Origin of the sequence: Legionella sheltonii, assembly GCF_026191355.1 — a bacterium.
In the GTDB taxonomy this organism is placed as follows: Bacteria; Pseudomonadota; Gammaproteobacteria; order Legionellales; family Legionellaceae; genus Legionella; species Legionella sheltonii.
In genome coordinates this window covers 55,901-113,571 of the sequence record NZ_JAPHOQ010000009.1, presented here as the reverse complement: position 1 = coordinate 113,571, position 57,671 = coordinate 55,901, and the positions used below count along the sequence as shown (strand labels likewise).

The following is a 57,671-nucleotide window of genomic DNA, read 5'->3' as shown; positions in this document are numbered from 1 at the left end:
ATCTTCATTCTGTTTGCTTACAGCTTTACCCAATTTAAGACAGGGCGAGATTGGCGCACATTTGGGACTTTTTCCGCCTTTGTGGTGGCCTATTTTACGGAAATGTACGGCTTTCCTTTAACCATTTATTTACTGTCAGGATGGCTAACTCGACATTATCCCGGAATTAATTTATACGGTCATGACAGCGGTCATTTACTCCATACTCTTTTGGGCTTGAAAGGGGACCCCCATTTTGATGTATTCCATCTTTTAAGTTTTGTGTTCATCCTGGGTGGTCTATGGATGATTGCTTCGGCTTGGGGTACCCTGTATCGCGCACAAAAAAACCATCAACTTGCCACAACAGGACTTTATGCCCAAATTCGCCATCCGCAATACGATGGTTTTATTCTCATCATGGTGGGTTTTTTGTTGCAATGGCCAACGATTCTCACCTTAATCATGTTTCCCATCCTGGTCACGATGTATGTAAAACTGGCTCATCAAGAAGAAGACGAGACTTCTAAGGAATTTGGGGAAGAATATAAACGTTATGTAGAGAAAACGCCTGCATTTATTCCCAAGCTATGGACTTCGCGTAGGATGAGTGCATGAAATTATGGGTTTTCACCATGGCTTTACTTTTTGCTTCATTCCTTTATGGAGCCAGTGCGCATCCAGCTCAAAAAGCAATACATTCTGATGCCGAACCGCCAAAGATTGGGAACTTTGCATTACCACTTTCGCAACAACCCGGCCCCTTAGTGAGCTTTGGTGAAAATATTATTGCAAAAAATGAGACTCAATTCTTTCTATTTGCCGATGATTTTGCTGGAGTAGACAAACATTTTGTCGATGTGATGCCGGGTATTTTGTATGGCATTACTGATGATTTATCGATTTTTATTAATGCACCGATGGCCGCGGGCTATGTGCAGAATGGAAAAAAATCTTCAGGATTTGAAGACGCCTTTTTGCAACTTGAAGATGCTTTTTATACCAAAAAAACGTCTTCTTTTGTAGAGCAAGCAACCTTGGTGATGAATATTACGCTCCCTACGGGCTCTGCGCAAAAGCAACCGCCAACGGGTTTTGGGTCTCCGAGTTTTTTTATCGGCAGTACACTCTCTCGTATGTATGTCGATTGGTTCGCATTTACCTCACCTGGGGTCGTATTAACCACAAGGCGTAATGACACAAAATTTGGAAATCAATTTCTTTATCAAGCTGGTTTCGGAAGAAATATTATCAATATCAAGAAATGGATGTTTGCCTGGATGGTTGAAGGGGATGGACAATATGCACAGCGAAATAGAATCAATGGAGTCATCGATTTTAATTCAGGGGGAAATGTAGTCTATGTGACGCCTTCGTTATGGGCTTCTTCAAAAAAAGTGATTGCTCAATTCGGTGTTGGGCTTCCTGTTACCCAAAATTTATATGGGAATCAAACAAGAAATTCTTATGTACTTGTGGCGAATGTGGGTTGGACTTTATAAAGGATTATGATGAATCAAACTCTTTTTTCAATGATTGTTTTTGCAATGAGTATTCTAGTTGGTTGCATGCCAAGACCGCTAGAACCCAATGCGCAAAACATTACTCTTGTTTATGGTCAAAACACGCAAATTTCAGAAGGGTGTAAGTTCCTTGGCAAAATATCAGGTAAGGACATCCATGGCTTAAAGCTTCAATTTTCATGGGGATTAGAAAAAAATCTCAAAAAAGATGATGTCAATTTTCTTAAAAACGAAGGGGAAAAATTAAATGCCAATGTTGTTGTGTTTGAAAAACATCAAACCTTGATTAAACGATACTACACATTGAGTCCGAATCGACAGACAGACATCAGCATCCATTCCATTCAAGGAAGTGCCTATCGCTGTCCTTCTTCAATAATATCTACTATAAAACAATTGAATATCATGAATCATTCTGTTTATGAAAAGCCCGTTATTATAGAAAACAATTAAGCGTTTCTATAAAATTCTGCGGTCTATTTTAGAGTAATTCTTCTCCACTTGATGTATGCTATATCCTTCATGATAAGGACTAAGATGCAATGCGAACACATTCTTTTTATTCAATTTTATTTTTAATGACGTTTATTATCCATGTAAACACTTATGCAGAGACAATGAGTGAATTGCAACATCCTGTTGTCGAGAACCGAGCTCTCAATGAACCCTTTTCTCTTTTGAATGATCAAGGCGTAGCCTATGCCCTAGGCCATGAGGTGCCGCAAAATGATGTTGAAGCCGTGAAGCGATTTCGTCAAGCTGCCGAACAGGGATTACCCGTGGCCCAACGTAACCTTGGCATTATGTACGCATTCGGTAAGGGAGTTCTGCAAAGTGATCGTGAAGCCGCTCACTATTTTCGTAAAGCGGCAGAACAAGGGGATGTCATCGCTCAGCTCAATCTTGGGGTGATGTATGCTACCGGCAAAGGGGTCGCAAAAAATGAAAGCGATGCCGTGAAATGGTTTCGTAAAGCAGCGGAACAAGGATTGCCGATGGCACAACGCAATCTTGGTCTCATGTATGGAACAGGTAAGGGAATAAAGCAGAGTTATACCGAGGCTTTTAAGTGGTTTCACAAAGCAGCTCTTCAAGGAGACCCTTTCGCTCAACTTAATCTTGCAGCACTGTATTCTGATGGAAAAGGAGTGCAACAGAGTGACACGGAAGCCTTTGCATGGTTTCGTAAGGCAGCAGAACAAGGGGAGAAGATGGCTCAACTTCATCTGGGTCTCATGTATGCGAATGGCAAAGGGGTGGTGCGAAATGACATGGAAGCAACCCAATGGCTTGATAAAGCAGCGCGGCAAGGATTAGCCCTAGCTCAATTCAACTTAGGTACCCGGTATGCAGAAGGCTTGGGGATTGAACAAAATGATGCAGAAGCAGTAACATGGTTTGGTAAAGCGGCGGAACAAGGAAATGCTTTAGCCCAACTCAGCCTTGCGATTATGTTGTCTACTGGAAGAGGCATTCAACAAAGTGACATTGAGGCGGTTAAGTGGTTTGAGAAAGCAGCGGAACAAGGGGATGCCACTGCTCAGTACAATCTTGGGGTTAAATACATCACCGGCAAAGGTGTTGTTCAAGATGATTCGAAAGCAGTTCAGTATTTTCGTAGGGCAGCGGAACAGGGTTTTCCCGAAGCACAGTTTGCCCTTGCTGCCGTATATCATGATGGGGTAGGTGTTCCGAAAAATGATGCTGAGGCAATGAAGTGGCTTCGAAAAGCGGCTGAGCAAGGAAATGCTAGCGCGCAAATGCGCTTAAAAGCTATGGAGCAAGGCTAAATCGTACTTTTGTCTAACCTGTGAGTCGGTGATATTGGCAACGACAATGACTCAGGAAGATTTACGAAATAGGCTCTCTAGCTAGAGTAGCCCTAGAACACCTGGTGTTCTTTGGGACAGAAGTGCATTAGGATTAAAAGCACTAAATTCTATTTTTTATCATTAGGATGATCGCTATGGCTGACAAAATACGTGGAAAGGTGAAATGGTTTAATAAAGACAAAGGATTTGGTTTTATTGAGAGTAGTGGTAAGGATTATTTTGTTCACTTTAGTGCCATTCAAGGCAGTGGCTTTAAAAATCTTCATGAAGGCTCCAGTGTTCTATTTAAAGCGGGTAAAGGACCAAAAGGTCTGCAGGCGGAAGAAGTTGAGATTGTATAACAACTCATTATTTTTGTTCTTTTAATAAGCATTCAAAACGAAGGAGTCGTTTATGGAACGAATGACAGCAGTGGTAACAGGAGGTACAGGTGGGATAGGTTCTGCAATATGCCAACGTCTTGCGGCTGAATACCAAGTCATCGCATGTTATTTTAAGGGTGGTAAACATGACGAGGCAAAACGATGGCAAGACAGTCAAAGAGAAGCAGGTTATGATGTGGATATCCTCTATGGTGATACGACCCAATTTGCTGATTGTGAAAAGCTCACTGATTTATTGATGGAGCGATATGGACGGATTGATGTTTTGGTCAATAATGCAGGGATTACCTGCGATACCACTTTAAAGAAAATGACTTCCCTGCAATGGCAACAGGTTATTGATGCCAATTTGACCAGTGTATTTAATATGACGCGTAATGTATTACCCTCCATGCTGTATCGAGGCTATGGGCGAATTATTAGCATCTCTTCCGTCAATGGTCGTAAGGGGCAATTTGGTCAGTGCAATTATGCCGCTACCAAAGCTGCTTTGTTCGGTTTTAGCAAAAGCTTAGCCCAAGAGGTGGCAAGCAAAGGAATCACGGTGAATACCATCTCTCCAGGCTATGTAGAAACCCCTATGCTTTCTGCGATGAGAGAAGATGTACTAAAGTCAATTATTGCGCACATTCCTGTAGGGCGCTTGGGCAAGCCGCAAGAAATTTCCAATGCCGTGGCTTTCTTGGCTTCTCCTGAATCTGGGTTCATTACTGGCGCTAATCTGGATATCAATGGCGGTCAATATATGTAAAACTTGGCCTGATTGCTGAGAAAAATAAACCTTCATTGATTTATCTGTCGGCTGATCATTCCATTGCACCCTAAGAACTCATAATGAGTACGAACGCCTGACATAACGATTCCGCTACTGCTCGCCAAGGAAGGCTAAAAACCGAGGCGAGGATATCGCGATTGTCTGCGATTTGCACAGAAACCCCGAAGGGATGCGGAGTAAATCTTTCTGCAGTCGAAGAAGTCATTAAGGCATAGGCTTTACGCGCTCAGCATAAGCCAGGAGACGGTCACGTCCTTTTAGCTTCGCGCATTGGCGAGTTGATTTCAGAGACTTGGAAGTCCTGGAATCTTTCACAAGATAGCGCGACTATCGAAAATAATTGATCGAAAGTTTGGGTATTTACGTCTAGAACCCTAGCTCTGAACTTGTGAAAATATCATATCAAAAAATAATATTGGGTCTTGATGCATTTACAGAGTAACTCCCAATTTTAATTTTATCGTTACAATAATAAAAAATCGACCTTTAAATTCTTCTTGTATTCGATTATTAACAACTGATTAATGATAAAGTTTGTCAGAAATCAATCGTTGCTAAAATCACTTTAAATAAGCATTAAACAGGGCCGTGCCTATATATTGTTCTTTTAGGAAAGATTATGGGCTAAGAAATAGAGTCTTATTTGCAGACATAACCTGATTGTTGTGATTAAAAAGAAAAGCCCATCTGCTGATAAGTTACCTGGGATGAATTGCTGATTTTCAATGAAGCAGGGCTTTGCATCGTGCGCCGATTTTCATTTTTAGCCGTTTCGACATCTGCTAACTTCTTGTCGTTCTCGGTAATTACTGAGAAAGGCAACAGGTGCAACAGCAGGGCATTATCGCAGGCAAATGTTTTAAGTTGATAACCGCGTTGGTGGCGTACTTTGGTTAGTAGACAAAAGTGCTCGAAAGCTTCGTTAAAATGAGCAAAGGCTAGGGTGCGGCTTTGTCCGAGCTTGGATTTAATGCGACCATTGATTAAGGTAATTATCCAGTCTTCTAATAGATCCCTGCTTAAACGAATCACATAATAGCGGGTGTCTTTTTCAAAACGGGCATCATGATAGGCTTCAATAGGGTAATAATGAATCAGATGCAGCAAAGGCAGGGCAGTGAACCATGGAGTCTGCATTAAAAAGAACCAAGGCTGGCGATGCGTTTTAAGCGGGTTGGATTATCTTCCACGTATTCTGAGGTCGTGGAAATATTGGCATGACCCGCAAGACGAGACACCGCTTTAATGTCAGCTCCTTGTTCAATCAAACGCGTAATGAAGGTGCGTCGACCGGAATGCGAACTGGCGCCAACCAATCCTGTTTTGTCATAAAGCTTGCGAAACCATTTTTGCAACACGTCGGGTTGAAAGCGATTACCCCGTTGGGTTTTAAAAAGATACCCTTTTTTAGTAAAGGCTTCCTTTTCTTGCATTTGCAACTCATCCACGTGGTCTTGTAGGGCAGCGGCCACTTTTTTATTCGTCACATAAACGTGACGTTGTTTTTCTCCTTTGGTCATTGAGCGCAATAAATTAATTTCATCCATGACTTTAAGATGGTGATCGAATACATCACTGATTTTAAGGGCGGCAATTTCTTTAACGCGCAGACCCAATCCAAAGGAGCAATAAATGAGGGCGACATTGCGTAGCGCAAATGGACTGTCTTTGGCCATAATGAGCAATCGTTTAAACTCACTCTCGGTGAGCACCCGTGCTTTACCTTCTTTCGCCATTTTTTCCTTGTTAGTGCTTAAAACACCATAATTTATGATATTTTAAGACCTAAATACTATGACGTCAAGAGGCGCTACTGAGATAACCCTTGTAAACATTGAAGAGGTCTTATAATGTACCTTTCAAGACCTCTTTTGGGCTGGACGATTTTAACGCACGCAAATTTAAGGGAGCCCACATTTTAAATTCTTCATTAAAGCAACTAAAAATAAGAAAGCTTGCTCCGCTCTTTCCTTTCACTGAGGCGTACCTTAGTGATAGGCTTGATAATTTGCTTTTGTATTACAATACAACTACAATATACTATATGAGTCTATTACGAGGTTTATTATGACTAAAGCAACAACGGTTCAGGCAAGAATTGAGCCTGATCTTAAGGCGCAAGGGGATGTAATTCTTAAAAAAATAGGAATTACCGCATCGCAAGCAATCAATGCATTGTATGCTCAAATCGTGATGTGCAAAGGGATGCCCTTTGAATTAAAAATTCCAAATCGTGAAACGCAAATGGCAATGGACGAGTTAGAAAGTGGTGGTGGAAAAAGATTTTCATCCTTTCAGGCCATGATCGATGATTTGGATAATGAGGATGCTTGATATATACCGCTCTACGCAGTTTAAAAAAGATCTTAAAAAAATCACTAACCAAGGTAAAAATTTACGTTTATTACAGGAAATCGTTGATTTATTGTGCCATGGTAAATCACTTCCTTAAAAAAATAGCGATAATGCTTTAGTTGGCAATTGGAAAGGGTACAGAGAGTGTCATATAAATCCAGATTGGCTGCTCATTTATAAAGTAGAGGATGAAGTGAGTTTATTGAGATTAATGAGAACAGGATCTCATTCTGAATTGTTTCAATAAAAGCATCCTAAGCTAAATTACGTATTTGGGAAGGAGATATAAAGCCATCATGTACACGGTCAATATTGAATTAAAAAATGGAAAACAATTGGCTATACCTGCCGAATATTGTCCAAGGTATGCTGACATTGTGGCTACTAAAGAGAACTTATTTTGTCTCACTCCAATTACTCGATTTGAAGCTTTTCTTAAAGAAATTAGTCACTATATCTTCAATCCTTTTTTTGCGGTGTTGTCAGTTATTAACCTGAGTCTGTGCGCACCATTATTGGTTAGAGGTTATCCAGGTAATCAAAAAGTTGCTTATTATTTTTTCCTATCTATAGGTTTCATTATTTCCTACTACCTCACTAAATTCTACATTAGACTCATGAAAAAAGACCCCATGTCTATAGATGGTGTGGCAGAGAGATTGGGATATAAATCCTCATCCAGTCTACTCAAGCCCTATGATGAACGCATGCTCAAAGCAATTATAATTTTAAATAATATGAAAATTCGTAGAACTAGTCTTTTCTTTGACGATTTATACGGCATTCTTTTTGATGAGGCAACGCCAAGAAGGTCTTCTGGCATTTATCATACTGCTTTAAGAGTGATAAAGTGAGTTGAGTGAAATGTACTCGCGCTCCATTATCTTAGCCGCGAAAAATTAAGTACAATTAAACTTGGAGTCATGCAAGGATAAAAATGAATAACGAACAACGGAATTTTGTATTAATGGACGAGTATCGGCTTTTGTTTGATGTGCTTCATGATTATGAATGGTACGAAGCATTGAGGGCCGAAGCAGATAAATTAGGGGCTTCAATAAAAAAAGCTATTATAAATAGGTTGGAAATAGAGAAAACGCAGAAAGAATAAATTTTTCTAGGCTCTATAAACTCCAAAAGCACTATAGGATTGATTTTCCAACAGTATTTCTGAAAATAAATCGCTCTTCTTTCTTTTATATGGGATGAGCAATCCTAGGTCGAATTCAACTTATAAGTCCAATAGCTTATACTATTGGACTGTTTGCAATTATTTGAAAATTAAGTATTATTGATATCTAATTTGGCAATTAAACTTTTTGCAACGCCCGTTGCAGAAAGTTTTTGAAATTAAGTTATCGTAGTCGTATAATTTTCGCTCACGACAGGACAGTGAGCAAAAATTTTGTGCTTGGAAGACAAATTGAATTGAAATCGATTAGTCAACCCAACAAAGGAACCAAGTATGTCAAAAGAAATAACTTTTCATCTCGATCATGATTATAAGTCATTTTTAAGTGCGCTTAAAACTCAAATAAAATCCTCACAATTCCGTGCAGCACTGGCCGTAAATCAAGAAGTTATCAACCACTATTGGTACATTGGCAAACAAATAATTGAAAAACAAAAACAAAAATCTTGGGGAACGGGCTTTATTGAAACATTATCTCGAGATCTACAGAATTTATTTCCTGAAACCCGGGGTTATTCAGTAGCAAACATCCGACGAATGAAACGTCTTGCCGAGGAATATCCTGATTTAAATGAAATTCGCGCACAAGCTGTGCGGGATTTACCTTGGGGACATATTGTTGTTTTAATACAAAGAGTTAATGATGCTATCATGCGTGATTGGTATGTAAGTCAAACCATTGAAAATGGTTGGTCACGCTCAACACTTGAAAAAAATATTAATCAAAATTTATATCAATCTCAAGCTTTATCCTCTAGTAAAGCATCTAATTTTATACACCGATTACCAGCGGCACAATCATCACTTGCGCAAGAAGTACTTAAAAGTCCATATAATTTTGATTTTTTAGGTCTTCATGATGATGCACTTGAGCGCGAAATTGAGCATGCTTCCATTGCACATATTACCAAGTTTTTATTAGAGCTGGGCAAGGGTTTCTCATTTGTTGGTAGTCAATATCCGATGGAAATTGATGGCGAAACTTATTTCCTGGATATGCTCTTTTATCATTTAAAACTTAGGGCATTTATTGTTATAGAGTGGAAGGCAGTTCGCTTCAAACCAGAACATGCTGGGCAATTAAACTTTTATCTCAACTTGGTTGATCAGTATCTTAAAACGGAACACGATAATCCTAGCATAGGTTTATTGCTTTGCAAATCAAGAAGCAAAGTTATTGCTGAGTATGCTCTAAAAGGCATAGAAAAACCAATAGGCGTTTCTGAATATCAACTTACAAAGGCAATTCCTGAAAACTTAAAATCAAACCTGCCAAGCATTGCGGAACTTGAAGCAGAATTCAGTGAAGAAAATATTGATGATAGTGCGCATACGAAGACGTAAATGATCTATTAATCCATTTCAAAATTAGAGTGTAACCATGGCAAGCATTCCTATACCACAACCATTAATAGATACCTGCCAACAACTTAAAGAAAAAAATTGGCAAACATTTATACCTCCATCCTTTGCCCCATATGACTTAGTTTTTTGTCTCGATTTTTTAAAACAATATGATAATAATAATGCCACATTTGAATCGTATCGTCGTGAAATCGAACGATTAATTCAATGGGCCTGGCTAATTGAGAAAAAATCATTACTGGATTTGAAACGGCAAGACATTGAAAATTACATGCAATTTTGTTTCAACCCACCAAAATCATGGATTGGATTTAAAAAAGTAGCACGATTCATTACGCATAACGGTGAACGCATTCCCAACCATGAGTGGCGCCCATTTGTAGCCACTGTAAGTAAAATTGATCATAAAAATGGACTGAGGCCCAATAAGCAAAACTATCAATTATCACAAAAAGCAATTCGTGAAATTTTTACGGTGCTGAGCAGTTTTTATAATTACTTGGCCTTAGAGGAAAAAGTATCCATTAACCCGATTACTTTGATCAGACAAAAAAGCAAGTATATCCAAAAAACTCAACATCAAGCACAAGTGATGCGCTTGAGTGAAAAACAATGGCGAACTTGTCTTGATACAGTTAAAAATATGGCAAATAATGCGCCCGATAGACATGAACGGACATTGTTCATTATTTCTGCGCTTTATTTATTGTACTTACGTATCTCTGAGCTATGTGCCAGTGATCGTTGGACTCCAGAAATGCGACATTTTTATCAAGATAGCCAAGGATGTTGGTGGTTTAAGACGGTAGGAAAAGGTAACAAAATGCGAGATATTGCCGTACCTGATGACATGCTTGCAGCACTCAAGCGATATCGTGTCAGTATGCAGTTAACCCCACTTCCTTCGATGAATGATCAAAGCCCTCTATTACCTAAAGAAAAAGGCAAAGGAGCAATGACTAGTTCAAGACACATTCGTCGCTTGATTCAAGACTGCTTTGATAACACCATACAAAATTTAAGAAACACCGGCTTTTCAATAGAGGCTGATAGTTTTGAGTCAGCAACAGTACATTGGTTGCGTCATACAGGTATTTCCGATGATATTAATATGCGTGGGCGGCCTGTTGCGCACGTACGAGATGATGCTGGTCATAGTTCCAGTGCTATTACCGATCGATATAATGATATTGATCTCCTTGAACGACATCAATCTGCCAAATATAAAAAACTAATGTCGAAAGAAGAATAATCAGGAGGTGTACCAAAATAATTCTGTCAGCAATGCTGACAGTTTCGCATTTTACTTTAACAGATTTCCGCAACACCGCTGCGGAAATCTGTTATTAGCTAGTTTACTGCCTGTGATAGTGACAATTATCACAAATATGGGTTGCAATTTAATTAAACAATAATCCCAAAATTCCATCTTCCTGGTACTGAACAAATCCTCTTTTGTATATTATATGTTGTCCTTGGTGTTGATTGAACTTGAAACAGGAACGTGCAATCTGTTTTTATCAATTAAATCCAGATGCTTTGGAAGTCTGATATAGGCGCGGTTTTTTGGACGAAAAAAGGTAATTTTTAAGAGCTATTCTTCTAAGTAACAGAGGAGAATAGAATGAGCAAAAAAAGAAACTATTACACGGCATCAAAAAAATCAAAGATAGCAGTTGCGGCAATTGAAGGAAAATTGACTCAGGCTCAACTGACCAGCGAATACGGTGTGCATCCTACCCAAATTAAAGCATGGAAGCAAACAGCATTGCAGGCTATTTCAGATGCTTTTTCCAATTCTCATGATAAGGATAAAAAAGAGCAAGCCGAGCTTGTTGGTGCTTTGTATGAGGAAATTGGTCGACTTCAAGCCCAATTATCATGGTTAAAAAAAAAGACTGCCACTGAGCTTGGATGAAAAGCGTAAGCTGATTGATAGCAACGCTGAAATATCAATCCGAGAACAATGCATGCTACTCGGATTGAGTATTTCCAGTTATTATTACAAAGCGTCTCCTATATCAGCAGAGGACGAGCGGCTCATGGCGCTGTTAGACGAGCATTATCTCCAGTATCCATGTGAAGGTAAAGTGAAGCGCGCACAATGGTTGTCCCTTGAAGTTGGCTATCCTGTTGGTAAACGACGCATCAAGAGACTCATGGAGGCTATGGGATTAGAAACCGTCTACCCAAAGCCAAATACAAGCGTTCCCAATAAAGAGCACACCGTGTACCCCTATCTATTACGTGACATCGATATCACTAAGCCTAATCAGGTCTGGGCTGCTGATATTACCTACGTGCGTATGAAGGGAGGCCATGTTTACTTGGTTGCCATCATGGACTGGTATAGTCGGTATGTGCTTCAATGGGCGGTGTCCCCAACATTAGAAGCAGAATTTTGTGTAGAGGCGCTAAAAAACGCGTTATTACAGGGGCGGTGTGATATTTTTAATACCGATCAGGGTGCTCAGTTCACGTCTAATGATTGGATCAATACCTTGAAGGCCCACAAAATCTCTATCAGTATGGATGGGCGCGGCCGATACCTCGATAATATTTTCATAGAACGTTTATGGCGCAGTGTTAAGCAAGAAAAACTCTATCGGTATGATTTCGAAACAATCGAAGAGATAGAGCTGGAATTAGCTGAGTATTTTGAATATTATAACAACCGAAGACTCCATCAGTCTTTTGGATATTTAACACCAGCTCAAGTGTATTTCGGACACCCTAGTACGGTTTCTAAAACATAGTTCGGTGTGTCATGGCTTACCCACAGGGTCCACAGGCCTATCCGAGACGATGAAGGCTCTACTGGCCTATGGACTTGTGGATAAGCCATTCTGTGAGAGCAGGAGTTAATAAACCAATTCGGAATAGCTCTTATTTTTCCTGAATTTTGTTCCAGATTACCAGACCTAGATTAGTCATCTATCAAAAGTAAATATTTAAATCATATGATAGATGTAACCTTCTTGTTTTCTGCCTATCACTAAAGTGTGTACCCTTGTGATATCAGAAAGCCAGTTTTGAAATTGTGTGTAATGGCTCGGTATTGGCCATCAATGCTCTTGCTTTTTTAGAGACTTTAATAAGAAAAGGCTAAAATCAAATAGCTGAATTTGTTTAAATAGTTTCGAGATTCTCATTGAGCGTTTATTATTACGGGGAAGGAAAATAATTGTTTGGTCATAAAATGGTCGTGGAGCAGGGTAAAATCCCACTGGAGCACCAAAATGTTCACATTCTTCACTAATAAAGAACCAGTCTTTACTATTTACAGAAAAAAGATCAAATTGGTTTAATAAAGAAAATACGGACTGTGAGTCTAAATGAACTGTATATAGTCTACCGCAAACAGGAAACTTTTTATTTAATTTTAAGGCAAGATATCGAGCTGCTGAAAAATGATGAGATCCCCCACTATTACATAAATGAATGCGGTTGTTATCCCATGCATAGCAATAAAATGAAGGATTATTGAATATTCGTCCACCCTCCCACTGCAAATTTTTGTTTAAATTTTGTTCTGATATGTCGGCGATTAAATTATGGTTAACTGTTGTTGCAAAATCATCAAGGGTTTTAAACAGGCTCAGATCTGATTTTGATGCGCCAAGGCAATCAATATTGCGAATATCACACCACCAATTTTCTGTTTCGTTAACTGTGACAATATATTCTAATTCTGGAATATATTGTTGTGTTGAGTAGTATCTTTCCCTTAGATTCATGGTGTATTTTTTATCAAAATAAAAACTATCCCACCTGTTCCAATGAATTATTTGATCCGAGTTAGCCGTTTGGGGAGGTGTTTTTAATAACATTTGTAGCTGAGAGTGACTTTTGATTTTTTTTATAAATCTTGATGGGTGTAAAAAACCTTCTTGTATCGAATCAACAATTAAATTAAGTACAGTCCCCATGCTTATCCTTTGTTTAGACGTGCGTTCAACTAGCTCAAAAGCTATTAAAATAATGCTAAAGAAGTATTCCTTTTACTATTGATGAAATACTGTTTTTTTAGTTGTTTCCCATTATATATTTAAAGTGTTCAGGTTTTTTTTGTTTTAAAATGAGTTGTGTAGTTGGCTGTAATATCATCAGCCTCTAACTTGTATTGATCCAGACGTTGTTTGACAGTTTGACTGTCTTCAAACTTATTATCAGAGGCTATAGATTTTATAAATTGACGAGCGTTATTAACTAACTTTTCTAATAAGCTCTTATTTATTATTTTTATATTTTTACTTGGAGAACACGCATACTCAAAACAAGCAGATAAATGAATCATAATAGGTACACATTTAGCACCATTGCCATAATTGTTATTAAACCAAATTTCAGAACCATTCAGCTGATTACAATCGTGTTTACAAATAAGATCAGTGGTTGCACCATTTTTACATTCAATAACTAAAAATTTTAAATCATCCAACAGCCAGAGATTATCTGGTCCTTTTCCATAATCATTTTCGGGGCGTTGGCCTATAAAGCCAAGTAGGTATGCTAACTCTTTAAAAGCATCCTCAAATATATTTGCAGTGCCTTCACTAAATACAAGTTTTGAAAATACTCCCTCTGCATAGATAATAAGTTTGTTTCCATCTTTAAATTTTTCTTTTAAATAGTTAGAACATTGTATTGCTTGTGATCCGGTATGATTTTGTAGTGGCCTATAACAGATGCCTTCGATTGGTTTAAGAACTCTTAAATTATCAGATATAGCGGATAGCTGAGTTTTTTGCGATTCCACCTTATCGTACTTGTTTATATATTCCGACATGTATTGTTTTAACACGCCTCTTAATAAAGGATCTTCAGTTGACCTATTGATTTCATTCAAAATTCTATTTGCTGCTTCTTGTGGTTTCCCAGAGCGATCTAAATCGTAAGCCTCTCTTAAAGCTATTTTTATTGGGTCAGTTTTATTTTGATTGGAATAATTTAAGTCTGCCATAATACCCCTGCTTAACTTAACCCATTGAGGATCCCTTTTTAGACTGTAGTTTATGACAGTTTTAATCTCATCAGCCCCCTTATCTTTTATTTGGTCTGCTATTTGCTCTGATAATTCTAATTGAGCCTTTGTCGCGGGTGAAAATAGTTCTAAAGTTTCGCTCGTATAAAGCTGAGAAGTAAGATCTTTCCCCATAAGAAAAATGACGCAATAATCATCATTAGATCTAATTCCTCTCCCCATCCCCTGTTCCACTTTATGAACTATTTGATTTACTCTGTTCGAACTACCTGCAAGCTCACTCTGGCGAATTTTATCAATATTATTTCGGGCTGCTGGTAATCCATCTATAACTAATAATCGGCAAGCATTTTCAGGTAAATCAATCCCATCATATTTGTTAACTAAAATCGTTAAGCCAATATGAGTCGTTTTAAGTTGTTCAATTCCATGAAGCATACTGTCTTTATTTAAAATGAGATCCGCTGCATCCTCCCAAAACTCCACTCGCTTGTTAGAGGGGACAATAACTACCACGTTATATTCTTTGGATAATTCCAAACATAATGCTTTAACATCACTATCGAACATATTGGTGTTAAGAGCTTGTGGTAATAAGATTAATCTGTCACCTACATCCCCCGCTGAATCTGGAGTGATGGGGGTATTAAGATATTGGGGGCTTACACCAAAATGAGTCGTTAAGACGCTATCGTCCGATAATGTGGCAGTCATAAATATTTTTCTTGATGCATTACTCAGAGACGGAATCACATCAATTGGAATACAATTACTTGTAATTTCAACGTTATGCTTACTAATCACGCAACTACATCGCTCTAAATTTTCTTTTATTAATGCCCATTTAAATTTTATTTCTTCATGATTTTTGTTTTCAATTAAAACCTGCATTACATTACTTAGATTTTCTTGCCAGTTCCAATATGGGATTAAGATGTAGGCAAAAGGATCCCCTGATTTAATCTCCAAATATTTTGCTTCCGACTGCCTTTTCATTGCCTCTTCAAAAATACTAAATATTTTTTTATGTGCCGGGTTAGAGGATGATACATTCAAAGTGAATTGTTCTTCGACTGTATTTACGCATGCATGGGCATCATCAATAAGGATCGTTTTAATGGGTATTTTAGTTCCTTCATCCCCAACACCAAATACTGATTTTCCGTTAATTAATTTATATATATTAGTTACTAAAATTGCTTTCCCTTTTAAAAAACTCTCATTTTCAGGGTCATCGACTGCATTTAATCCAAGATCTTTTGCTTCGGATAAAACTTGCTCTACTAAAAAATTATCTGGAACAATGTAAACTACAGGTCCTTTCTTCTCATTCAAGCAACTTTTTAAAATTAAAAGGCCAACCACTGTTTTACCACCGCCTGTATTCATTTTTATGACTAGGTTTCGTTCCTCTTTTCGGTCAAACCACTTGCTCCATACTTGAGATTGCACATCGCGTGGATAATGGAATTTGTTTGATTTTTTATTGGGTAACGCGTTAAAAATTTCTCTCGGCTTTAAAACAGTATCGACAGTTTGTCCTGTACCCAGTTTGGAAAAATCTAATGCCATTTAATGTCCTTTAAAGTTTACTGTTAATCCATATTGGCCATAGGGTAATTAGGCTTGTAATTGCAATTTTAAGTGCATGTTAAGCGCATCAGCAACCTTCACCAAGGTTTCCAATGAAGGAATAAATGAACTATTGCCACTTTCAAGGCGAGAAATAACCGATTGTTTGGTTCCAATTTTATTGGCCAATTCAGATTGCGTCATATGGCGCTTTTTACGGGCATTTACAATCATTACTGCTATATTATTAATGATTTGCTCGCGCTCATAGTGCTTGGCAAATTCTTCATCATTGTTGATTTTATCGTCAATAAATTCATTTAAGGTAAGTGTTTTCATGATCGTATACCTCCATCATTCGTTTTTCAGCCAGTTCAATTTCTTGCTTTGGCGCTTTTTGTGATTGTTTTTTGTAGGCATGTAAAAGGACAATGACTTCTTTTTGAATGCACACATAAAAAAACCGATAACCACTGCGCGATGTTTTAATTTTAATTTCCCAAAGCGAGCCTTTTATTTGCCTGAATTGTACCCTTGGGCTATCAAACCCCAGTTCTTCAACACTCTTTAAACAACCAGCAAGTCGCGCGATTTCATCGGACGGCAAATCATTTAGAAATTCCGCCACGGGGTTTTTTCCCGATTGTTTTTGGTAAAATTTTATTCTCATAGTATTTTATAGCATAAATGTGATATTTTGGCAAGTATTTAACTAAAATTAGTCATGGAATTTAGTTTGCTGCTTAACGTTTCCGAGTTACTCAACGACTCTAGTTTATCGAGCAGTTCCTTGAGCGGTCTATGATTTTTTAGTAAAGGATTAGCCCACAAAAACAAGATATCGTCCTCAGCTAATATTTTTTGCACTATATCTGGTTTTTCTTCCAGTAAAATCTCTACAGCACAAGCCACTAACCATTTGGAAGTTGATAGTTCACCTTTTGCGATTTCCTCAATAGTTTTTGGAGCAATACTTTTCTCTTTATTAAAAAGCATCCGGGCTTTTTGGTGCAGTTTTTCTGATTTGTTATGGATGGATAATAATTCAGAGAATACCGCCTGTATTTTTAAGGAAACATCTGTTTTTACATTTTCGGAAAGCCCCAGTTGATTAAGCAGTGTCAGCGCTTGCTGTTTTTTTTCATCAGGAAGGCTTGCTGTCTTTATTTTAAGTTGCCCAATAGCGGCACTTATCATGGCATCATAAACATTCAAGTCGATGTGATCTTCAAAACATAACTTACTTAGTTCATCAATAGCATCAATAAAACTACCGGGTAATCGGATCCTAAAATCTTTTTGTTCGGACAGAGCCTTTGTGGAAAAGTAATGCTCAATAGCCACTAGATTATTCATGTAGTGCTTTAATTCAATGGCTTCTTCCTGGCTTAATTTATCCCAGCTATCGAATTCATCGCAGTTATTTGCTTGAAATGAGCCATAGGTTGTTTTTTTATCGGCTGATTGCACGTGAACCCTAGGTGGTTTATTCATGTTTGCTTTAACGGCAAACGATAATTTTTTCATGAATCTACTCCTGTTAATGGCCTACTCCCCACAGTAGGGAGTAGGGCAATAGTCAGTATTTATAATCGGGTATTCTTTCTATTCTGTTATCAATGAATTCAACCAGTTGATCGCAAAATACTCCTTTCATCGGTTTATAGGGTATCACTGGCCACACCAGCATGTCTGAGAAGTCTTTGTTAAGGTAAAAGGAAATATTGTATAAGTCTTGCGCCTCATCCAACTCGATACAGACAAAACCATCTAAATAACGCGCATGAACTCTTATAGCAAGCGCATTAGACGATAGTTCATACCATTTAGATACGCCCCACGACCAAACGATCGCTTTATTCGTGTGCAGCAATTGTTGTTGGATAATTTCTGGAATAGTCATTGTGTTCTCCTATGTTTTTACTATGTGTCATTAAGACAAGAACAGTATAACAAGGGTAGTAAGAAATATCAATTGCTTTTATAAATTATATTTATCATATTATTTTATAATAATAGTTGACAATTATAAGCTTTTTTGAGATACTGTATTTGTTCCTTGAGAACAATAGTAAAAACATAGGAGAAAACATCATGTTACCCATTTTATCAAAAGAAAAACTATTTAAATTAGCCCCTTCCATATTCACACAAGAAAGTTCCCACAAAACAAGTGCTCAGTACTCACCCATCTCAACAGAGCAAATCATTGAAAAATTAATGTCAGAAGGATTTTTTCCAACTTGGGCAACTCAGACCAAAAGCCTGAGTCAAGAATCGAAAGCATTTGCAAAACACATGCTCCGTTTTCAACGCCATGATGTCATGCAAAATAATCAGGGGCTTTATCCAGAACTTGTTCTTATTAATTCTCATGATGGCCTGTCTTCTTATCGCCTAATGGCGGGTCTTTTTCGGGTTGTGTGTGCTAATGGAATGATTGCGGGGCAATCGTATGACGAAATTAGAATTAAACATCAGGGGGATGTTGTTGGAAATGTTATTGAAGGTACTTATAAAGTGATTGAAACCGCGAACAAGATGCTCGATGTATCAGATGATATGGCTTCGATTCATCTAAATGATACTGAAAAAATGATTTTTGCCGAAGCTGCTCATTCTCTAAAATTTTCTGATGAAGAGGGAGCAATGATCGTTGCTCCTGAGCGTTTATTGCAACCAAGACGTTATGTGGATCAAAAAGATAATGATTTGTTTACGGTATTTAATGTCCTGCAAGAAAATTTAATTAAAGGTGGGGTTCGTGGTCACCGTTTGAATAAATACGGTTATACCACTCGGACAAAAACAAGAGAAGTAAAAGCCATTGATCAAAATGTGAAATTAAATCGTGCGTTGTGGACGTTAACCGAAAAAATGATGGAAATAAAAAGGTAACGGAATTTTTTTAGAGGCAAAGAAAAATCCCTTTGCCTCATCTGAAAATAGCGTGTCAACAATAGCAAGATGAAAGGAACATTGATGAAATTAAGACTATACCACGGACGCAATACCCCAGAACAAGAAATGGATGATTGGGGTTTCGAGGGAGCAACACTTAACGGTGTTGATGGGATTATATGGACTTATGGAGTGCTACGAGTGTTTTTTGTTAATGATAGCTCCTTAAAGATAGCTAAGGATTTAACGGGATGGGATGAACTAGGGGATGGTTTAGAAATGTGTGTTTATGAGGACTTAATTAAAACCAAAGAGGGGTACTTTGGGGATTGGGAATTAATTTGAATATAAGTGGTATTTTTTTGCTATTCTTTTTCCCTCCTTTTGTTAATTTTATATCTTATATATGCGTTGATAATTAATAGTATGTTAATTGATAGGATCACAGAATAATAAAAAATTCTGTGATCTAAAATTAGAGCATCCAATTTATTGATGATTAAAAATAAAAAAATCTTGATGTAAGAAAAAATAGCGTTAATATTAATCAGAATAAGAGAGTGTTCATCCAACTGTGTCACCTCAGTCATTATCTAAGTCCCAGGGTTAGTCTGTCTTCGAAATAGATTTGTAACTGGGACACGATAAGCGCCCAATTGTGCATGGGCTGATTCCATTTTTCCAGTACTTTCTGGCAAGCACAATAAATAAGCTTAATAAGGGCGTTTTCACTGGTGAAAGCGCCTTTATTTTTAGTGTACTTGCGAATTTGCCGATGAAAGCCTTCAACAATATTGGTAGTGTAAATGATGCGTCTTAGCTCTTCTGGGTATTTGAAGTATTGTGATAGAGCTTCCCAGTTGTTATTCCAGGATTTCATCACCGCCGGGTATTTTTTGCCCCATTTCTCTTCCAACTCAAGTAGATGATGCAAAGCCATATCTTTGCTTGAAGCCTTATAAACCAGCTTTAAATCGGCCATAAAGGCTTTCTGGTCCTTACTAACCACATACTTTAATGAGTTGCGAATTTGATGAACGACACAAAGCTGGATCTCGGTGTTAGGAAAAACTTCAGCAATGGCATCAGGAAATCCCTTAAGTCCATCGATGCTTGCTATAAGGATATCCTCTACACCACGAGCTTTAAGGTCATTTAATACACTAAGCCAAAAACGAGCTCCCTCTGCCTCAGATAAATAGAGCCCTAGAATATCTTTTTTACCTTCTGAATTTACAGCAAGGACGGTGTAAAATGCTCTACTTATGACCTTACCTTCAACACGTACTTTAAAGTGCATGGCATCAAGAAAAACGATTGGGTATACAGATTCTAGGGAGCGATTACGCCACTCGGTAATCAGGGGTAATAGTTTGTCAGTAATCAGGCTGATTTTAGCACTCGAGACTTCTAGTCCATACATCTCAGATAAATGCTCGCTTATCGCCTCGTAACTCATGCCTATCGCATAGAGGGCTAGGACTTTATTATCCAGTGACTCGTTGAGTACCGTTTGACGTTTTTTTACAAGCTCGGGTTCAAAGCTGCCATCCCTATCTCGAGGTGTTTCTAAATCAAAAACTCCAGTTGTTGATTTAATTGTTTTAGTCGTTTTGCCGTTGCGACGGTTTGAAATACCTGTCTCATGACAATCAGTCATATGAGAATCCATTTCACCTTCTAATGCCGCCTCTAATAGCTCTTTTATTAAGGGGGTCAGTATGCCGTCTTTTCCAGTGAGAGATTGGCCAGACTTTAACTGGGTCAAAGCCTCTAATTTGAACTCATTGAAATCAAAATTCGATAAATCTATTTTCTTTTTATTCATATCTACCTCTTTTAAGTGTTAAATTATAAACAAATTAAAAGAGATGACACAGTTATTTAAACACTACCCAGAATAATAATCACTAAAAATAACGCCACCTTCCGTTTTATTAAAGAAAAAAATAACATTATTGAATGTGCTTTTATTTGTAAGGATCTAATATTCATTCTAGGATAGTACCCTTCCTGATCTGAAAGATCCCCACGAAATTACCAAACACGGTTAAGCTCCTGTTCTATAATCTCTTGTAAGGTTCTAGGGTCAGGGGCTAAGGAACAGAGCTGATTATGCTCAATCATAAGCTTACCCAGGGTAAAATAAGAGAATATTTTCTTATCTTTGACCGTATTGGCTTGGAAGTATTGTTGTTTATTTTGACTATGTGCAATTACTCCAATAACCCAATAAGTAATTTGCACAATAGCAGCAAGAAGCATTTTTACTCCCCATCTATCTACTGAATGAGTACGCACATAACGTCCTGCTAGTCCGAATTGATGACTTTTAACATCTCTAAACGATTCTTCTATTTGCATTCTTTTAAAATAGAGATTGATAATATCAGTAGGCCCTACATCCAATGGTAAATTAGTAGCCAAAATCCATGGCTCTTTATTAGCTTGACTATAACTTCCATTAGACAGTGTCGAGGTGGTTTTTCCTCGTGATGTCTTTACCTTTCTTCCCTTAGGCTTACGATAGGTTGTAACCACCCTACAAGGTCTTGTATGCTCTTTGGTTAATAGAGCATGCTCATAATGTGTCGTTTTAGATTTAATATCAGGGATTAGTTCTTTAATGAGTTTCCATCCCAGTTCTTCGGATAATTGTACCGATTTAACTCCTCTTACACGACTTAGCCAATACCAGCCCAGCGCTTCTATTTCTTTAAACCATTCTTCATAAAAACCGGCATCCATGATTACGATTACTCGACGATTTTTGGGCAAACAAAGACTCAACTCTTTTAAAAAGTCCTTAGCTCGTCCTTTTGTTTCGGTATCTCTATACACTTCTCGATAAAGAGGAAGACTTCTACCTTTTAACGCTATTTCTGCACTGAGCATTTGAATTTCTCGGTCGTCTTTTAAGCAGCAAATATCTACAATCAAAGGTAAGGTTGTATCTTGCGAGATGTAAGTAAAAACAAAGCTTGATAACCCTTGATAAATGGAAAAAAGTTCATTATGCAGTGCCTTATTGCCTTCCAGCCTATCAACTTTCTTTATCTTATTTTTTAATTTTGCATCTCCAGGCAAGTTCCTCCCTAATTCACTTAATGAAAGGTTTTGGCTATGTCTTAAGCCTGATGCTACATCCATTACTGCATTCAATCGTGATATATGAATTTCAGGACATGATTCTGTAAGCGAATTATAAAGATAGGTTTCTACAGCTAACATTTTAATTTCCATGAGTCTTAATGACGCTCATTTGATCATGAGACGCTCTTTATTTCAACTCATAATTCGTGGGGATAGATCAGTTCCTGATACCAATCCCACCGCTTCTAAGGGTATCGATTTTGAGTTTTCATTAGCGCAGTTTATGCCGTTAATTTTGGCAACTATAGTCCCTGATTGATAATCTGCTTTTAAAATGGAATCCGCAATTGCCGTGCAAGACATGAAATTAATGTTTATTTTAAATCGTAATTGATTTGGGTTATCAGAATCATGAAAAGGAGCCATGACGAACTGATCTATCCCCACGAATTATGAGTTGAAATAAAGAGCGTCTCATGATCAAATGAGCGTCATTAAGACTCATGGAAATTAAAATGTTAGCTGTAGAAACCTATCTTTATAATTCGCTTACAGAATCATGTCCTGAAATTCATATATCACGATTGAATGCAGTAATGGATGTAGCATCAGGCTTAAGACATAGCCAAAACCTTTCATTAAGTGAATTAGGGAGGAACTTGCCTGGAGATGCAAAATTAAAAAATAAGATAAAGAAAGTTGATAGGCTGGAAGGCAATAAGGCACTGCATAATGAACTTTTTTCCATTTATCAAGGGTTATCAAGCTTTGTTTTTACTTACATCTCGCAAGATACAACCTTACCTTTGATTGTAGATATTTGCTGCTTAAAAGACGACCGAGAAATTCAAATGCTCAGTGCAGAAATAGCGTTAAAAGGTAGAAGTCTTCCTCTTTATCGAGAAGTGTATAGAGATACCGAAACAAAAGGACGAGCTAAGGACTTTTTAAAAGAGTTGAGTCTTTGTTTGCCCAAAAATCGTCGAGTAATCGTAATCATGGATGCCGGTTTTTATGAAGAATGGTTTAAAGAAATAGAAGCGCTGGGCTGGTATTGGCTAAGTCGTGTAAGAGGAGTTAAATCGGTACAATTATCCGAAGAACTGGGATGGAAACTCATTAAAGAACTAATCCCTGATATTAAATCTAAAACGACACATTATGAGCATGCTCTATTAACCAAAGAGCATACAAGACCTTGTAGGGTGGTTACAACCTATCGTAAGCCTAAGGGAAGAAAGGTAAAGACATCACGAGGAAAAACCACCTCGACACTGTCTAATGGAAGTTATAGTCAAGCTAATAAAGAGCCATGGATTTTGGCTACTAATTTACCATTGGATGTAGGGCCTACTGATATTATCAATCTCTATTTTAAAAGAATGCAAATAGAAGAATCGTTTAGAGATGTTAAAAGTCATCAATTCGGACTAGCAGGACGTTATGTGCGTACTCATTCAGTAGATAGATGGGGAGTAAAAATGCTTCTTGCTGCTATTGTGCAAATTACTTATTGGGTTATTGGAGTAATTGCACATAGTCAAAATAAACAACAATACTTCCAAGCCAATACGGTCAAAGATAAGAAAATATTCTCTTATTTTACCCTGGGTAAGCTTATGATTGAGCATAATCAGCTCTGTTCCTTAGCCCCTGACCCTAGAACCTTACAAGAGATTATAGAACAGGAGCTTAACCGTGTTTGGTAATTTCGTGGGGATCTTTCAGATGACGAATGCGCTGAAAATTGTACCCATGGGTATCGATTTTGATTCCTTAATATCAGATGAGGTGAAATTAAAATTCTTTGTAACCACAACTTCCCCCATCTTGCTTTCTGACACATAAATTCTTTTTGATTCTGATGTGAGTTCATTTTTATGTTCGGCCAGCAGTTTTAGAAACTCATTTTTATTAATAAACGGGATAGGGATAAACCAATCCACAATGGTTATCATGACCTTATCCAGAAAAGGAGGTTCAACACCATGAATTTTCGCGGCAATCTCGGACAACTCTTTTAGAGATATATAGGTTTGCTTTTCTTTTTGATCTAGTTTTGATTGAACTGAATAAGAGTGATAACCAAATAGACCAATAATAGTTAGTGGTATGATGTATTTACATGTAGTCCTAATACGGTTTTTCACTCGGATATCCTGTTTTTTTAAATTGTATATTTACTAAATTAAATCCTAATGCCGAACAATACTAAACGGATTCAATAGCCTGTTTCTTCTCTTTTCGATGTTGCTTCCATTCTTTATCTTTAGAAAAGATCATGATGGATGACTCTTCAAAAAAATAGCTAATATCATCAATGCCAACCCATGAGCAATATTCTTTAATTTCAGAATAGATCTCTTTGCTTATTTCGATTTTAATTTTTTCTTTTTCAGGTGCTTTTTTTGCACTAATTAAAGCCATGGTATTCTCCAAAATTAACATAATTTTATAAAAAAATTAGTTTACTATATCAGTAAAAATAGGACATAAAAATAAAAATCGAAACAATTAATAGCGATTGGTGCAGATTCCACTGATGCCGATCAAAGATTCCATTCCATCGCGATCATAGATTCCATTTGATACCGATCACTGATTCCATTCGATGGCGATCAAACCGGAGCAAAGCGACGCTTTTTTAAAGTTTATGACTTATCCTCCAGATTATCTAATTTTGTAGTTATTTTTTTTCGCATTGACTCACCTTTCATATCAATTCGATGAGAGTTATGAACAAGTCTATCCAAGATAGCATCCCCCAATGTCAAATCACCAATAACCTCATGCCAGAGCTTAACAGGTAGTTGGCTAGTCACAATGGTTGAGGACTGATTGTGCCTGTCATCCATAATTTCAAGTAAATCACGGCGTTGCTCATCATTCATCGGAGCCAAACCCCAATCATCCAATATAAGGAGTTGGATTTTTTCTAATGAAGCAAGTAATTTAGGGAAACTCCCATCACCTCGGGCTAATTCAAGTGCCTGAAATAGTCTTGGTAAACGTAAATAACGTGCCGTAAAATTATTACGACACGCTTGATTAGCTAAAGCACATGCAAGCCACGTTTTACCGGTACCCGTGGGACCGGTGATCAGTAGATTTTGTTTTCGCCCAACCCAATAACAATCAGCAAGTTGCTTTATTACCGCCCTTGAGATTCCCCTTGAAACCGAGTAATCAATATCCTCTAAACACGCATTGGCTTTGAGTCTGGCTTGCCGCAATCGAGTGCTTAACTTGCGATTTCCACGTACAATACACTCTCGCTCTACTAGTAAACTAAATCGTTCATCAAAAGATAATTGATGAATATCAGATTGCTGCATCTGCTCTTGTAATGCCTCAATCATGCCGTGGCAGCGTAATTCTCTTAACTGTTCGAACAATGGCTGTGTTAACATAACAATATCTCCCTGAGTCTGTTAATGATAGTAATTTGCACCACGAACATTCTCATGGTGATTAGTTATATCAGCAGCCGCACTCGTGCTGGCAGGCTTTGATAGCGGCTGCTTATCCAACCCATTCTTTAAAATGGACTCAATATTTTTATATCGAACTGCACCAATATGAAGCCCTCTAATCGCTGCATTTTCTAAACGCTCTTTTCCATATTTTTTACTCATGCGAAGAATACCAAGACATGCGCGATAACCTTGCTGTGGTATTTTGTGCAAACTAATGACTTCATCAATTAATTGAGCTGTATGTGGCCCAATACTTTGTGCCCATCGATGTAATCGTTCAGGTGTCCATGAAACATAATCCTGATGGGCTTTTGGCATATGTTCATTCTGTGTGGTATGACCTGGCTTAAATGAACGTTGATGCAGCGCGATACGTTTATTATTTAAAAAACATTCAATCGTTCGGTCTCCAATTCGAACATCAATGAATTCCCCAAGATAACGCCATGGAATACTGTAATGATGTTTCTCAATGGTCACATGATAATCAATTCCAGCTTTAGCACGTTTCCAATAAGCAAATTGATAACGATGAATGGGTAATGATTTTAATGCAGGCCTATCAATTTCTAAAAACTGGGAATAACGAGAGCCAGATAACTGTTGAAATGGACGCTCATTATAAGCTTGCAATAAGGGGGCTATTGCTGAATTAATCTCAGAAATATTAAAGAAAGTACAATCTCGCAATCGAGCTAAAATCCATCGTTGAATACCCTGTACACCCACTTCAACTTTGGCTTTATCTTTCGGGGATCGTACTCGAGCAGGAATAACAGCGACATTATAATAGTTGGCCATTTCTTGATAAGTCATGTTGGTATCGGGGTCGTAGAGATGGGGTTGTGTAACTCCTGACTTGAGATTGTCAGGAACGATGCTGGTGGTAACGCCACCAAAAAATTCGAATGCCCGAATATGCGCAGCTATCCAATGACGTAAGCTCTGGCTTTCTGCTGCTTCAATAAACGTATAGTTCGAAGCACCAAGCACTGCTACAAAGATTTCTGCTTTGTGTAGTGCGCCTGTGTCTTTATCAACCCATGGAACAGTGAGTCCAGAATAATCTACGAATAACTTTTCACCGGCATGATGGGTAATACGCATGCTTGGATTCAGTTTACACGAGAAATCTCGATACATCTCACAAAAACGACTGTATCCGTATCCATCAGGATATTGGCTGCGATACTCATACCATAGCAATAATAAGGTCACGCCCTTGCGTTTTAGCTCTCGATGAACCCATGATAAATCAGGGGTAGGTCTATTAAGTTTTTTGGGATTAGACTCTTGGGGAAATAAGCGAGCATAAAGTTCAGCGTCACTCATCGACACAGGCAATGGCCACGACACGTCAAACATTTTGGCACGTGATAAATAGCTACTCACTGTGCTAGCACTAATATCAACACTTGCTGCAATTTCTCTATTGTTCAAGCCACCTTCATATCGCAGCTTTAAAACTTCTCTTATTTTACGCATCGATAGCTTCTCCGTTGGCATTTCTACTTTCCTTCTGTTTGACCAAACAAAAGGATAAAACGGTTATCGTGCGTCGCTCAATATGCTTACGTATTGCTCATTCTTGATCGGCTTAGAATGGAATCTTTGATCGGCATCAAATGGAATTCGTGATCGGCATCACTGGAATCTGTGATCGGGATGGAGTGGAATATGCAATTGGCAAACGGATCATAACTATTGCAATAATTTGTAGATGAATAACTACGATAATTGTTGTCATGATTTCTATAATAATCATCAAATGAACTGCTAGATCCAAATGTATTGCCATTTACATCCAGACAACCAATCATTGGCAGGCCGCTTGCAGGATTAATTTTTGTATCATTTGATTTAGTGTAAGAATGAAAAGAATGCCGTTTAGCATACACTGCCTTCTCTTCTTCAGTCCATTCACTATAGGGTCGAAAATGAATGATTTTAGCAATTTTTTTCAGAAATCTTTTTAATATATTCATGATATAAATATCCTTATTGGGTAAATAAGAGAATCACAAGCACGCAATTATTATGCGCTTTTCAAAATGTTAATTTAAATAAATAATACTAAAATACCCAGTCAAATACACATATAAAAAGAATGATTAAATAAAAAAGAACACACCCCTCGCAATGTTTATTGCTTAAAACATTTTATTATTATTCAATAACTTACGTGAAGATGAGCATTTTTAAATCTGCCAACACCTCTGTTTTATATGGGTGTGCATCCACTCTTTAATATTAATCAATAACTTATAAAATATCAACACCTAATCCACACCTAGCAAATGAATAAAAAACCTCTATAAAACAAAGATACACACCTATTCGACCCCTATAATTAAATGATATAATTATTCTCAATTAGCCAAAATCAGTGCACTGAGCCTGCTTTCTAAATTTAAAAGAGGATTTTATGCCCAAGGCCTATTGTTATTTAAATCAAAAAATTATTGATCAGCTCGAATCCATTAAAAAAGATGAAGGGCATGATTCATCGTCTCAAACAATGAAAGAAATGATTGAATTAGGGATAAAGGTTTATCTCCATAATAAAGATAATCCAGTGATAAGCGAGGATGAAAAAAGACGCTTAGAAAAAGAAGAAGAGTTAAATCGTCAACACACGACCCATCTTTTAAGGTTGCTGGGAATCAGTGCTGATATTTTTCGTTGTGTTTATGATAAAAATAAACTTCAAAGTGATTCGAATAATGCCGAAGAACATATCGCAGAACTGAAGAAAAAGGTAGATAATTTCATTGAAGGATTTATCAATAATTAAGTTATAAAAAATAGTACTTGCCGTTAAATTGAAAGTAATAAAGATAATTTTTACTCTAAAAATTTTACCTAGAATCGGACATTAATTGTTTTAATTGGAAATAGGTAGTTAATCCAATTAAAGTAAATGCCCCTAATGAAATAGCTAAACTACCATAATAAAATAGTTCATTTCCATTGGGAAAATGAACTATTTGGTCAATATATTCGATAAATAAAAAATACAATAACCAAATCAAAAACAACGAAAACGCTAATCCATTTTTTACATCATAATAAAAACAATGAATACGACTTAATATTGCTAAAATTATAAAAAACGGGAGCGATATAAAATAAAAAAACATTTGCATTCCAGATGGCTCATAAGCAACCTGTAATAGGTTGTTCATTTTGGTGGAACAAGCTACTAATACATAGACATAAATAAGGTAGAATGATGATCCATGGTAGTGTTTAAATAACTGTGTCATCTCTTTTAATTTGTTTATAATTTAACACTTAAAAGAGGTAGATATGAATAAAAAGAAAATAGATTTATCGAATTTTGATTTCAATGAGTTCAAATTAGAGGCTTTGACCCAGTTAAAGTCTGGCCAATCTCTCACTGGAAAAGACGGCATACTGACCCCCTTAATAAAAGAGCTATTAGAGGCGGCATTAGAAGGTGAAATGGATTCTCATATGACTGATTGTCATGAGACAGGTATTTCAAACCGTCGCAACGGCAAAACGACTAAAACAATTAAATCAACAACTGGAGTTTTTGATTTAGAAACACCTCGAGATAGGGATGGCAGCTTTGAACCCGAGCTTGTAAAAAAACGTCAAACGGTACTCAACGAGTCACTGGATAATAAAGTCCTAGCCCTCTATGCGATAGGCATGAGTTACGAGGCGATAAGCGAGCATTTATCTGAGATGTATGGACTAGAAGTCTCGAGTGCTAAAATCAGCCTGATTACTGACAAACTATTACCCCTGATTACCGAGTGGCGTAATCGCTCCCTAGAATCTGTATACCCAATCGTTTTTCTTGATGCCATGCACTTTAAAGTACGTGTTGAAGGTAAGGTCATAAGTAGAGCATTTTACACCGTCCTTGCTGTAAATTCAGAAGGTAAAAAAGATATTCTAGGGCTCTATTTATCTGAGGCAGAGGGAGCTCGTTTTTGGCTTAGTGTATTAAATGACCTTAAAGCTCGTGGTGTAGAGGATATCCTTATAGCAAGCATCGATGGACTTAAGGGATTTCCTGATGCCATTGCTGAAGTTTTTCCTAACACCGAGATCCAGCTTTGTGTCGTTCATCAAATTCGCAACTCATTAAAGTATGTGGTTAGTAAGGACCAGAAAGCCTTTATGGCCGATTTAAAGCTGGTTTATAAGGCTTCAAGCAAAGATATGGCTTTGCATCATCTACTTGAGTTGGAAGAGAAATGGGGCAAAAAATACCCGGCGGTGATGAAATCCTGGAATAACAACTGGGAAGCTCTATCACAATACTTCAAATACCCAGAAGAGCTAAGACGCATCATTTACACTACCAATATTGTTGAAGGCTTTCATCGGCAAATTCGCAAGTACACTAAAAATAAAGGCGCTTTCACCAGTGAAAACGCCCTTATTAAGCTTATTTATTGTGCTTGCCAGAAAGTACTGGAAAAATGGAATCAGCCCATGCACAATTGGGCGCTTATCGTGTCCCAGTTACAAATCTATTTCGAAGACAGACTAACCCTGGGACTTAGATAATGACTGAGGTGACACAGTTGGATGAACACTCTCTGATCCATTTATCTGTATTAGAGAGATTATTCCACACATTTTCTTCATATAAAAATTCCTGTGCTCAATCAATTAAAGATATTTTAATATATTTCCATTTCTTCTCGCTGAAGGGTTTTTAATTTATCAATTGAATTGTTTTTAATTTCAGGAACTTCAAGTTTCATCTGTCGTGAAATGTCTTCAAAGCACTTCTTAATTTGATCTTGATTTAAATCTGTTTTATTGAGGCTTCCAATCAATTTATCAACACTAACTGCTTTATTTAATGTATCAACTACTCCTTGTATCCCGCCGCTTTTATTGACATCGTTAAAGTCTTTTTGATGCAGAGGAATAGCAATTTCTACAGTCTTTCCATGCTGTTTTAATCGTTCAATGGTTTGAATAATTACCCTATCCTCTTTAATAGGTTTATCATCATTATCCATGCAAATGACTATTTTATCAGTGAGCAATGCCATATCGATATTTACAAAATTTTCCTTGCCCAGTGTAGCTATAACGCGTTCATTTTGAACTGCATCTCTGATGCTTAGTCCTGTTTCTACACCTTCTGCAATATAGGTGACACTTTCATGCCCTGTACCCTCATTTAATATGACTCCAGCGCCAGCTTTTGAGCCATAAGTTTTCTTAGGTTTCATCTTCATTATCGCTTTATTTGCGGTTTCATTATCCAGATATACCACTTCAACGCAGGCTACTTTATTGTCTTTGTCCCGAGCAATATTCAATAGTGCTGGCCTGTAGCGAACTTCTTCGGTATCTTTAGTATAAACATGGGGATGAAAGCGAATATTTTCTCCAGAAACATTATGAATCTTTCTGATTTCTTTTAAATACCGCTCTGCTATTGTACCTGATATGGGTTTCGATTCTCGCGCTAATTGCATTCCATAATCTGATGTTTTTCTTTTCTTATCAGAATCGATTGCTTGAATCTTATTAGGCTTTTTGCCTACTAATTTAATTTGTTCCTTTAAGTCATCACCTGTTAATTTTGCAGCATATTCAAGACTTTCTTTAAAGTTTAGATTTAATGTTTTTTGAATCAAATGAAGCATGTTTCCTTTTTCCTTTGTTTCAAAGTTATGCCAAACTCCTCTTTTTTCTCCACTTAAACAGATGCTTAAGCTGCCGTTAGTACCATATCGATATTCTGTTTTTGACGAAAGCGCTCTATTGGGCTCTCCAAGTAGTGATTCAATCACGAGCTCAGCCTGGTCGGATAAATTTTGTGACAGCATATTCGCATCATAGCGAGGTTCCTGGTTCTTTATTTTGGGCATACCATGCATTGGCTTGAGTGATTTTGGTTGCTCATTAGGAGTTTTGGACTTTATTGGGGTATGCAGGAGGCCAAGCGATTCCAATGCAGAAGTTTTTTCAGGAGTAACACGAAGTTGTTTTCGTAGTTTTTTATGATCGTCCGTATAAATCATGGCATGCAAGGAACCTCGCGTTACCATGATATAAAATGAACGCAGATGGTTTACTTGAGCATTTTTAGTTTCAGCAACTCCAATAACAAATGGGGATGAAGCCCCTTGAATTGAATAACTGGTAGCAGTATAACTATAATCCCAATGGGAATCCTTCATCTGTTTTTTTTCCAGAACGTGCGCCACGCCACTACTGTCTTTTACGGTAAATGACTCATCGTTTACCTCCGTCACCTGCACCCTTTCATTAGCGAAACGTCCCAAAGTCTTATCAGATTTTTTAAAATGAATTTTTTCACCCACCGAGACTCTTCCTGGCATGGATTGAAACAATTCAATCTTCCAGTCTTTATTTTCTTTTTCAGGAACAAAGAGGTATTTATTTCCTTTCGTATCATTTAATACCACTACTTTCGCTGCCTCATCTACCGAAACTACTTTGAAATAGTGCTCTCCTTTCTTTAAAAAATACTCTTCTTTCTTTTTTAAGCAATCCCGATACGTTTCACAATAATAAAGCTCTGCAGTGGTGTAATTCGTGCTTAGTAGCCGCGGGAACTCTTTGTTTTCAAGGCCTATGGTAGACTCTTTCATCAGTGCATTTCTAATCAGACCATTGGCAACTTCCCTTTTTTTATTTTCATGAATGATAACAATGGTGCTATCACGGCATGCTGGTGTCCGTGATAAATAATCTCCTACAGCCATTTCTATCGGGCTTTTTTCTTTTAATTCTTCCTGGAAGGGTTCTCTCGATTCTTGTTGAGTGTGTTCTTGTTGCAGGTACGCTTGGGTCGAGTGGCCTGTTTCAATAATTGAAGAGGTTATGTTGTGGTAAGGACTATCGGTTTTAGTTCGGGTGATTGAGTCTAAGGGTTGATTCGCTAACTGAGTTAACGCCTTATCAATATCCCCCGTGATTAATGTTTCGATTGCCTTTTTGTATTCGATGACTTGTTGTCGTACCAAATCATCCATACAGGCCACCTTGATGCTTCCTTCCTGAATCAATATCTTGCTTGGCTTACCGCTTTCAATGCTTTGATGCTGGCTAATATCGCCAAGCATTGCGCAACGAGCGCCCGAATCATGGATTTTTTGGATGAGGCTTGCGCAATCTCGATTAGAGACCATAGAAGATTCATCAAGCAGCACCAGTGTTTCTTTGCTTAATGTCGCTTGCTGTTCTTGTTCAATAAGAAAACTCTTTAAGGTTTGCGCTTCAATTCCCAGCGCCCTCATTTCTTTTACAGCCTGATGCGTGGGCGCGACCGCAATCAGTTCAACCTCTTCATGAGTCATAGATTGGACATACCTGATGGTGTCAATCGCACTTCGAGTCATGGTTGTTTTCCCTGTTCCTGCATAACCCTGAATCATAATAAACTGATCAGTTGTAGTCGTGATTAACTCACAGGCTTCTTTTTGGCCTTTGGTAAGGTGTGTGGGCTCTAATTGTTTTCGTGCTTCATCACCACTCATTAGCGGCTTTATGGTGTTAATACCTGCTTTAACATTCTTGATAATCGACTCTTCAAATGCCACCGCTTCTTTGGTGGTCAAAATCTCGTTCCCCCCTGATATTAAATCCCCATTAGTCATGACCTTATCCAGGACGTTATTTAATTCGTTAAGTCCTGCTTTTCCTATAGCCTGAGTGAGCGCAACCTTAAGCAAATCTGACGGAGTAAAGGCTGCTTCTCGTTCTGAAAGATGGGCTATTGCAAAGTTCAGCGCTTTTTCTGCATCACTTTTTTGAGGTTTTTCCGAGGTTAAAATAGTTAAGGCCTGTTCCAGTGACGTGAGTAGATCAGTCGTGGTTCTATGGTCAATAATCTGTGCACCATGATTGGTTTTGGCAGCATCCAAAGTCAGCGATATCGCCGAGGATTTTGTTGCAGTCTTCATTGCAAACCGATTAGCCTTCTCCATATCATCCGTAATAATCATTAATTCTTCTTTGCTCGATTCGCATAATACCGACATGGTATTTTGTTTGAGCGCATAGGCCGGTAGTGTCATAATGGTTTGTATCACGGGTTTAAAATCATCAGAATAAATGGTTTTGGCATAGGCATGGCTCAATGGGAAATGCTTTTCGTTACTCGTGATAAGATGAATAGTTTTTTTTCCATCTTTTATTTTTATTCCATGGCGGGTAAATGCAGTGACCTCATATTGGTTGCCGATTTTTAATCCTTCAAAGGATAAACTGCCCGTAGCAATTAATCGATCTCCTATCCCTACTGATAATGGTGTTTGTTCATAAACCTGCGTGGAATCTGTAATATTTTTAGCAGCAAGTTGTGATCTTACCCCGTTATGATTCCGAACAATCAATTGATTGTCTTTTTCATTGACACCGATTACCGTGAATTTTTTTGATTCTGTACGGGTGTTCTGGATTAATACCCAATCGGGCTGATAACTTTTGGCCAATTTTTTTTCACTTAAGGTCAAGGACATAGGGGTTAACGTATTTATGCTCTTTTCATCTACTGAAATCTCCCCGTGCTCTTTTAACTGCTTACGGATTGCTTTATTGACCTCTTTCGCTTCGAGCTTTGAGACAGTTAATAGTTTTGTATTCTGCCTCTGGTTCAACGGTAAGTTACTGTACATTTGTGCTGTTTTTAGAATACGCCCTTCAATCGTTTTTTCTTCTATGAGATTGATGTTGGTGGCAGGCGCTTTCCTGTCATCAACCTCAAATGTTTTTATGCCGGCTTTATTCAGCAAGTCGGGAATATCGGATTTAAAACCAGAAAGGGATTGTGATTTTTCCAGCAAAATGACTTTGGCACTACGCTTGTCGGCAATAGATAATAAAGTATTCATCTCGTCAGGAGTAAGACGCTGTGATTCATCCACAATCAGCACCTCGCGCTCCTTTTTACTGTTAAAAAAAGGTAATTTATGCTCTGAACGATGGCGATAATTAAAGCCCGCAACTGTTTCACACAAATCCTGTTTTCCAATAGATAAAATCCATTGCCACAGGGTAGGCGCTAATTGGGTCATGTCCTTATTCATCGTCCGCGCAGAATAAGCAGAAGGACAAAGAATACGAATTTTTTTTGAATCTTGAGAATAATCAATTAAAGTACTTAAGAGCTCACGCGAGGTAGCACTTTGTTGTTTGATGCGCACAACCCCTTCTTTATTAAATAAGGCTTGAGTTACTGCTTTTTGAATGGACTCATTATCAGTGAGTTTGCAAACCTTATCCGTATTGCGTTCTATGCCTTTTTTTTGGGGTGTGAAGTTCACGATTTTTCTAATGAGTTCTTGTTCCTTTTTAATGAGCGTACTCGTTGTAAAAGAGGAGTTTTCTGTATTAAGAGCAATCAGATTTTGTGCATCAATTTCTTTATCAATCCGTGCCATCAGTGCTTCAAAGCCCTGATCACCTAAGGAAAAATAAAGGCTCGTCTGTAATACTTCCTGATAGGTAAAGGTTAGTTTTTTTTCTTCTAAATGCGCAATCGCGTCAAGAACACTTCTATCGAGTTCTTGATTATTGGACATGGTTTCTTTTGGTGTATGCGATTCTTTAGTTTTTTCTTTTAAGGTGGCAAGATAGGTGGCTGGATTAACGCCCAACGCTTCACTTTCAGCGCTCCATCGTGTGCGTAATTCCTCTGGAGAAACCATTTCCTTTGATTTCCTTGAATCCAGAGTCGCCCTGTCATACGCTTTTAATGAATTAGAGTGCATCCCTTTAATATGTTCTTCAACCTGGGCACGGCGCTTAGAGATTTGTTCCAACAATGCCTTATCAAAATGCCTGATTTCAAATAGACCATGAGCATCACCCGTATGCTCTATTTCGAGCCCCATTTCTTTTAAACCAAGAGCCATTTCAGAGCGGTACACAAGACCCAAAAAGATTTGATTATCCATAATCCACTCCATGGTGCCATTATTGCGACTGATATCAGAAGCCAAAGCACGCCATTTGCCATCCAGCCGCTCGGTGAAATTCATCAACAATGCATGCACATGAAGCTGAGGATCAAGCTCTCTGGAGGTATCATGGAGAATGGCAGCAAAACAAAGATTCCCCGTTTTTTCATATTCCATGCCTTCTTTTCCTGATTTGCGCGCTTGTGCCGCCTCTTTTTCAATCAGTTTTAAGACTGTCTTTACCGCATTGAGGTGCAAATCAATAAATTCTTTGTGTTCACAAACCAGCCCAAGATAGGACACGGATTTTGGGGCAGAAAAAGTTAAATCATAACCGCCTCGCCTGTTCATTTCACCAGTGGCTGATTTCAAGCCTTTAATCACATCACCGCTTGGTAATTCGCCACTGACAATAGATTCAAGGGTTTTTACGTTAACTTCTCCAGAAAGATTTTGACGCGCAGCACTTAATCCAACCCATTGGGTAACCAATTGGTTCGTAAAATAATAATTTTCCTGATCAAAATAATAACCAGGCTTTTTAATTGGTTTGACTCGCAGACTTAACATGATTTATTCCCCTATCAAAAAATGAATTCCTTATCGGACTCGCATTCGATACGTTTGATGTTGGTTGGCGCTTGCACCTCAAAACGACCGCTGGTGGGCTCATTAACGGCAGAACCCTTTTTGAGATTTGCATCACACGGAGGAAGGGACGGTATGGCACGAGGTAAAAAACCTGCGGCTTTTATACTTCTTTTTTGATAATGAAGTTCCAGCTTTGTAATAGGGTATTGACCTGGCAATCGCAGATAACAGGTAAGCGGATCAAGTCCCATAATTTCAGGATAGGTTACTAAAGGGCGTGTTATACGGTTTTTTCCTAATGAAATACCGTCACGAATGGAGTTGGCTCCATAAGAGTAATTTTCTCGGGTGTCATCAATTTCTTCATCCCCAAGCTCTTTACTGACAAGTTGCGCCATTTCATGGCTTGGACTTGCAAAAAAGGCTCGGGTATTAAGCAAATCAAAAATTTCAGCTGCCCCACTACGCCCATATACCTTCTCCAATTGACTAAAGCTCTGCATTCCCAGAAGAAAACAGCCGCCAAATTTCCTGACTTCAGCAATGGTTTCACCCAATAAGGGTAATTTGTGCAGGCTTGGTAATTCATCACAAATAAACCAAATTCGCCTGTTCGCGTCTTCTGGCAAACTTAAGAGTGTCAGTGATGCCATGGCAATCCACATCGAAATCAACGGCTTTAAAGATTTATGTTGCTCCCCATTGCTTGATATAAAAAGCCAGCCCTCCAAATCTTTATTTAACAGATAATCACGAATGGAAAAGGAAGGCTTCCCAGACTCATCAAGCCCACTTAACGACTGCATTGATTTAAGGTAGGTTGTAATGACAGAGCGAATGGAGATGGCTGTTTTTTCTATTTTATTACTGACCAAAGTCGCTGCGGCTGTACCGTTGAGATAAGGTTCCAACTCGCTAAACTCGCCAGTTACAAGTAACCCTAACAGCTTGGATAAGGAACGTTCTTTATCCTCACGCATTTGACTTGCAAGACAGGCAAACACGGTACGTGCTGCATTAACCCAAAACGGATCGTTTTCTCCATGCATAGGGATAAGACTTTCTGCCATATTTTCCAGTAATTCATCTTTCGGGGCTTCCAGCCATAAATCCCAATTAGCGCAGCGTGCATCAAAAGGATTGAGCAAGGCATCATGACCTTCCTGAAAATACGCCTGAGTAAACGTGCACCCCTTGTCATAAACAATGACTCGGTCGCCACGCGCACGTAAACAATCCATCAATTTCATGATGAACTGACTTTTTCCCATACCGACCGTACCATGTACTAATAAATGCTGTACCTCTGAGCCTTGCAAAAGAGGGAATCCATCAAGATGTAAATCAGATGCTTTTCTTTGTTTTATTATCTGTTTTTTAAGTGGTTCTGATGGGACTAAACTCGCCCCTCGTATAAATTGATTTTGCGTTTGAACCTTTCCTCGATAAATGAAATATCGGCTCACCAAAAGTGCCACAATCAACGATAAGGGAAAACTCCATAGAGTTGACTGTAACAGCAGGGTCAATAAACGATCTGAGGTTGCAGAAAAATAGTGATTGTGGAGAATTTGCTCGACAGTTTGTGATGCATACCCCCCTTTAACAGGGATAGAAAATACATGTGGCACCCCTGCCAGGTGATAAAAATGAGCCGCATGATAGGACACCGTCTGTCTTATCATTCCATGTGGCGCAAAGATACAGGTCAATACAATGCTTAACCCTGCCCAAATGAATAAGTAAACATGAAAGAGCGCTTTGTTAATCTGAAACCACATCCGCAGATTATGGAATGAGATCTGGCCTCCCCGGGTATAATGTTTGTAATTGGATTCATGGCTCATTTTATCTTCCTCCTGCTTGTTTTGGGCAAAGCAGCGGCTTCCACTGCTTGTATTTGTGGTTAAAAATTATTCTTTTTGATGTGTTTTGTTTATTTTAAGGGTATTGCCGCACTGGCATTTTTGTCCTTATCAAAATAATTCTTTATGAGAGTAAACAGCGCGCTGATGCCTATCCTATTGAGCTCCATTTCAACAAGGATGCTCGTTAAAATCCCGCTGATGAAAAAAGCGCCAAAGGATATGAAGAAGGCAGCACTGGGAAACAAGAACAGTGAAGGAATCAAAACAATCCCCGCAAATATTCGATAGGCTATAGTTCCAGCCCGCTTTATTTGTTTTACTATCAATGAGCCTGTTCTTAGTTTGTGTTTCAATTGATAGTCAATCAAAATGTATTGATTTAATGAGCTGTAAATGAATAGAAAAACAAAAAGGCACAATCCTAGAGCCATTAATGGCAGCCAGAAAAAAATGGTGATGAGCTCGTGCGTTGAAGTCTCCACCATCAACACGTTCCAATAAAAAGGAAGTGGAAGTAAAAAGCCTAGAAGTATTGTTCCATATAGTTTAAAAAAAACATGCAAAAACAAACGCCTGTTCGCCTGGTAATACTCCTTGGCCGGCATAATATCCACGTCCAATGTTTTTAATGTTTCTATATCCAAGGCGATGGCCTCTTTTAATTCTTGTGAATTCATTTCTTCATTACTCATGGATAAGCTCCTTCTTTGGGGCTGATTTATCATGATGATCAACCCATTTAGTAAAATAGGCGGGTATGGCCACGTTGGTTTTCCCCAGTTTTTTACCTTCGCCTACATCGTTGTTTGTTGTTTCAACCGCTTGCTGGTATTGACTCTTTAAACGCCCTCCTCCACTGCTTGTTTTATTTACCGCCGTATCGACCTGATTATTAATTTTTTGCTGCATACTTTTGGCTCTTGATGCATCCATGCCAACTCCCATAGTCCTTCCAGAATCCTCCAATGCATTACTGTTTTTGTGGTAGTCAGCTCTCATTTGTGATTCTTTTGAACTTAATGGATTTGCTGCATCCTGATAAAAGGAGTCAATCCGAGCATTTTTAGAAGCATTGCCGTATTGTGCGATTAAACCTTCTCGTTGTTCACTGATAAACTCATTAGCTAGCGTTTGTAATTGTTTTAATGAGGCCAGATCTGAAGGATTGGAATACAATTCATCTCGTGCCTTCTCTCCAATGCGGTGTGCCACAAAGCCAGGAAATGCCTGATTAAGATCGGTGGTAATCTGATCGGAGTTTGATTCCACATAACTCCTGGCCGTGCTAATGCGAGCGGCTTTAGACATCGAGGCATCGTAGTTTTGGCTTGCCGTTTGCGCCTCCCTTAAATCGGTACCCATCTGATTCGAAAGGCTTGCCCCTTCCGAATGGCTGTTATCAAAATGATGGTTTTGTGCAAACTGACTCACGTAATTAAGCGCCTGATTAAAGTCTTCTGCTTCCTTCGCTGACATGCTGCTGTCCGTCCCTTCATGGTAACGATCACTACTTGTTGATGACCGATCGAACTTAGCATGGCTATCAGCACCTCCTGTTGCTCCAAAAGCAAACCGCCCAATGCTTCCCAGTATGCTTTTTTCACTTGCAACTCCGGCGTGGACATTTAATCCAGCAGCGGTCATATGAGCCAGCGCATCCTCTTGGCTTATCCCTTCGCGTTTAGCTACATCCGAGGCAATATGCGTCATGGTCGATAATGCCTGGCTGTATTGACCGGATTCACTTTCAGACACTCCATCGCCCAAACGCATATCATGACCCTGCATTTTAGATAACTGCACGGCACTGTGCGCAAAACTGGACAAGGACGTTTGATAATGCTGACCTTCATTGGCTGCAGCCTGTCTGGATTCTTCAAAAGCCTGATTTAAAGAGCCGCTTAAGGCCTTTGTATCTGAAATGTGCACGGGGCCTCGTGACATCCCAGGATTTACGTCATAAACAGCATCCCCATGGCTTGTGGTAGTCTTAAGCACACCACTTCCCAATTGCTCCGTGTGCATCCCATGCATGTTCGTCCAATTGGTATCGTGCTTGTTAGCCGAAACGTTATTGGCGCTGGTATTTTCATAGTTCATATTCCAACCGCTGTAACTTGCCATGGAGATGTTACCTGCAGCTGCAGATTGCGCTTCACTAACTGACAAAGATTGTGCCATACCACCAAAATGCTGGGAGGATGTACTCAAAATCTGTCCCAATCCTTTCGTGATGTACAGGGCAATAACAGGAACACTTGCCGCCAATGCACCTGCCGTATAGGCAAAATTACTGTGCATGCTGGCTAATGAATCGATATTAGAGAAGGTCACACCTCCTGTTTTTTGACCAAACAAAGTAATGGTGGTACTTGAGGCCATGGAAACAAACCAATGAAAAATAATAAACATCGGCGGCCATGACCAAAGGTAGATTTGAGATTGCACCCACAGGAAATAAGCATTACTCAGGGTCGGAAAAAAAGAAATCAAAACGACTAATGGAAAGATACACAGCGTCAACATCCACATCACTGTCATATAGTAAGGCAGGCGAAATCCTGCAAGCCAAAAGCTATTGGCTTCAGCGATGTGCATTTTTTGGGTGCTGTCCGTATTGGTGTAATTCATGAGTGCGGCATCAGCTCCTGAGAAAGCAAAAGCATCGGCTGCGGCATCTCGGGTCGCATTAATTAAGATATTTTGGGTGAGCGTTTCGGCAGCATCTTCGGTAATGTTCATGTAATATTTGTGAGCGGCCTCCAACCTGTCACCAAAAGTCTTTTCGCCAGGCAACGAACTGCTGTCTGTGTTGCGTGATGTTAAAGCGCCTGTGGTTACCAGATGATTAAGACGTTCCAACTCCAATTTCGCTGCAATGGGTAGTCGAGTCTTCAAATTGGCTGCTGCATCACCACAACTTAAATTGACTCCATTATGCAGAATCACCCGATAAATGGGTGATGGCTCCTCAAAATAGGTTTTAGAAAGATGAGCACTTTGGGTAAGCTCTTGAGGGCTTAATTGATGGCTTGCCAAAAGTTTTGCCGTAAACACGCATTGGCGGATATAGGACGATAGGTCTTGTGCCAAATCAGGCGACATGGAGAGCCTTGTCTGAGTTGCTGCAAGCCAAGTCCTTGCACCAAAAATCATTCCTGTTTTGTTGTACTCCAGACTATCTGGCATGCGAAATACATCACTAAAGGCGGTCGTAATTCCATACCCCATGCCACTAACCAATGAGGCAGGTAAAGCAACGCCTAGAGGTACATGATCAACCGTTAAGGCTTCTCCCGCTCCTTCGGCTGTCTGCATGTCAATAATAGCCACAGGCACTTTAATGCCCAGCACGCAATACATGACTAAAAAGGTGGTCAGCATAAAGCGGGTTAATGATTCGAGCTTTTTACCCATCACATACTGATAACCGACCATACCAACGGATAGAATCATAATAATGTCACACGCCGTACTAAAGGTAGATTCAGTAAGCAAAGTGGCCATACCATCAAGCAGCTCTTTTAAATAAATCCCATTTTGTGGGGTATAGATTAATAATGGGCTCATTGTGCTCCTCCGGTATAGGATTGTCTTAAGATGGGATTAAGGGCATTAAGTGCCTGCTTCACATTGTTTTGAACCAATTGATTGGTGGTCAGTGCCGCATTAAAACGTGCTCTTGATTCGCTATTAAAATTATCTACAAATTGTTGTGCCACCTGCAGATTTTTAAATAGTTTTTCTTCATGGGCATTTCCTATATCACGCCCTGCAAGGGATGCTCGAATCACTTCAAGTGAGTTTGCAAGATATTGGGCAAGCAAATCCGTTGCTACACTCTGGGCAAGCTCATAACTGCTTTGTATGCCAATATTCTGCTGTGCGCTGGCTGAAATAAGCTGAAATACGGACGGCTGGGTGAGTTCAATTAACCCTTTTTGTTGGGGCGTTAAGGCAGTCCCTGATTTGATATTCTCATAAACTCCCTGCAGGATGGCTTGTACTTGAGATACCAGTGCATCTTTACTGCTAATCTCCTGGCTTCCTTTCACATTGATGGCAACACATTTTATAGGCTTGTTCGAATCAGTGCACTTATAGCTGGGTAATTTGCCTCCATAAAGCAAGGCTTTTACAAAATCCTGATTAGTCGCTAAAGAGGGATACGTTTGCATCCCTCCTTTGGCATCAAATACCAGCGTTCCTGAAATTGACATATAGACTTCTGAAATTTCTGTATCTGATTTGATGAATTCATTCAGTTGTAATGCATCCCAAACTACGTTGGTATTCAAAAGAGCCCTGTCTTTATATTCTGAATCGTTTTTTGCCTGTTCTAATCGCTTTTCAATCTCCCCTCCTGTCGAACATTTATGTCGGGCTTCTGCCCAATCGGTGTATACATTACGGTTACGCCCGATGTCCTCACACAAACGCTGATGTGCCGCTCTATTTTTGGGATAAAGCGCTGCAGTCAGATTTTCTCCCATCTCACACGAATTAAAATTAGTTCCATTAATGTCATTTGCCAGCTTTTGCATGTACTGCATGGCATGAGCAATTTCAGGCAGCTCGGTCTCGAGTGCCAGGTTCATTGCATAGCCTGCCCCGTTACTTAAAATGTTCTGCATAAATGAAACTATCTGCTCTGATTTAATAAAGGAAAAACCACCTGCAAAAATATCAATTCCGCCACATCCTGAGCGAAAACCAGGTACATCAACGTGAGCTATCTGAATGGAGCGCACCTGATTTCTGGCATAGACTGAGCCTAATGATGCAAATCCTGCTGCCTGTGATTCATAGGAATGGCTACCTGTGACATTCGCAGAATAACCAAGATTATTAAAAAAATGATTTAAATCGGCACTGGCTGATGCATGAACACCATTTCCTGCCACGCAAGTAAAAGACGCAACAACGGCTAGCACAAGAGCTCTAATCATTAAATTTCTCCTCAATGTGTTGCTTTAATTCATGAACTCTTTGTGCCAGCTGATAAGGCGAAGCTTGCCCAAACAAGACAGCGTAGGCTTCCAGGGTATGTCGATTGACTAAAAACAAGGCGGGAACCGTAGGCTTATACCCTCCTGATACATAGAACGTTTGAAAAAGCTCAGCTGTTAATGGTGTGGTGTCGAGTCCATCCAGGGATTCTCCATCCAGGCTAAAAGCACGAACCTTAATATGGAATGTGTCTGAAAAATCCTTTAATACAGGGGAGAATTTTTTACAATGTGGGCAGGTGCTTCGATAAATAAATGCAAAATAATAATTTTTGGATAAATCTTTAGCCTCAAGAGATTCCTTCTGTGCAAAAGCTTTAGGGGCTTGCTTTTTCAATAACAGTGCATTGAGTTCTTCAACTGCCACATTGGCGTGCAAAGGACTAATTACAGAACAAAGCAGTAAAAAAATGATGCGGACAATCATGCTTCAAACCCCTCATAGCTGTATCGTTTGTAATGAGTCGCCACATCCAGCAGGCGTTCCTTTAGCTCGGTTGTGGAGACAAAACCGTAGGACAAGGGCGACATGTGTTGTGTTTTTAAATCAACAAGAAACAGTGCAGGCATGTACCGTGACTGCAAATTCATTGTTTTTTGTATTTCTTGAAGAGGTATGTTTTTATGATTAGGCAGACCTTCAATGGGTTGTCCATCTGTCGTAACCGAAATCATGGAAAAGTGGGTCACATTGACGAATGGCACAAGATGAGTGATGAATTTTTGCGAAATGGAACTGTTCCCTTTGTAAAAAAGGATTAATCCATAACGTTTAGCCCCTTCTCGGACTACCCTCTCCATTAAAAGATTCATTGAATCATTGCGAATGGCCACAGCCGTATTGTCGGTTGGAAAATTTAAGGAATGATCCAGCTCAGGATGAGACAACAGAACCTGTTGCCAGTACTGGACAAATTTCTGATTGTTTTTGGCATACACCTGCTGGGCTTTCATGTACTCATAGGTTGCATCAAATGATGGGGCAATTAATGCCGTTGCGAGCTTATTCATTGTGGCTTTGCGGACTTCCATGAGCTGCTCATAAGGAGTCAGCGAAGGCTTTGATACCTTTGGATTTTGAACAGGTTTCACCTGATGCTCTTTGTTTTCTGTACTGTACCAATGAAACCCATGAGCGGGTGGACTTACTAAATCAGCCATGACCGGCATGGAAAGTAACATTAAAATAATAGTGAATAATCTCATTTTTGTTCCGCCTTTTTCTGGACTCGCCGTTTGATTTCATCCATGGTTTTTGAAGCGTCGGGGCTATTTAAAACGACATCGCCTACAATTCCTGCTTCTTTTGTTGGCTGTCCCTGGGGAAATGGATACACAGGGTTTAAAAAATCGATGCGTCCCATATCAAGGCTTTGTAATTCATTCACACTGAGCCCCGCACAGCGTGTATGCTCTGCATCTCCTAAAGCGTTGGGATTTAATTGTCTTAAACGTCCTTCGGCCTGGATAATGCGCGCCATTTTGCTGTCAAAGACACAATAGGTGCGTTTGTGCTCCAGACAGGTGCCAAAAATGGGATCTTTCTGGCTGCAAAACTCGCCTACATAATGAGCCAGGTAATTCAATTTGGCTTTGCCTAAAGCCTTATCTTCTTCACGACACAAATCGATATGGAGTTTGTCAGCCCAGCCTTCATTCGAACAACAATCAATAATGTCCCAAACCCAGATTTTGCACTGCACAGGATGGCCTGAAAATAAGGTAGCCTGCGTTTTACCAAACTCAGCGCCAGCAGCCCCTGCAACGGCCATGGGTGCCATGGCCTCTCCAAAACCATCATTCTGAGTTGCTGCATGTTCCGTGCAGTCTCCATCGGCACAAAAGAGATCTCGCACACAGGCCACAGGCTGTGGGCAGACTGTCTCATCGCAACGATATACCTGCTCATAGAGCGAGCAGGTATTATTGTTCATTAATGTGCAGCGCGAGCTTGCCTGTAAGCATCCTTTTTCCCGTTGCGTTTTACATTCATCGGCTGCAGCGGATGCACACTGGTATCGTGCATTAAGCTCCCAGCAATCACGGGTGACGGGCAGACCATTAATGACACGGGTTGGATTGGAATCAGTACACTGCTCTTGTGTTTTTTGACATAGGTTGTTTGTCTCAAGAGTGGCGCATTCATTATCCCAGTGCTCTTCTTCCACATAGGATTTGGAATGAGCAATAATCGTCAATGCCACTTGAATTGGGTAGTAACGAGCAAACTTTTGTGACACCTTAAGGGTGATTACCCCGCCGTTCTGACAGGTTGGATTGCTCACTACATGTACCCAGTACGCCCGGTCACCATTGTTTAAAATCGAATGGATGGAGGCCTTTATCTCCTCGCAGGGATGGTTTAATTTAACGGGATTGGTTAAGTGCCCGCCTGCGCTATTGGTCATGGCACCCGTTATAAGATTAACCGCAATAATCCCCGTCCATTTTTTATGAACCCATACCTCAAAATCAGCTCTTTGACTTAAGCGCTCGGTGTTCACTGTTACTTTACGTTTCTTAAAACACTGCTGCTCGGGCAATTGCCTTGATGTATGGCAGATTTCCTCATGCGATTTAATTTGACAAGCCTGTGGTTTTTCATCACATTTGACTCGCTCATTGGATTGTCCATGAGTAATGGCGTAACTTTCTTCTTCAATTAATTTAGCGTTCTTAATCGCTTCATTTTTAGTATTGATTTCAAATTGGCGTTGGCCAAAATGCTCAGTCACAGTACGTCCACCGGCATCATTGTGTAAGGCATTGGCAGCAAAGGTACTTAAATCGGTTTTTTCAGTTTCAACCCCCTGATAATGAAGCGATTGCGAGGGAGTTTCCGTATAGTCTTTGAAGGTATTCTGGGGCTTAAATTCATTCATGGCGCTCAGCGGTTGATTCCCCAAAGATTTTGCGTATTCTTTTAATTTCTGAAAGTCCTGAGCTGTTGTATTGGCAGCCGAGAAAGTGCAAAAACCAAAAATACAGGCGATGGCCAACATACTTCTAAACATGGCCTTTCTCCAAAATGGTGGCCGCTAATGTCGCTCCTGCGTCTCCTTTCTGGGCGATGAGCTCGAGTCCTTTTTTAATGCTTGCATTGCCATACACTACATCAAACGGTTGATTGGTGCAGGGCTGCCCTGAACCGCAAGACCTGGAGGGCTCTGTTACTACAAGCGCTGGAACCGTTGTAATGTGGAATTGATTAAACCAGACTGGATCAATAGAAATTCCCTTAAAGTTCAAATGCTGCTTTTGGGCTTCGCTATTAAGGCGTTTAAATGTTTCTATGGTTTTTTTAAAATCACCATCCACTAGCCCATTAATGACCACGGGAATATGAAACCGTGCTGCTTCATCGCTCAATGCAAATAAAAGTGAGTCGGGCATGGAAAAGGATACAAATAAAATGGCACCTTCAGCCCCCTGTGGCTTTTGATTGCTTTGTAAACCGTTTGTGCTGCGTTGCATGAGTGTATCAATTAATAATTGATGCTCTGATTGATTCCGTGAGGACGTGCGCTTTAGCGTTTCAATTGTCTTATTCGAAATGGTTGATACCTGGTGATCCCCTTCTTCTTGGTAATGCCTTAACTCATCATTAGTGTTTGCAAAGCATCCGCCAATCCCAGTTAGAAACAGAATAATGATTTTAATGTAGTGCGCCATGAAAGGCCTCCTTATAAAAAGCAACAATTTCTCTTGCGCCAAATCATGAAACCAAAATTATCCCCATCCCCAGGATAGGTATGTCCGGCTTCCCAGGTAATGACTGAACGGCCAAAGGGCTGGCAGCGTTTTGCATCAGGCAATGTATTGACTAATTGGTAGCGATACCGGCTTTTAGGTAAAATGGAAGAGCGATAGGTGCTACAAAGTGCAGGCCAATCTTTACCAACGGAATCTTTAATTGCTCCAAGGCGATGAAGCTTAAAGTCGGTGCGTTCTGTCAGAAGTGTTGCGGCACTAATGGGACTTGCCTGATTGGCAACAAAACCATTGAGAGGATAAGTGGAACCTTGAGCGCCCATGCACCAGAATAAAGAATCCATGGCCGTCCCTGCGAATGCTTTGGTTGCATCTGCAGCACAAGACGCACGCACTGGCGGTGTGGTAAATAAAGTGGCCTCAGGATTAAGAACAAAAGCAAACTCAGAGTCATTCCATGTTGGATCAAGTTCACTCAAATACATCACATCGAAATCTTCTGTCTCCATACAGCCGATGGAAGTGAGTACCTGCAGCCAATACATCAGTGGGTATTTGTACCAATGCACGTAATAAAATGCGCCCCGCCCATCGGTATCAGGCATTTGTGAACCACCCAGCCCCTGATCTTTAATGTGCAATTGCACCCCAAGATTCACCATGCAATAAGGCTTTCGTGTCACATCCACTAACGCAAAGGGTTCCCAATAACCTATAGTAACTCCTAAAAGTTGTAATTTGTTTGGGCAGGAGCAGATAGGGTTGCCAGGGTTTTTCGTATCAGGATATTGGCTCTTTACCACTTCGGAGGAGCCAATGGTTAATGGGAACAAACAATCCCAGCAAATGTCTGTTATAGGATTGACAAAATGCCCCTTACATTGTGATGCCTGCAGTGAACCTATGAAGAATAAGCCCACAATAATCGAATAGAAGAATCGTTTATTCATCGTTCACTCCAATTTCTTTAACCTGCCAATCAAGACCTTCCTGGCTGACTATGCTTGGAACGTGTTGAAGGTGAAGCCTGGATGAAATGATGCCGTTCACATCAAAATAAATTCGACCAAAAAGCTCTGCAGCAACTCGAACATCCCCACCGGTCAAAATAAATTTAACGTGCTTAAAGTCGGTGTAATGTTTTTTAACCCAGGCAACCTGTCCTGTATCATCTGCATTAAAAAAAATCAGGGTTTTAAGGAAGTGAACACGCTCAAATGGATTGATCCGAGTTCCTGCTTTTGCAATTAAATGTCCATCAGGTGTCCAGATATCATGAGATACAGTCACTGCCGGTGAAATGCGAAACGTCTTAGGCTTGCGAGTCGTGCTCAATGCCAAAGGGGTTGGCCTCATCGCCTGACGTGCGGCTTTCTGCTCTAAATCGCGTTGAACATGCTCTAAATCACCGCTTTGCTGCAATGCATAGAGTTTGTTCATAATGACTTTCCTTATATCCTCTTCATTGACAGGGAATGTCTGACCATAATGACCTATATTTTTTGCATGACTCACAGGTTCTAATAGACAGAAAAAACCTAGAATAAGGAGAAACAACTGTTTGCTAGCGTGCCTCATGTTTTATCCTTGTTATGGTCAAGGCAATAAGCTCATCCGTCACATCCACATGGGACGGTTTGAAACCCGCCAATACGGACGCACTCACAAGGGTTACCCGATGTGACGCTCCATAATCCTTGATGACTTCTGGGAGGGTGCGTGAAAAGCGCTCCATTATTTTTAATTGTTCTTCATGAGTCAGTTTGGAGCGAGCAAGCATTACCGAAGGCGCTTCAATGGCACGATTCATGTCAACCACCAAAAGAGGTAAAGGCTTAGGCCACATCACCAAAATACCCGCCAGAATTCCAATTAATCCGCCAATTCCTGCAAAGACCCAGTGCATGGTTTTGATCTGGTTAAACCGCATAAGCTCTCCCATAATGCTCCTTTGCCACTTGCGATACGGCATCCAGAAATAACAGTCCCTGTGCCACATAATTAATGACTGCCTGATAATCATCACCATCGGAAGATAAAAGCACGCGAGTAAACGGATCCACAAACAAGCGATGAAAGGAGGAAATACCATTAGCACGCAGTAAAACTTGAGAAAAACCTGCTTCTTTCGCTATCGGGAATGATTTGAGAATAGTCATCTCGTAGTCTGAAAAAGTCTCATGCTTTTTTTGATGCTCCAAAAGCGGTGATTCCTCTTGTAAAAAAACAAGCTTTAATGCGGAATTTTCCCAGGCAGCTCGCGCTTCTGAAAATTCGAAATAATCCTCAATCCCCTGAGTAATCGTGACAAATGATGCTTTATGCCGCCGACCAGTACGAAAGCCTTTGGTAATAAAGTTCACCGCAATTGAATCTCCTGTAAAAAATGACCAGGCTTCATCAATGATGCACATCTTTTGTTTGTTCCTGTCTGAGTTGAACATACGTCTTTGAAACTGGGAAATAACGGACAGAAGAACAGGGGCGCGAATACTTTGATTGTCCTCAATTTCCTTTAAGTCCACTACAATCATACGGGCATCAGGTGATAGCTGAGAGGGTTCATTAAACGCTTTGCCATGCTCTGAGGCAGAACAGTAACGCTGGAGGTTCTTAGACAAAATGCGCGCTGTAGGATAAGTTTCGCGGTCGTGCTCGTACAACGACAATAAGACTCCTGCAACCTCATCAATGCGTGTTTGATTCTGAGTTGTTCCAAAAGCGGTTAAAATGGCTTCTCTTAAAGTGCCTCGGTCGTCATCTGTAGCACCGCTGGTTGGGCAGGTTAATAATTCAAACAAGGCAATAATGTCATCAATCTCCCGTAAAATGTCCGTTACATGGGTAAAGGGATTCATCGCCAAATTGCTGTATTCAAGATAAGTCCCACCGAGCGCCTCACACAGTTTTCTATAGCTCCCACCTACATCAATAATGAAAATATCTCCGCCATTAAATAGGATATTGAGCATCAGCATCTGAATGAAAAAGCTTTTTCCACCGCCCGAGGTTCCGGTGACAGCCATGTTGTAATTGCTGCCAAATACACCAGAGAAGGGATCGATGCAGGCGAATTGATCGCGCATGGTAGGTAACAAGATACCCCTGCCTACTCCGCGCCAGTCAGAAAGAATGGGCATGTATTGAGTTGCATTCCATGAAGAAATTGGCCACATCATTGTGGGAAGAGAAAAATCCTTAACCAGATTTCCTGTGAAAAAAAACGGCATCGAGACTAAAAAATAGGGACATTGCATGCGTTTACACAATGCCAGTTTAATGTCATTAAACGCAAATACTGTGCGAGCAGCTTCTACATCACGCTCTTTCTCATGAGGTCTTGAAAAAAGAACCACATTATAAAGCATCTTTACAGAACGAGTCTTCTGAGAGGATAAATCATCACGAAAAGTACGCCATACCCGTGCCTGCTCCTCCGTTCCCGCCACATTTAATGCGTAATCACTTTTAGATTTTTTATCCAAATCACGGGTTTTACGATTCGCCCTACCCTGAGCACGTCCTTGCTCTTCGACCAGATAGATGACTGAAATGATGTGATTGCAGGATATTCTTTTATCAGGATGAAAAATATTGCTGGTATTATTAATGTTCTCCCATAAACAATACTGGCGAGGCAGACGATCAATGGTCAGAACAGTGACTACTGTTTCATAAGCACGCCCAGATTCATTAACCCCTTTAATCACTACTTCATTATTTTTAAATTCAATATCAAAGTCATGAGACAGTGCCTGCTCTTTGAGTAACTTGGTTTTATCATAAATTACAGGGCGTGGAGTAATGACATCAGGACAATTATCCAGATAAAAATGAAGCAAATGCAAAAAATCAGTTGCATCTGCTTGCTTGAATCCAATTTTTGCAGCACTTAAGGAGGCTTCAAACGAAACGCGAAACTGGCCAAAACAGGCTTTTAAATCACTCTCGGATTCTTTTTTGATTTTATCAATAACGATATAGCAATCTGTATGCGTTAATCGCGGTGAAAGCATCGTGTTGGTTTTAAAACCATGGATGGCGGCTTTCTGATAAAAGGCCTTAAGGTTATCTCCTAACAGGCTTAAATTTTCAAATTCGCTTTTTGCAAACTGGGAAGTAAACGCTTCAATATCATTCCCAACTTGATTGTGTTTGACGCAAATCAACTGCAAGGTGAACTCATGCGATACTTTAGATTGAAGCAGCGTATCCAGTTGTTCCGCTATGTGTTCATTCGCACCTGTTAAAGGAATAATGCGATAAATTAATCCTGCGTTGTATTCGTTAAAAAACAGCTTCGATTCCTCATCAAAATATTGATAAGGCAGTATTTTTTCAGTAAACGAAGGATATTGATGTGCCTTGAGGTCAAAATCGAGATCATTGCCCGTTAGCCCTTTGTCATTCCAGGTCTCCTTTAGCAACTCATAAGTATCTTGGACCCATTCTATAGCGTTTGTAAACATGGCTTCTCTCCTGTGAACTGGTCAGCGCCTACTTATAACCTGAATAAAGAGCCTGGCTTTTTGCCTGCTGCACGAATTGACCATCGGGTGTGTAGCGTTTTTCCTGTACCATGCGATTCACCATCTCCATGCTTTGACAACCACCCCTGTCAGCAAAGGGGCATCTGGCATCCTCGTTGTCCAGGATGGATTTGGAGCAGGCAGATAACTGCGACACTAAGAAAAGGGTACTCAATAAAAATAGAGGTTTAATCATGAAGTGGCTCCTCATTTTGTACGGTTGAAAATAATGGGGTAGTGGGTTGTCCTGGTTGATTTAATAGTGGATTCTCAACAGGATTAACGGTTTGAACCATGGGCTCTTGATTATTGGACTGCATCAATGAAGCGCCATTCACTGGGTGTGTATTTAATTCATAGGCACGGCTTACAGTGGTTGTAACCCCAGACTCGTTTTGGGCACGTCCTTCATTGATGGCTCGTCCTGACTCATACACCTGATGTTCTTTGTCTATCCAAAAGCCTTTAGTAAATAAAACTGAAACACGACGACCCGCACGTGCCACAACCAGTGGATGGTAAATATCGGCAATGCGCATTACATAATCTGAAATACGATTGGCAGGATTACTAAGCGCACCACCAGCAGCCGATTGAGCAAGGGTTGATGCCTGCCCATAGGTCGTAATGGTGCCAGCCCCTGGATTGATTGTTTGAGCGGTATTTAAATTCTTTAAACCATCACCAAATCCTGCCAGCATGCCTGCCGCTGCCGAATAGGTTAACAGAGGTTTTGTTTTTAAAATGGAAGTTCCGCGTAAATCCTGCATGGCATCCAAATCAAATACAGAGCCGTAGGCCTTTTGTTCAAAATTGATGTTGTTTCCTGCGCAAGACAGTGTTTCTAAATGCATCACCACGGAACTTCCTGATAAATCACCATAAGTAGATACCAGTGCGACACAGTCTTCCAAATGAGAATGCTGGTTGTTGGGCATGATTCCTCCGCTGGTAAGGCGGATTAAAGCAGTTCCCATATTTTTTGAGCCGTTTATTCCTGCATCACCTAAAACCCCAGTCAGCAACACCCCTTCAACAAAGGTTCCCGCCCAAACGTAATTTTTAGCGGTTCGTACATCCCTGTTTCTTTTCTTCCGGTTGTTAAATTGCACTGTTTCCAGTCCTGATTTTGCCAGCAGTTCGCGCTCTGCCTGATGCTTTTTCTTTTGCTGTGCTTCCATCTCTTGACGAGTTGTCGGCCTAACGGTGACCAGGCTAGGCTTACGGCTAGAAACCAGTGCAACCTGTAATTGTTCGTTCATTTTTTTATTTTCTTCTTCAAGGTGTGCAAGCTGCACTTTCATAGCCTGCATCAAGGCTTTTGTTTCCGAATTTTCTGTGTTCACAGGTGCTGCTTCCTGCTGTTTTTTATGATGTTCTGCCACTAACTCTTTTAAAGAATCAATTTGTTGCTGCTGTTGCAGAAGGAGTGCTTCGTCACTGCCCTGGTTAAAAGTACTTTCAAAAATACTCTCGAACGAAGCTTCTTCCTGGTGGATTGGCTTTTTTTTCTCAGCCGATGAGTAACAATAAAATCCATAGGACGCGCCACCCACCAGTAATAGAATGGCTGCATGCTTCAATTGTTCCTTTTTAGCGAGCTTATTGGCGTTTTGAGGCTTTAGCGTCAACCATTGTTTTATTTTTTTAAACATTACCTACTCTCCTTCCAACTCATTTTAAGCAGCTCCTGGTTTATCCCTGATTGCTGTATAACCCGTATAAATAAGCGATTTTTTTAGGTGGGAGTGCCTCATCACTTAATGACAGGGACTCCGCATCCTTATGGGCAAATAAGGCTGTTGTAAGCGCTAGTTCATGATTTGATGTATTTTCTAGCCGATAGACATAGCCCGTGAAACGCTTACCCTGATATTGCTTTTCAAGAGTTACCTTAATGTTTTTTTTAATGTAAAAAGGACTTGGAATAACCCATTTCTCATTAAATTCTTTGGGAGTCTCCCCTGCTTTCATGGCAGCGATTGCCTCATCTACTTCGCTGGCATCAGGGGTATCCAGTTTCACAAATTTCAATTTTGTTTGAGCGCGAGGCACAAGTCTTAAGGTTTTTCCAACCGATTCATCAGGTGTCAAGGTAAGTGATACGTGATGTCCTTTATCTGTAGTTAGGAACAGGGTAATGGGAACTTGAAAATTGGGCTTTATATACACCGAAGAATCCGTGCTTTCGGGACTATCCATCTCACTTTTATCTACTGTAATAGCATGCTCTGGGTAACTTAATTTAGTGATCGATTCCCCTTCAACAAACACACGATTAAAGTTAATACTCGATAAGGTCAGATTAAACTGCTCTCCTTCTTCAAAAGCGATGATCGAAGGAGCCGTGCTTGCACCAACAATTCCTGAGCACAAACAACTTATAAGAAAAATGGTTTTTTTAGCTTTATCATAAATTGAGTTAGTCATGGTGTATCTCCTGAATGGACACAAGATTTAAAAGGCCTGATTGATGTGAAAACTGCACTCGATACATTTTGTGTTGTGGCTTTAATTGAATCCCATGGCTTGTGCGATACAATTGCCCTTCGATTTGACCTTGATTTTTAGAGACATCCACGGATACTTTTTCAGCGTAAAATACGGAGCTTACATTTTTTTCATGTACTGTTTTTCGCTCGGCATCCAATAGTTTGGAAAACGATTCCTGGTATTTCGCTGGAATCAGATGAGACAGCATGGTGTAACGTGCATCAATGGTTTCAGGGTTGTAGGTCAGGCGTAAGTCAGCTGCTTTCTGCGTCATTTCTTTCAGGTATTCGGGTGAATAGCCTTTATCGCCAATGCTAAACTCAGAACCAGTACACACTGGAAGCCAGTGAACCTGCTTATGCAGTAAGGTATAAAAATTTAAGACGCAAAGAACAATAACTGCAAACGTACTCGATAGCGCCCAAATCAGCGTCAGCTTGAATAACAGTCTGTTTTTTGCAATCGCATTATCACGAAATGTAGTATCCATTAAATCACCTGATATAAATTCGGTTGGCAGAATCGGGCAAAGCTCGAAATAAAAGGGACGTTAACCGGTGAGGCAGCGACCAGTATACGATGGCAAACAGACTCCGCAGAGGCAGTCCGCCATACTTGATATGCATCGCAACGCTTAGGGCTGCGCCTATCATAAAAAGCTGATAGGCAAGTCCTGTTAAAAGCCCAATTCCAGTGAGAAAAAAAATGGGCAGGCCTGTGGTAACAGGAATACCCGCAATTTTTGGCTCATCAGAGAGCATAAAGGTTTGGTAGTTGCGAGCCATTATTTCAATGCCCAGTGAGTAAACACCATCAATACAGGAACACCCGCAAGGACTGCGATATTTTTGGTTTTGATGTAGGCATAAGCCCCTGCAAGCCCTTCTGCTAACAAAAGAAAATAAGGGAGATCTGAATCCGCTCCGAAGGTTGCCTTTACTTCCTCTTTCAATCCAGAAAGCCGATTCTCAGCAGCAAAACAAGTATCAGGCATCAAACACAACAGTGCCAAACCAATCATTAAAAAAGGGAGCAGTTGCCTGGCATACAGATATCCTTTAATGCTCAAATCGTTCATTGCTGTTCTATAGTTCATCACATTCTCCTTTTTTGGTTAAAAAAATCCCCTGAGCCCCAATTTGTGCTCATTTTTTATTCTTTTTATTTAATGAATCGTGTTTTTGTGGTTTTAAAAAGAGTGCTTATTCATCCATGGCTACTCCTTTATTGGGCATGTTTTGACTTAATAGGTGATTGCTCTTTTTCAGTTCATCTAAAATTTGCGTCAGTAGGTGATTTGCTAAATCCAGTTTTTTGAACAAAGCCACATACTCAACTGATTTGGCTACGTCAGGAACCTCGGTATTCAGGGCTAAAACAAGTGCATAAAGTCCTCCACCAGTCAGAACGTGTTTAAAATATTCGACATCATGTTCCTTATTCATTGCTGCATCAACTGCAAGTATCTGATTGAGCTTAACGTTATTTTCAGGCAGTGTTGTGGGCTCTGCATAAATAATTCCACTTACGACCATGAAGGTCATCGATAGCATGAGTGTTTTAATTGCGTTCATAAAGTACCCCTCTTCTATTGGCTTATTTTTATCAGTTAATGCACTGTTTCATTCTCAATCGGATACATTAAAAACAACTGCTGTCTTCTTAATAATGAATAAGCATATATTGCTGCTTGTGCATTCTTATCAAAATCAAAGCCACCTATGTTTAGGGCCGCCTGTTGCAAGCAGGAAATACAACTCTCTAAAATATCAAATACTTCTTGTTCTACATTCATAATGGATTATTTTGATGAGCGATAAGGTTATTGAACCATCATTTAAGTGAAGGTGCATTCACCTAGGTGCAAGGATAAGAAAAAAGTAAAAATTTTTTCTTAGAATGAATAGACTAATTAAAATAACTATTGAAATCGTAGGTAATTATCAAATATTTCATCAACTTTACATAATCGGTAAAGAGTTGTTCCAGGTTAGACTCATGCAATCCCATGTCCTTTAACCAGTTAAAAAAATCCTCTCCTTTTAACAAGTTATGCTCCTCTCTAAATTGTTCGACTTGATATATAAGCTCGTATTCTGTAATTGTGTACGTTTGTTGATCAAGAAGAGACAGCAAGTATTGATAATGGAGCCTTTTCTTTTTTGTTTCAGGAATTGATAGTAATTTAAGAATATTTTCCACCCTCTTTAGAGACACTGAACATTCTGTCTGCTCATGCACCGGGGCACGCAACCAAACAGGAGACAAAGTAGACTCAATTAATTTTTTTTCAAAAAGAGTAAACTCTCTTTTTTTTCTATTTAAATCAGAAACCGTAGAAAGAATGTGTTGTTGGTTTAAAGAAAGCAATAAGGACTTTGCATCCTCTTTTTTTGCGTCTATATAATTTGCTTTAATCAAATGATAATGGTCTTCTGACACGTGTTGAGAAATTTTCTCCCACGTTCTTTCAGCATAAAAAATGGAGCGTATTGAATTTAAAACAGTTCCATTATTAATACTATTTAGTCGTTCAAGAGTTAGTCGGATATTGATTAAAGGAATAGTTTGCACGTTATTGAATTTAGAATAAGCAATTGCCACTTCATCGTCACCATCTACTTCTTCATTCTTATACATCTCATATATACGCCCATGTCCCCGCATGCCAAAAGAATCCAGCTCGGCTGCTCTCAAAGCCCCCATTGAAGCTGCACCCCAAACCTCAATACCGTAGTCTAATGCTGTTAATATTTCTTTATGCCACACAGAAGGAACCCAGGAAAAATTTCCATCGATGATAACTATCCGTTTATACCCTGATTTTATTGCTTTAAGTACATCCCCCTTTTTGATTGAAGGTAAATACGCCGCATGGGGAAGTAGATGCATCGCTTCTTGGTGGGTTAACGAAGTTTCTAAGAAAACTACTGTTTCATACATGACTTATCAAATCCATAGAAATTAGTTTTACTTTTAAAATGCATATTTCTTTGTCATAGTATTTATAAACTAAAATATCTTGATTGTTTCCTTTAATCTTTTCAAACAGAGCCGAAAGTGCATCCTCTATTGTCTTTACCGAATAATTAGGCAACTCAGAAAAATCCTTTTTATCTTTGACGACAGGAAACTCACTAGTTTTAAAATCATACTTTGTATGAATCAAGTCATCACGGGAACCTGCTATTGTAGTTACTCGCGATTGAATAGCCTCTGTCAGAGCACGATTTAAAGCTATTTGTTTATCGAGATGACATCCACCACCCTTAAATAGAATTTGATTTTCAAAAGGATTTTTTGATTTAATCCATACCTCAAACGAAGGAATTTCATAAATATTTTCATGAAAGTAAATATGGCAATCAAATTTTTTTGTAATATTTTTGACCATTTCGCCATTAACAAAAGCAGTCTCAGATATCTTTAGAGCATTTTGTCGTTCTATTACCTCTAGAATTCCGTGTAAAAGAGCCTCTTTATAGTTATTTCCCCCAGCAAGTCCAGTTGTATCAGGAGAGTAAATCAATACTTCTGGTAAATAAGAATTTAGTGAGAACTCAGCAAAAGGCACGAGAATGGATTTTTTTGCAAATACTATTTCAGCTTGTACCCAATTCATAGGCCGTGATGAATCATTAAAGTGTACAGACTTTGAAAGATCGTTTAGTGGCATAAAAATAGCTTTGTCTTGAGCTAGTTCAAACTCTGACTTATTAGTCAATTGTGGGATTAACTCTTCGGCAAAATATACTTCAATAGACTCCATCAATGCCGAGCACTGAGCCGCCTCTTTTGTTAATCCTTTTCCCTGACTCGTGGTTAACGATTTTGCTCTAGGCCTTATTGCAGTAAAGACAGGTAGCGCGGTGTAGTCTAAATGGGTTACATCAGCTAACCGTGTAATTCCCGCCAGTTTCTTGAAAGATGTCAATACGCCTAGTGTTTCGCAGTAATTGCGAGCTCTTAAAGACGTTTCTTGATGCTCAAAAATCATTTAGAAAGCCTTTCATTAAGATAATAGGCATCAACACCTAAGTTTCTCAGTTCTGATACAAACAATTTACTTCGATATCCTGATGCACAATAAAATACCAACTTCTTATCT

The 57,671-nt window shown here is 39.4% G+C and carries 59 protein-coding genes and 1 pseudogene (2 of these 60 running past the window's edge); 19 read left to right on the top strand and 41 right to left on the bottom strand.

What is annotated here, in order from left to right:
• The 6 genes from OQJ26_RS11470 to phbB form a co-directional block, all read left to right on the top strand.
• Window positions 1-597: the 3' portion of a methyltransferase family protein gene (locus OQJ26_RS11470; protein ID WP_265703921.1), read on the top strand. 57 nt of this gene lie to the left of the window's left edge; 597 of the gene's 654 nt are visible here — the last part of the coding sequence; the start codon falls outside the window, past its left edge; it ends in the stop codon at window positions 595-597.
• Window positions 594-1,481, top strand: a complete 888-nt coding sequence (locus OQJ26_RS11465; RefSeq protein WP_265703920.1) for a hypothetical protein — start codon at window positions 594-596, stop codon at window positions 1,479-1,481. Before OQJ26_RS11470 ends, OQJ26_RS11465 begins: the two co-directional genes overlap by 4 nt.
• Before the next feature lie 6 nt (window positions 1,482-1,487).
• Window positions 1,488-1,955, top strand: a complete 468-nt coding sequence (locus OQJ26_RS11460; RefSeq protein WP_265703919.1) for a DUF4156 domain-containing protein — start codon at window positions 1,488-1,490, stop codon at window positions 1,953-1,955.
• 89 nt (window positions 1,956-2,044) lie between these two features.
• A complete protein-coding gene (locus OQJ26_RS11455; RefSeq protein ID WP_265703918.1) occupies window positions 2,045-3,292 on the top strand; it encodes a tetratricopeptide repeat protein in 1,248 nt (415 codons plus the stop codon).
• Window positions 3,293-3,468: 176 nt separating this feature from the next.
• Entirely contained in the window at window positions 3,469-3,675 is a 207-nt protein-coding gene (locus tag OQJ26_RS11450; RefSeq protein WP_265703917.1) for a cold-shock protein, read from the top strand.
• Between the two features lie 52 nt (window positions 3,676-3,727).
• A complete protein-coding gene (phbB, locus tag OQJ26_RS11445; protein WP_265703916.1) occupies window positions 3,728-4,468 on the top strand; it encodes an acetoacetyl-CoA reductase in 741 nt (246 codons plus the stop codon).
• Window positions 4,469-5,161: 693 nt separating this feature from the next.
• On the opposite strand, the gene OQJ26_RS11440 is transcribed toward phbB, so the two are convergent.
• Both OQJ26_RS11440 and OQJ26_RS11435 read right to left on the bottom strand, forming a co-directional pair.
• A complete protein-coding gene (locus OQJ26_RS11440; RefSeq protein WP_265703915.1) occupies window positions 5,162-5,629 on the bottom strand; it encodes a WGR domain-containing protein in 468 nt (155 codons plus the stop codon).
• Window positions 5,629-6,228: a tyrosine-type recombinase/integrase gene (locus OQJ26_RS11435; RefSeq protein ID WP_265703914.1), complete on the bottom strand. Its 600-nt coding sequence runs from the start codon at window positions 6,226-6,228 to the stop codon at window positions 5,629-5,631. Before OQJ26_RS11435 ends, OQJ26_RS11440 begins: the two co-directional genes overlap by 1 nt.
• 331 nt (window positions 6,229-6,559) lie before the next feature.
• Between OQJ26_RS11435 and OQJ26_RS11430 the strand changes: the two genes are divergently transcribed.
• The 8 genes and pseudogenes from OQJ26_RS11430 (at window position 6,560) to OQJ26_RS11395 (ending at window position 12,160) form a co-directional block, all read left to right on the top strand.
• The gene (locus OQJ26_RS11430; protein WP_061468703.1) at window positions 6,560-6,826 is read left to right on the top strand and encodes a type II toxin-antitoxin system RelB/DinJ family antitoxin; all 267 of its coding nucleotides are present in this window, start codon (window positions 6,560-6,562) and stop codon (window positions 6,824-6,826) included.
• Window positions 6,827-6,959: 133 nt separating this feature from the next.
• Window positions 6,960-7,094 (top strand): annotated as a pseudogene (locus OQJ26_RS19540) (type II toxin-antitoxin system YafQ family toxin); the annotation flags it as partial.
• 49 nt (window positions 7,095-7,143) lie between these two features.
• Complete coding sequence (locus tag OQJ26_RS11420) at window positions 7,144-7,701, top strand: hypothetical protein (RefSeq protein ID WP_265703913.1); 558 nt, start codon at window positions 7,144-7,146, stop codon at window positions 7,699-7,701.
• Between the two features lie 83 nt (window positions 7,702-7,784).
• Complete coding sequence (locus tag OQJ26_RS11415; protein ID WP_265703912.1) at window positions 7,785-7,958, top strand: hypothetical protein; 174 nt, start codon at window positions 7,785-7,787, stop codon at window positions 7,956-7,958.
• 354 nt (window positions 7,959-8,312) lie between these two features.
• Complete coding sequence (locus tag OQJ26_RS11410; RefSeq protein ID WP_061468695.1) at window positions 8,313-9,383, top strand: PDDEXK nuclease domain-containing protein; 1,071 nt, start codon at window positions 8,313-8,315, stop codon at window positions 9,381-9,383.
• Window positions 9,384-9,420: 37 nt separating this feature from the next.
• Window positions 9,421-10,656: a tyrosine-type recombinase/integrase gene (locus OQJ26_RS11405; protein WP_265703911.1), complete on the top strand. Its 1,236-nt coding sequence runs from the start codon at window positions 9,421-9,423 to the stop codon at window positions 10,654-10,656.
• Window positions 10,657-11,028: 372 nt separating this feature from the next.
• On the top strand, window positions 11,029-11,322 hold the full coding sequence (locus OQJ26_RS11400; protein WP_065235619.1) for a hypothetical protein: 294 nt from the start codon (window positions 11,029-11,031) through the stop codon (window positions 11,320-11,322).
• Window positions 11,315-12,160, top strand: a complete 846-nt coding sequence (locus tag OQJ26_RS11395) for an IS3 family transposase (protein ID WP_082650874.1) — start codon at window positions 11,315-11,317, stop codon at window positions 12,158-12,160. Before OQJ26_RS11400 ends, OQJ26_RS11395 begins: the two co-directional genes overlap by 8 nt.
• 309 nt (window positions 12,161-12,469) lie before the next feature.
• Here OQJ26_RS11395 and OQJ26_RS11390 read toward each other — a convergent pair whose 3' ends face one another.
• The 6 genes from OQJ26_RS11390 to OQJ26_RS11365 form a co-directional block, all read right to left on the bottom strand.
• Window positions 12,470-13,333: a DUF6685 family protein gene (locus OQJ26_RS11390; RefSeq protein ID WP_265703910.1), complete on the bottom strand. Its 864-nt coding sequence runs from the start codon at window positions 13,331-13,333 to the stop codon at window positions 12,470-12,472.
• Between the two features lie 128 nt (window positions 13,334-13,461).
• Window positions 13,462-15,960, bottom strand: coding sequence for a helicase C-terminal domain-containing protein (locus OQJ26_RS11385; protein WP_265703909.1), 2,499 nt, complete (start codon window positions 15,958-15,960; stop codon window positions 13,462-13,464).
• Between the two features lie 48 nt (window positions 15,961-16,008).
• A complete protein-coding gene (locus OQJ26_RS11380; protein ID WP_061468687.1) occupies window positions 16,009-16,299 on the bottom strand; it encodes a helix-turn-helix domain-containing protein in 291 nt (96 codons plus the stop codon).
• Entirely contained in the window at window positions 16,277-16,588 is a 312-nt protein-coding gene (locus tag OQJ26_RS11375; protein WP_230305527.1) for a type II toxin-antitoxin system RelE/ParE family toxin, read from the bottom strand. The genes OQJ26_RS11380 and OQJ26_RS11375 overlap by 23 nt, the downstream gene beginning before the upstream one ends.
• Window positions 16,589-16,668: 80 nt before the next feature.
• Window positions 16,669-17,487, bottom strand: a complete 819-nt coding sequence (locus OQJ26_RS11370) for a hypothetical protein (protein ID WP_061468683.1) — start codon at window positions 17,485-17,487, stop codon at window positions 16,669-16,671.
• A 52-nt stretch (window positions 17,488-17,539) separates the two neighbouring features.
• Window positions 17,540-17,863, bottom strand: coding sequence for a hypothetical protein (locus tag OQJ26_RS11365; RefSeq protein ID WP_058472659.1), 324 nt, complete (start codon window positions 17,861-17,863; stop codon window positions 17,540-17,542).
• A 191-nt stretch (window positions 17,864-18,054) separates the two neighbouring features.
• On the opposite strand from OQJ26_RS11365, the gene OQJ26_RS11360 reads away from it, so the two are divergent.
• Complete coding sequence (locus tag OQJ26_RS11360) at window positions 18,055-18,858, top strand: DUF932 domain-containing protein (protein WP_265703908.1); 804 nt, start codon at window positions 18,055-18,057, stop codon at window positions 18,856-18,858.
• An 84-nt stretch (window positions 18,859-18,942) separates the two neighbouring features.
• Window positions 18,943-19,206: a hypothetical protein gene (locus tag OQJ26_RS11355; RefSeq protein ID WP_061468679.1), complete on the top strand. Its 264-nt coding sequence runs from the start codon at window positions 18,943-18,945 to the stop codon at window positions 19,204-19,206.
• Window positions 19,207-19,450: 244 nt separating this feature from the next.
• Here OQJ26_RS11355 and OQJ26_RS11350 read toward each other — a convergent pair whose 3' ends face one another.
• From OQJ26_RS11350 to OQJ26_RS11340, 3 genes are all read right to left on the bottom strand, one after another.
• Window positions 19,451-20,689 (bottom strand): IS256 family transposase, encoded by a 1,239-nt coding sequence (locus OQJ26_RS11350; RefSeq protein WP_265701939.1) that lies wholly within the window; start codon window positions 20,687-20,689, stop codon window positions 19,451-19,453.
• Between the two features lie 209 nt (window positions 20,690-20,898).
• Window positions 20,899-22,104: an IS4 family transposase gene (locus OQJ26_RS11345; protein ID WP_265702028.1), complete on the bottom strand. Its 1,206-nt coding sequence runs from the start codon at window positions 22,102-22,104 to the stop codon at window positions 20,899-20,901.
• 42 nt (window positions 22,105-22,146) lie between these two features.
• Window positions 22,147-22,380, bottom strand: a complete 234-nt coding sequence (locus OQJ26_RS11340) for a hypothetical protein (protein ID WP_265703907.1) — start codon at window positions 22,378-22,380, stop codon at window positions 22,147-22,149.
• 77 nt (window positions 22,381-22,457) lie between these two features.
• Between OQJ26_RS11340 and OQJ26_RS11335 the strand changes: the two genes are divergently transcribed.
• Window positions 22,458-23,663 (top strand): IS4 family transposase, encoded by a 1,206-nt coding sequence (locus tag OQJ26_RS11335; protein ID WP_265702028.1) that lies wholly within the window; start codon window positions 22,458-22,460, stop codon window positions 23,661-23,663.
• A gap of 15 nt (window positions 23,664-23,678) precedes the next feature.
• Here the strand turns inward: OQJ26_RS11335 and OQJ26_RS11330 are convergent, their stop codons facing one another.
• From OQJ26_RS11330 to OQJ26_RS11310, 5 genes are all read right to left on the bottom strand, one after another.
• On the bottom strand, window positions 23,679-24,104 hold the full coding sequence (locus OQJ26_RS11330; RefSeq protein WP_265703906.1) for a hypothetical protein: 426 nt from the start codon (window positions 24,102-24,104) through the stop codon (window positions 23,679-23,681).
• Window positions 24,105-24,165: 61 nt separating this feature from the next.
• Window positions 24,166-24,381 carry a hypothetical protein gene (locus OQJ26_RS11325; RefSeq protein ID WP_061468673.1) on the bottom strand — a complete coding sequence of 72 codons (216 nt, stop codon included), beginning with the start codon at window positions 24,379-24,381 and terminating at the stop codon, window positions 24,166-24,168.
• A 224-nt stretch (window positions 24,382-24,605) separates the two neighbouring features.
• Entirely contained in the window at window positions 24,606-25,364 is a 759-nt protein-coding gene (istB, locus tag OQJ26_RS11320; RefSeq protein WP_265703158.1) for an IS21-like element helper ATPase IstB, read from the bottom strand.
• A 21-nt stretch (window positions 25,365-25,385) separates the two neighbouring features.
• Window positions 25,386-26,936: an IS21 family transposase gene (gene istA / locus OQJ26_RS11315; protein WP_265703157.1), complete on the bottom strand. Its 1,551-nt coding sequence runs from the start codon at window positions 26,934-26,936 to the stop codon at window positions 25,386-25,388.
• A gap of 65 nt (window positions 26,937-27,001) precedes the next feature.
• A complete protein-coding gene (locus OQJ26_RS11310) occupies window positions 27,002-27,415 on the bottom strand; it encodes a hypothetical protein (protein WP_265703905.1) in 414 nt (137 codons plus the stop codon).
• A 440-nt stretch (window positions 27,416-27,855) separates the two neighbouring features.
• On the opposite strand from OQJ26_RS11310, the gene OQJ26_RS11305 reads away from it, so the two are divergent.
• Window positions 27,856-28,224 (top strand): hypothetical protein, encoded by a 369-nt coding sequence (locus OQJ26_RS11305; protein WP_042238349.1) that lies wholly within the window; start codon window positions 27,856-27,858, stop codon window positions 28,222-28,224.
• 64 nt (window positions 28,225-28,288) lie between these two features.
• Here OQJ26_RS11305 and OQJ26_RS11300 read toward each other — a convergent pair whose 3' ends face one another.
• Window positions 28,289-28,696 carry a hypothetical protein gene (locus OQJ26_RS11300; protein ID WP_265703904.1) on the bottom strand — a complete coding sequence of 136 codons (408 nt, stop codon included), beginning with the start codon at window positions 28,694-28,696 and terminating at the stop codon, window positions 28,289-28,291.
• Window positions 28,697-28,739: 43 nt separating this feature from the next.
• On the opposite strand from OQJ26_RS11300, the gene OQJ26_RS11295 reads away from it, so the two are divergent.
• Window positions 28,740-29,978 (top strand): IS256 family transposase, encoded by a 1,239-nt coding sequence (locus OQJ26_RS11295; RefSeq protein WP_265701939.1) that lies wholly within the window; start codon window positions 28,740-28,742, stop codon window positions 29,976-29,978.
• 116 nt (window positions 29,979-30,094) lie between these two features.
• On the opposite strand, the gene traI is transcribed toward OQJ26_RS11295, so the two are convergent.
• The 24 genes from traI to OQJ26_RS11175 form a co-directional block, all read right to left on the bottom strand.
• Window positions 30,095-35,932 (bottom strand): conjugative transfer relaxase/helicase TraI, encoded by a 5,838-nt coding sequence (traI, locus tag OQJ26_RS11290; RefSeq protein ID WP_265703903.1) that lies wholly within the window; start codon window positions 35,930-35,932, stop codon window positions 30,095-30,097.
• 14 nt (window positions 35,933-35,946) lie between these two features.
• Window positions 35,947-37,800, bottom strand: coding sequence for a type IV conjugative transfer system coupling protein TraD (gene traD, locus OQJ26_RS11285; protein ID WP_265703902.1), 1,854 nt, complete (start codon window positions 37,798-37,800; stop codon window positions 35,947-35,949).
• An 89-nt stretch (window positions 37,801-37,889) separates the two neighbouring features.
• Window positions 37,890-38,513, bottom strand: a complete 624-nt coding sequence (locus OQJ26_RS11280) for a hypothetical protein (RefSeq protein WP_265703901.1) — start codon at window positions 38,511-38,513, stop codon at window positions 37,890-37,892.
• Window positions 38,506-41,391 (bottom strand): conjugal transfer protein TraG N-terminal domain-containing protein, encoded by a 2,886-nt coding sequence (locus tag OQJ26_RS11275; protein WP_265703900.1) that lies wholly within the window; start codon window positions 41,389-41,391, stop codon window positions 38,506-38,508. Before OQJ26_RS11275 ends, OQJ26_RS11280 begins: the two co-directional genes overlap by 8 nt.
• The gene (locus OQJ26_RS11270; protein ID WP_058468990.1) at window positions 41,388-42,770 is read right to left on the bottom strand and encodes a conjugal transfer protein TraH; all 1,383 of its coding nucleotides are present in this window, start codon (window positions 42,768-42,770) and stop codon (window positions 41,388-41,390) included. Before OQJ26_RS11270 ends, OQJ26_RS11275 begins: the two co-directional genes overlap by 4 nt.
• Window positions 42,763-43,257: a type-F conjugative transfer system pilin assembly thiol-disulfide isomerase TrbB gene (gene trbB / locus OQJ26_RS11265; RefSeq protein WP_265703899.1), complete on the bottom strand. Its 495-nt coding sequence runs from the start codon at window positions 43,255-43,257 to the stop codon at window positions 42,763-42,765. Before trbB ends, OQJ26_RS11270 begins: the two co-directional genes overlap by 8 nt.
• Window positions 43,254-44,036, bottom strand: a complete 783-nt coding sequence (gene traF / locus OQJ26_RS11260; protein WP_265703898.1) for a type-F conjugative transfer system pilin assembly protein TraF — start codon at window positions 44,034-44,036, stop codon at window positions 43,254-43,256. Before traF ends, trbB begins: the two co-directional genes overlap by 4 nt.
• Entirely contained in the window at window positions 44,033-45,844 is a 1,812-nt protein-coding gene (gene traN / locus OQJ26_RS11255; RefSeq protein WP_265703897.1) for a type-F conjugative transfer system mating-pair stabilization protein TraN, read from the bottom strand. The genes traF and traN overlap by 4 nt, the downstream gene beginning before the upstream one ends.
• On the bottom strand, window positions 45,837-46,502 hold the full coding sequence (gene trbC, locus OQJ26_RS11250) for a type-F conjugative transfer system pilin assembly protein TrbC (protein WP_265703896.1): 666 nt from the start codon (window positions 46,500-46,502) through the stop codon (window positions 45,837-45,839). The genes traN and trbC overlap by 8 nt, the downstream gene beginning before the upstream one ends.
• Before the next feature lie 11 nt (window positions 46,503-46,513).
• Complete coding sequence (gene traU, locus OQJ26_RS11245; RefSeq protein ID WP_058393359.1) at window positions 46,514-47,491, bottom strand: conjugal transfer pilus assembly protein TraU; 978 nt, start codon at window positions 47,489-47,491, stop codon at window positions 46,514-46,516.
• Window positions 47,484-48,119, bottom strand: a complete 636-nt coding sequence (traW, locus tag OQJ26_RS11240; protein WP_265703895.1) for a type-F conjugative transfer system protein TraW — start codon at window positions 48,117-48,119, stop codon at window positions 47,484-47,486. The genes traU and traW overlap by 8 nt, the downstream gene beginning before the upstream one ends.
• The gene (locus OQJ26_RS11235) at window positions 48,106-48,483 is read right to left on the bottom strand and encodes a TrbI F-type domain-containing protein (protein ID WP_265703894.1); all 378 of its coding nucleotides are present in this window, start codon (window positions 48,481-48,483) and stop codon (window positions 48,106-48,108) included. Before OQJ26_RS11235 ends, traW begins: the two co-directional genes overlap by 14 nt.
• Window positions 48,461-51,010 carry a type IV secretion system protein TraC gene (traC, locus tag OQJ26_RS11230; protein WP_265703893.1) on the bottom strand — a complete coding sequence of 850 codons (2,550 nt, stop codon included), beginning with the start codon at window positions 51,008-51,010 and terminating at the stop codon, window positions 48,461-48,463. Before traC ends, OQJ26_RS11235 begins: the two co-directional genes overlap by 23 nt.
• 28 nt (window positions 51,011-51,038) lie before the next feature.
• Entirely contained in the window at window positions 51,039-51,266 is a 228-nt protein-coding gene (locus OQJ26_RS11225; protein ID WP_265703892.1) for a type IV conjugative transfer system protein TraV, read from the bottom strand.
• Entirely contained in the window at window positions 51,259-52,725 is a 1,467-nt protein-coding gene (locus OQJ26_RS11220) for a TraB/VirB10 family protein (protein ID WP_265703891.1), read from the bottom strand. The genes OQJ26_RS11225 and OQJ26_RS11220 overlap by 8 nt, the downstream gene beginning before the upstream one ends.
• 40 nt (window positions 52,726-52,765) lie before the next feature.
• Window positions 52,766-53,500 carry a type-F conjugative transfer system secretin TraK gene (traK, locus tag OQJ26_RS11215; protein ID WP_265703890.1) on the bottom strand — a complete coding sequence of 245 codons (735 nt, stop codon included), beginning with the start codon at window positions 53,498-53,500 and terminating at the stop codon, window positions 52,766-52,768.
• Window positions 53,493-54,053, bottom strand: coding sequence for a TraE/TraK family type IV conjugative transfer system protein (locus tag OQJ26_RS11210; RefSeq protein WP_265703889.1), 561 nt, complete (start codon window positions 54,051-54,053; stop codon window positions 53,493-53,495). The genes traK and OQJ26_RS11210 overlap by 8 nt, the downstream gene beginning before the upstream one ends.
• A 4-nt stretch (window positions 54,054-54,057) precedes the next feature.
• Window positions 54,058-54,348, bottom strand: a complete 291-nt coding sequence (traL, locus tag OQJ26_RS11205) for a type IV conjugative transfer system protein TraL (RefSeq protein ID WP_265703888.1) — start codon at window positions 54,346-54,348, stop codon at window positions 54,058-54,060.
• A complete protein-coding gene (locus OQJ26_RS11200) occupies window positions 54,348-54,659 on the bottom strand; it encodes a type IV conjugative transfer system pilin TraA (protein WP_058393352.1) in 312 nt (103 codons plus the stop codon). Before OQJ26_RS11200 ends, traL begins: the two co-directional genes overlap by 1 nt.
• Window positions 54,660-54,765: 106 nt before the next feature.
• On the bottom strand, window positions 54,766-55,137 hold the full coding sequence (locus tag OQJ26_RS11195; protein WP_058393351.1) for a hypothetical protein: 372 nt from the start codon (window positions 55,135-55,137) through the stop codon (window positions 54,766-54,768).
• A 35-nt stretch (window positions 55,138-55,172) separates the two neighbouring features.
• On the bottom strand, window positions 55,173-55,358 hold the full coding sequence (locus tag OQJ26_RS11190; protein WP_058393350.1) for a hypothetical protein: 186 nt from the start codon (window positions 55,356-55,358) through the stop codon (window positions 55,173-55,175).
• A 113-nt stretch (window positions 55,359-55,471) separates the two neighbouring features.
• A complete protein-coding gene (locus OQJ26_RS11185; protein ID WP_265703887.1) occupies window positions 55,472-56,506 on the bottom strand; it encodes a TfuA-like protein in 1,035 nt (344 codons plus the stop codon).
• Window positions 56,499-57,560, bottom strand: coding sequence for a YcaO-like family protein (locus OQJ26_RS11180; RefSeq protein ID WP_265703886.1), 1,062 nt, complete (start codon window positions 57,558-57,560; stop codon window positions 56,499-56,501). The genes OQJ26_RS11185 and OQJ26_RS11180 overlap by 8 nt, the downstream gene beginning before the upstream one ends.
• A protein-coding gene (locus tag OQJ26_RS11175) for a HesA/MoeB/ThiF family protein (protein ID WP_265703885.1) crosses the window boundary here: on the bottom strand, window positions 57,557-57,671 show its end. It continues 908 nt past the right edge of the window; only the last 115 of its 1,023 coding nucleotides appear in the window; its start codon lies beyond the right edge, outside the window; the stop codon is at window positions 57,557-57,559. The genes OQJ26_RS11180 and OQJ26_RS11175 overlap by 4 nt, the downstream gene beginning before the upstream one ends.

Bases quoted from the DNA above. Each gene is read 5' to 3' on its own strand.
- OQJ26_RS11405 (WP_265703911.1), top strand. From the start codon at position 9,421: ATGGCAAGCATTCCTATACCACAACCATTAATAGATACCTGCCAACAA.
- traI (WP_265703903.1), bottom strand. From the start codon at position 35,932: ATGTTAAGTCTGCGAGTCAAACCAATTAAAAAGCCTGGTTATTATTTT.
- OQJ26_RS11440 (WP_265703915.1), bottom strand. From the start codon at position 5,629: ATGCAGACTCCATGGTTCACTGCCCTGCCTTTGCTGCATCTGATTCAT.
- traK (WP_265703890.1), bottom strand. From the start codon at position 53,500: ATGACTAACTCAATTTATGATAAAGCTAAAAAAACCATTTTTCTTATA.
- OQJ26_RS11295 (WP_265701939.1), top strand. From the start codon at position 28,740: ATGAATAAAAAGAAAATAGATTTATCGAATTTTGATTTCAATGAGTTC.
- OQJ26_RS11365 (WP_058472659.1), bottom strand. From the start codon at position 17,863: ATGACTATTCCAGAAATTATCCAACAACAATTGCTGCACACGAATAAA.
- trbC (WP_265703896.1), bottom strand. From the start codon at position 46,502: ATGGCGCACTACATTAAAATCATTATTCTGTTTCTAACTGGGATTGGC.
- phbB (WP_265703916.1), top strand. From the start codon at position 3,728: ATGGAACGAATGACAGCAGTGGTAACAGGAGGTACAGGTGGGATAGGT.
- traU (WP_058393359.1), bottom strand. From the start codon at position 47,491: ATGAATAAACGATTCTTCTATTCGATTATTGTGGGCTTATTCTTCATA.
- OQJ26_RS11180 (WP_265703886.1), bottom strand. From the start codon at position 57,560: ATGATTTTTGAGCATCAAGAAACGTCTTTAAGAGCTCGCAATTACTGC.
- OQJ26_RS11270 (WP_058468990.1), bottom strand. From the start codon at position 42,770: ATGATTAGAGCTCTTGTGCTAGCCGTTGTTGCGTCTTTTACTTGCGTG.
- istB (WP_265703158.1), bottom strand. From the start codon at position 25,364: ATGTTAACACAGCCATTGTTCGAACAGTTAAGAGAATTACGCTGCCAC.
- OQJ26_RS11360 (WP_265703908.1), top strand. From the start codon at position 18,055: ATGTTACCCATTTTATCAAAAGAAAAACTATTTAAATTAGCCCCTTCC.
- OQJ26_RS11190 (WP_058393350.1), bottom strand. From the start codon at position 55,358: ATGAATGTAGAACAAGAAGTATTTGATATTTTAGAGAGTTGTATTTCC.
- OQJ26_RS11305 (WP_042238349.1), top strand. From the start codon at position 27,856: ATGCCCAAGGCCTATTGTTATTTAAATCAAAAAATTATTGATCAGCTC.
- istA (WP_265703157.1), bottom strand. From the start codon at position 26,936: ATGCCAACGGAGAAGCTATCGATGCGTAAAATAAGAGAAGTTTTAAAG.
- OQJ26_RS11420 (WP_265703913.1), top strand. From the start codon at position 7,144: ATGTACACGGTCAATATTGAATTAAAAAATGGAAAACAATTGGCTATA.
- traC (WP_265703893.1), bottom strand. From the start codon at position 51,010: ATGTTTACAAACGCTATAGAATGGGTCCAAGATACTTATGAGTTGCTA.
- OQJ26_RS11300 (WP_265703904.1), bottom strand. From the start codon at position 28,696: ATGACACAGTTATTTAAACACTACCATGGATCATCATTCTACCTTATT.
- trbB (WP_265703899.1), bottom strand. From the start codon at position 43,257: ATGATTGTCCGCATCATTTTTTTACTGCTTTGTTCTGTAATTAGTCCT.
- OQJ26_RS11235 (WP_265703894.1), bottom strand. From the start codon at position 48,483: ATGGGAGAGCTTATGCGGTTTAACCAGATCAAAACCATGCACTGGGTC.
- OQJ26_RS11430 (WP_061468703.1), top strand. From the start codon at position 6,560: ATGACTAAAGCAACAACGGTTCAGGCAAGAATTGAGCCTGATCTTAAG.
- OQJ26_RS11450 (WP_265703917.1), top strand. From the start codon at position 3,469: ATGGCTGACAAAATACGTGGAAAGGTGAAATGGTTTAATAAAGACAAA.
- OQJ26_RS11355 (WP_061468679.1), top strand. From the start codon at position 18,943: ATGAAATTAAGACTATACCACGGACGCAATACCCCAGAACAAGAAATG.
- traL (WP_265703888.1), bottom strand. From the start codon at position 54,348: ATGGCTCGCAACTACCAAACCTTTATGCTCTCTGATGAGCCAAAAATT.
- traN (WP_265703897.1), bottom strand. From the start codon at position 45,844: ATGTTTAGAAGTATGTTGGCCATCGCCTGTATTTTTGGTTTTTGCACT.
- OQJ26_RS11370 (WP_061468683.1), bottom strand. From the start codon at position 17,487: ATGAAAAAATTATCGTTTGCCGTTAAAGCAAACATGAATAAACCACCT.
- OQJ26_RS11195 (WP_058393351.1), bottom strand. From the start codon at position 55,137: ATGAACGCAATTAAAACACTCATGCTATCGATGACCTTCATGGTCGTA.
- OQJ26_RS11455 (WP_265703918.1), top strand. From the start codon at position 2,045: ATGCGAACACATTCTTTTTATTCAATTTTATTTTTAATGACGTTTATT.
- OQJ26_RS11280 (WP_265703901.1), bottom strand. From the start codon at position 38,513: ATGAGTAATGAAGAAATGAATTCACAAGAATTAAAAGAGGCCATCGCC.
- OQJ26_RS11275 (WP_265703900.1), bottom strand. From the start codon at position 41,391: ATGAGCCCATTATTAATCTATACCCCACAAAATGGGATTTATTTAAAA.
- OQJ26_RS11385 (WP_265703909.1), bottom strand. From the start codon at position 15,960: ATGGCATTAGATTTTTCCAAACTGGGTACAGGACAAACTGTCGATACT.
- OQJ26_RS11410 (WP_061468695.1), top strand. From the start codon at position 8,313: ATGTCAAAAGAAATAACTTTTCATCTCGATCATGATTATAAGTCATTT.
- OQJ26_RS11465 (WP_265703920.1), top strand. From the start codon at position 594: ATGAAATTATGGGTTTTCACCATGGCTTTACTTTTTGCTTCATTCCTT.
- OQJ26_RS11185 (WP_265703887.1), bottom strand. From the start codon at position 56,506: ATGTATGAAACAGTAGTTTTCTTAGAAACTTCGTTAACCCACCAAGAA.
- OQJ26_RS11350 (WP_265701939.1), bottom strand. From the start codon at position 20,689: ATGAATAAAAAGAAAATAGATTTATCGAATTTTGATTTCAATGAGTTC.
- traF (WP_265703898.1), bottom strand. From the start codon at position 44,036: ATGAGATTATTCACTATTATTTTAATGTTACTTTCCATGCCGGTCATG.
- OQJ26_RS11220 (WP_265703891.1), bottom strand. From the start codon at position 52,725: ATGTTTAAAAAAATAAAACAATGGTTGACGCTAAAGCCTCAAAACGCC.
- OQJ26_RS11325 (WP_061468673.1), bottom strand. From the start codon at position 24,381: ATGGCTTTAATTAGTGCAAAAAAAGCACCTGAAAAAGAAAAAATTAAA.
- OQJ26_RS11210 (WP_265703889.1), bottom strand. From the start codon at position 54,053: ATGGATACTACATTTCGTGATAATGCGATTGCAAAAAACAGACTGTTA.
- OQJ26_RS11400 (WP_065235619.1), top strand. From the start codon at position 11,029: ATGAGCAAAAAAAGAAACTATTACACGGCATCAAAAAAATCAAAGATA.
- OQJ26_RS11340 (WP_265703907.1), bottom strand. From the start codon at position 22,380: ATGGCTCCTTTTCATGATTCTGATAACCCAAATCAATTACGATTTAAA.
- OQJ26_RS11390 (WP_265703910.1), bottom strand. From the start codon at position 13,333: ATGGGGACTGTACTTAATTTAATTGTTGATTCGATACAAGAAGGTTTT.
- OQJ26_RS11460 (WP_265703919.1), top strand. From the start codon at position 1,488: ATGATGAATCAAACTCTTTTTTCAATGATTGTTTTTGCAATGAGTATT.
- traW (WP_265703895.1), bottom strand. From the start codon at position 48,119: ATGAGGCACGCTAGCAAACAGTTGTTTCTCCTTATTCTAGGTTTTTTC.
- OQJ26_RS11200 (WP_058393352.1), bottom strand. From the start codon at position 54,659: ATGAACTATAGAACAGCAATGAACGATTTGAGCATTAAAGGATATCTG.
- OQJ26_RS11345 (WP_265702028.1), bottom strand. From the start codon at position 22,104: ATGGAAATTAAAATGTTAGCTGTAGAAACCTATCTTTATAATTCGCTT.
- OQJ26_RS11225 (WP_265703892.1), bottom strand. From the start codon at position 51,266: ATGATTAAACCTCTATTTTTATTGAGTACCCTTTTCTTAGTGTCGCAG.
- OQJ26_RS11335 (WP_265702028.1), top strand. From the start codon at position 22,458: ATGGAAATTAAAATGTTAGCTGTAGAAACCTATCTTTATAATTCGCTT.
- OQJ26_RS11435 (WP_265703914.1), bottom strand. From the start codon at position 6,228: ATGGCGAAAGAAGGTAAAGCACGGGTGCTCACCGAGAGTGAGTTTAAA.
- traD (WP_265703902.1), bottom strand. From the start codon at position 37,800: ATGAGCCATGAATCCAATTACAAACATTATACCCGGGGAGGCCAGATC.
- OQJ26_RS11310 (WP_265703905.1), bottom strand. From the start codon at position 27,415: ATGAATATATTAAAAAGATTTCTGAAAAAAATTGCTAAAATCATTCAT.
- OQJ26_RS11415 (WP_265703912.1), top strand. From the start codon at position 7,785: ATGAATAACGAACAACGGAATTTTGTATTAATGGACGAGTATCGGCTT.
- OQJ26_RS11380 (WP_061468687.1), bottom strand. From the start codon at position 16,299: ATGAAAACACTTACCTTAAATGAATTTATTGACGATAAAATCAACAAT.